Raw genomic sequence first — 52,437 nt, 5'->3', positions numbered from 1 at the left:
CCGCCGGGGCGTCAGGTCCCCATCGCCCACGGCTCGCGATCGCCGCGGAGGCGGGCGGCGAGCGCCATCGCCTGCTCGTCGGTCAGGGTCGCGACGTAGTCGACCACACCGCGCCCCCGGCCGAGCCGCTGCAGCGCGGCCGGGTCGGAGGTCGGCCGGCCGCGCTCGTCCGACGGGAGCCAGTCGGGGTGGTCGGCGCGCAGGCGGAAGTAGCCGTCGGTCGCGAGCTCGATCAGGTCGAGCAGCTTCTGCGGGGCTCGCGAGCCGTCGCGCGGATCCTCGAGCCAGGCGTCGAGGTGGGTCACCAGCGTCTCGAGCACCTGCGACTGGCCGCGCTGGTAGGTGGCGAAGTCCGGCCGGTCGATCACGAAGCGGGTGTGCACGAACTTCAGCACGGCCACGTCGTGCCAGGCGTCGGGGAGGAGGGAGAGGTGGCCCGAGCGCACGTTCGGCTCGGCGAGCACCACCACGGAGCGCTGCAGGCGGCCGATCCAGGAGGAGACGAACGCCTCGATCGCGCGCTCGGTGCGCGTCGATCCGTCGAACGGGAGCGCGAGGAGCCCCTCGACCAGCTCGGTCGACACCCGCTCCACGGAGGCGCGGAAGTGCTCGTCGCTCGCGATCCACGGGTCGCGGGCCACGAGCCTCCGGCGGAGCATCTCGAGCGAGTGCCCGGGGGCGCGCGCCCACAGCTCCTCGGCGTCGAGGGCGGCGAGCGCGTTCTGCTCGCGGAGGAACGCGCGGAACTCCACGGCGACGGCCGCCTGCTGCAGCACTCCCGCGCGGTAGAAGTCGTCGAGGTCGTGCAGCGAGTAGGCGATGTCGTCGGCGACGTCCATCACCGAGCACTCGAGGGTCTGCTGCCAGGGGGCGATCGCGGCGAAGCCGGAGCGGGCGTCGAGCAGGTCGTCGAGGTCGAGGGTGTACGCCGAGAACTTCGGCGGCGCGGTCTCCCACCGGCTGGCGGTCGAGCCGCGGGGCAGCTCGGTCGGGTCGGCGGAGTCGATGCCGGGGCGGTGGACCGTCCGCCCCCACGGGTACTTGAGCACGGCGGCTCGGGAGGCGGCGGTGAGGTTCAGCCCCACCTCCACCGTCTCGCAGACGTCGAGCTCGGAGAGGATCCGGAACGACTGCGCGTTGCCCTCGAAGCCCTCCGCGAGCCCCAGCCGCTCGCGCGCGAGGCGGTCGAGCGCCTGCTCGCCGAGGTGGCCGAACGGAGGGTGGCCGAGGTCGTGCGCGCTGGCCGCGGCCTGCACGACCACCGGGTCGCAGCCGCCGAGCCGCTCGACCAGCTCGCGCTGGGCGGGATCGGTGGTGGTCAGCTGCATCGCGATCGCGCGGGCGACCGCGGTGACCTTGATCGAGTGCGTGAGCCGGTTGTGCACGACCTGGCCGACGCCCGAGGGCGAGATGACCTGGGTCACCGCGGAGAGGCGGGCGAAGTAGGGCGAGAAGCGGATCCGCTCCAGGTCGACGCGGTACTCGGGGTACTCCTCGCCGGTGGCGAACCGGTCGACGGGCTCGGGGATGCGCCGGTCGCGGCGGTGGTCGTGCGGGGCCGAGGCCCGCGGGGCCGTCGTCTCGGGGAGTGCCGGCTCGCTCATGGCTTCACCCTAATCAGGGGCGCGGGGGCGGAGGGACCGCGCCGCTCCGGCGGTCGGCGTCGCTCCTCCGGTCGGCGTCGCTCCTGCGGCGAGACACCGCGTCCGCCGGCGAGGCACCGCGGGGACGGCGGCGCCTCGGGGAGCGCACGAACACCTCGGCGGTCCGGTGGGCGAGGCCGGCGCCTCGGCGGACGCCGGGACGCCCCGCGGCAGCCCGGCCGACGGGCGAACAGAAGACGGGGGGCGCGGACTCCCGTCAGGCGGACTGCTCGCGCGGAGCGACGGCGAGGTGCACGGCCGCGGCGACGACCGCGCCGAGGACGTAGGCCGCGATGTCGAGCCAGGAGAAGGTGGTGCCGACGACGAGGCGGAGCGGCGCCCACAGCTCGACCAGGCGCGCTGCGACTCCGATCGCCTGCAGCTGCTCCATCGCGATCGACCAGGCCAACGCGATCCCGGCAGCCGTCACGCCCGGGATGCGCGGCAGGAGCACCGCGATCAGCAGCGCCACCAGCACGACGTAGGCCACTCCGCCGGCGAGGTCGGCGAGCAGCCCCGTGAGCACGAACCGCAGTGCCAGGCCCAGGCCGAGCACGGCGACGGCCGCGAGGGCGAAGCGGAACCGCGCCTTCACCGGGCACGCTCCTCGAGGGCGCGCTGGAGGCGCTCGAGAGCGAGGAGGAACGTGCGGTCGTCGGCCACGCGCCAGCCGAGGGCGGCCGGGGCGGCGACGACCAGGGGCACGAGGACGGTGCGCGGGCGCCGCCTCGCCGCACGCAGGACGGCGGAGGCGGGCGGCGGGGCGAGGACCGCCAGGACCAGCGCGCGGACCCGGTGGGCACCCGAGGGCGAGGTGCCGACGCCCACCGAGACGATCCGATCCCACTCGGCGATGCGCAGGGCGTCTGCGCGCTCGGCGGCGAGCTCGAGTCCGTCGCGGCCGACGGCCAGCACCGCGGCGGCGGCGGCCGGAGCGGCGGAGGCGGGTGCCGCGATCCGGCGCAGCGCCCGGGCGAGCTCGGGAGTGCGCAGGACGGCGAACCCCTCGGTGACCGCGGCGAGCGCCGCCAGCCGGCGCTGCCGCTCCGGGGCGGCCTGACGGACCCGGGCCCGGACGGCGGCCGGGGCGGGCAGGGGCGCGGCGAGCAGCGCCGTCGGCTCGAACCGCGTGCGCGGGGGCAGCGGGACCGCCGGCGGCGTGCGCGGCGGGGGCTCGCCCCAGTGCGGCGTCGATGCGGGATCCATGCGCCCCTCCCTCCTCGCGCGGCTCCGAGCCGCCCCTGAGATCATCCCTCCTCCGCCCTCCCGCCTTGCCGAGAGGGCTCGGCGGGCTTACCATGGAGTACCCCCCGGGGGTATGCCGCGACCGGCGTGCCGACCGGACGCCCACCGAGCCGATCGACCGGATCGGACCGGACGCACCACACAGGAGGACCCATGAGCACCAGGATCGACCTCGGCCTGACCGCAAGCGGATCGACGGGAGGGTGCGGCTGCGGCGGAGGCGGCGCCTGCGCGTGCGGCGGCCACGGCGGCGCCGGCCGCTCCGACGCCGGCCACGCGGCGCAGGGCTCCCTGTCCGCCGCGTCCGTGCAGAGCTTCGGCGTCGCGGGCATGACCTGCGAGCACTGCGTCCGCAGCGTCACCGAGGAGCTCGCCGCCTACCCCGAGGTCTCGGCGGTCGACGTGTCCCTCGCCCCCGACGGGGTCTCGACCGTCACGGTCGGCTCCTCCCGGCCGCTCGGCCGCGAGGAGATCGCCGCCGCCGTCGCCGACGCGGGCTATCGCCTCACTCCCCTGAGCTGACGTGGCCGAGACCACCGGCACCCCGCTCGAGCTCGCCATCGGAGGGATGACCTGCGCCTCCTGCGTCGCGCGGGTCGAGAAGCGCCTCGACGCGCTCCCCGGCGTCCACGCGACCGTCAACCTCGCCCTCGAGCGCGCGACGCTGACCCTCCCGCCCGGCACGACTCCGGCCGACGCGATCGCCGCCGTCGAGGCCGCGGGCTACAGCGCGACGGTCCCCTCCACCGGCGAGGCGGCTCCCGCGGAGGAGCAGGAGGAGCAGAGCGACGACGACCGCGAGCGGCGCGCCCTGCGCACCCGGCTCCACGTCTCCGCCCTGCTCGCCGTGCCGGTGGTCCTGCTCTCGATGATCCCGCCGCTGCAGTTCGCGAACTGGCAGTGGCTGTGCCTCGCCCTCGCCTCGCCGGTCGCGGTCTGGGGCGCGCTCCCCTTCCACCGCAATGCCTGGCGGGCGCTGCGGCACGGCTCCACCACCATGGACACCCTGATCAGCCTCGGTGTCAGCGCCTCCTTCGCCTGGTCGGTCTGGGCTCTGTTCCTCGGCGACGCCGGGCGGCCGGGCATGAGCATGCCGTTCGAGCTGCTGGGCAGCCGGTCCGGCCACGACGAGATCTACCTCGAGGTCGCCGCCGCCGTCCCTGTCCTCGTGCTGGCCGGCCGCTACCTGGAGGCGCGGTCGAAGCGCGACGCCGGTGCGGCGCTCCGGGCGCTCCTCCGCCTCGGCGCGAAGGACGCCGTGCGCATCGCCGCCGACGGGCAGGAGGAGCGCGTGCCCGCGTCCTCGCTCGACGTCGGCGACCTCCTCCGCGTGCGCCCCGGCGAGACCGTCGCCGCCGACGGCACCGTGCTCGAGGGCTCGAGCGCGATCGACGCGAGCATGCTCACCGGCGAGAGCGTGCCGGTCGAGGTCGGCCCCGGCTCGACCGTGGCCGGCGGAGTGCTCAACGCGCACGGCCTGCTCACCGTCCGCGTCGACCGCGTCGGCTCCGAGACCACGCTCGCGCGGATGGGCCGTCTCGTCTCGGACGCGCAGGCCGGCAAGGCGCGCGTCCAGCGGCTCGCCGACCGCGTCTCCTCCGTCTTCGTGCCGGTCGTGGTGGTGCTCGCCCTGGCCACCCTCGCCGGCTGGCTGATCGCCGGCGCCGACCTCGCCGCCGCCGTCTCTCCCGCCGTCGCCGTCCTCGTCGTCGCCTGCCCGTGCGCGCTGGGCCTGGCCACCCCGACCGCCGTCCTCGTCGGCACCGGCCGCGGCTCCCAGCTCGGGATCCTCCTCCGCGGGCCGGAGGTGCTCGAGGCCGGGCGCCGGATCGACACGGTCGTGCTCGACAAGACCGGCACGCTCACCACCGGCGCCTTCCAGGTCGTCGAGTCCAGCGACGACGAGAGCCTGCGGATGCTCGCCGCCGTCGAGCGCGGGTCGGAGCATCCGCTCGCCGCGGCGATCGTGGCCGGGGCCGCGCACCTCGACGTCCCCGAGGCGACCGGATTCCGCTCCAGCACCGGGTTCGGCGTGCGCGCCCGGGTCGAGGGCCGCCTGGTCGTCGCCGGCCGGCTGCGCTGGCTGGAGGAGCAGTGGGGCTTCGCGCCGGGCGGTCTCGCCGAGCGCGCCGAGCGAGCGACCGCCGAGGGCGGCACCGTCGTCGGCGTCGGCTGGGAGGGGGCGCTGCGCGGCTTCGCGGTCCTCCGCGACGAGCCGAGGCCGGAGGCGTCCCGCACCGTCCGCGCCCTGCGCGAGCGGGGCCTGCGGGTGATGGTGCTGACCGGCGACAACCCGCGGGCGGCGCAGGCCGTCGCCTCGGCCGTCGGCATCGACGAGGTCGTCGCCGAGGTGCTGCCGGAGGAGAAGCTCGCGGTGATCGAGCGCCTCCGTGCGGAGGGCCGCCACGTCGCCTTCGTCGGCGACGGTGTGAACGACGCCGCCGCGCTGGCCGCCGCGGACGTGGGGATCGCGATGGGCGCCGGATCGGACGCGGCGATCGAGGCGAGCGACATCACCCTCGTCGGCGACGACCTCGGCCGGGTGCCCGACGCCCTGCGCCTCGGGCGCCGCACCCTCGCGGTCATCCGGGGCAACCTCTTCTGGGCCTTCGCCTACAACGTGGCCGCGATCCCGCTCGCGATGGCCGGACTCCTGGGGCCGCTCGTGGCCGGCGCCGCGATGGCGTTCTCGAGCGTCTTCGTCGTGCTGAACAGCCTGCGGCTGCGGTCGTTCCGCTGAGTCCCGGCGGGCCGTCCGGAGTTCCCTCGCGGAGCTCTTGACGGCCCGCCCGCGGATGGCGAGGGTGAGCGCATGAGCCTCTTCATCACCTGCCCGGTCGACGACGTCGAGCGCGCCACCGCCTTCTACACCGCGCTCGGCTGGACCCTGAACACCGAGATGTCCCGCGAGGACGTCTCCTGCTTCGCGATCGGTCCCGACACGTCCGTCATGCTGGCGAGCCGCGCCATGTACGAGAGCGTCGGCGCCACCGAGGAGCTGATCGGCGCCCCCGGCACCCCCTCGAAGGTGACCGTCTCGTTCGACCTCGACAGCCGCGAGGCCGTCGACGAGCTCGTCGAGCGGGCCGCCGCCGCGGGAGGCCGGATCGGCGACACCGACGACTACCCCTTCATGTACCAGCGCCAGTTCGACGACCTCGACGGCTACCACTACTCCCCGTTCTGGATGAAGCCGGGCGGCGACGCGGCGGAGTGACGGGGCGGCGCGGACTCACTCCGCGTGCCGCAGGCGGTGCCGCCGGACCGCGGCCCGGTTCGCGCAGCGGACGGAGCAGTACCGCTGCCGGCCGTTCCGCGTCACGTCGACGATGACGTTCCTGCAGTGGTCGCCCGGCGCCCGACCGGCCTCGCACCGCAGGAGGCGGCTCATCCCCCGGGTCGTCAGGTGCAGCGCCGTGCCGACCGCGATGACGGCGTGGAGGACGTGCGCCAGGGACTGGTCCTGGTCGCGGTAGTGCAGGTGCCAGCCCTCGTCGTCGTGGTCGGTCAGGCGCGGATACGCGGCGATCGCGGCCATCTGGCGGTTCAGCGACGTCGCCCGGTCGCTCGGAGTCGGCGCGTCGACCACCTCGAGCCACTCGTCGATCACGTCGCGCGTCCGGGCGTGGTCGTCCGGGCCGGACTCGAAGGCCATCGTCATGCCGTATTCGCGCGTTCGAGCCTCGATGCCCTCGCGGTCGGACGGCCAGTCGTTCGCGAGGGAGGCGGCGAGCAGGACCGCGTACTCGCCGTAAGGGTTGAGCTGCATAAGACCATGACAGCACAGTGGCTCCCATGCGCACCTCCACACCCTCCCCGCACCCCTCCGAGCCGCTCGCCCCAGCCGTCGATCCGCACGAGCACGGCTGGACGACCGAGTCGGCCCACCGGACCAGCGAGGGCGTCGTCGTGTACGTCCGCTGCGCCGGCTGCGGCACGCGGCGCGTGGACGTGCGGACCGGGCACCAGGATCCCCCTGCCGCTCTCAGCCGCGTCCTGCCCGCCTCCGACGACCGCTCCCGCCGTGGAGCAGAGGGAGGATGAGCGCATGATCGCCGACCTGACCCTCCCCCGCGACGCCGGCCCCGGGGAGAGGAGCCTCCTCCTCCGCCGCGCGGTGCTCCACGACCTCCCCGCGCTCGTCCGGCTCCTCTCCGACGACCCGATCAGCGCCGGGCGCGGAGACGTCGCCGCCGAGGAGGACGGGGCCGCCTACGAGGCCGCCTTCCGGAGCATCGCGCAGGACCCGGGCAACGATCTCGTGGTCGCGGTGGACGGCGCCGGAGTCGTGGTCGGCACGCTGCAGCTGACCGTGATCCCCGGGATGGCGCGCCGCGGCAGCTCCCGCCTGCTCGTCGAAGCGGTCCGGGTGGCGAGCGCCGAGCGGTCGGCCGGGATCGGCACGGCCCTGATGCGCTGGGTGCTGGACGTCGCTGCGATCGAGCTCCGCACGCCGCTCGTCCAGCTGACCTCGGACGCCGCCCGCACCGACGCCCACCGCTTCTACCTGCGCCTGGGCTTCGTCGACTCGCACGTGGGCTTCAAGCGCCGCGTCGACCTGCCGGGCTCGTAGCGGCGGTGCGGGCAGCCCGTCCGGACGCCTGATCGGCGTGTCCCCGCAAGCACGACCGGCGCAGGAGGGGACGCCCCGAGCGGAGGCCCGGACGGCACTGCTCGCCTCTCCCCGGCCGACGTGATTGGCTGGCCCGATGAGAACCGAGACCCGCCAGGGCGTCCCCCTCCTGCTCGTCGACGACGACGGAGGCGCGCTCTCGACCCCGGACGACGCGATCGCGCTGATCGGCGAGACCTACGGCGGCGACGTCGAGACGATCGTGGTGCCCGTCGGCCGGCTCGACCCCGAGTTCCTCCGCCTGCGCTCCGGCATCGCCGGCGAGTTCGTGCAGAAGTTCGTCTCGTACGGCAAGCGGCTGGTGGTCCTCGGTGACGTCAGCGGGCCGGTGGCGGAGTCGAGCGCGCTGCAGGCCTTCGTCATCGAGTCGAACCGCGGCGACCACGTCTGGTTCGCCGCCGACCTCGAGGCGCTCGACGCCCGCCTCCGCAGCTCCGGGACCGCGACCGAGCCCGGTGCCGACGGCGGAGTGGAGCCGACGCCCGGCCCCGCCCGCTGATGCCCCTGCTCCAGCCCGGCCCCGACGGCTCTCCACCCGAGGTCGACGGTCCGGTCCGCCTCCTCCTGCTCGCCGACACGCACCTCCCGAAGCGGGCGAAGGCCCTCCCGGACGAGGTGTGGCGCGCGGTCGACGAGGCAGACCTGGTCGTGCACGCGGGCGACTGGGTCGACGAGGCGACGCTGGACGCGCTGGAGGAGCGGGCGGCGCTCCTGCTGGCCGTGTGGGGCAACAACGATCCGGAGCCGCTGCGCGCCCGCCTGCCCGAGGTCGCGCGCGCCCGCGTCGCCGGCCTCGACGTCCGCGTGGTGCACGAGACCGGAGCGGCGACCGGCCGCGAGACCCGCGCCGACGCCGCCCATCCGGGTGCCGACGTGCTCGTCTTCGGGCACAGCCACATCCCCTGGGACACCGTCTCCCCGGCGGGTCTCCGCCTGCTCAATCCGGGCTCCCCGACGGATCGGAGGCGCCAGCCGGCCTGCACCTTCCTGACCGCCGTCGCCGACGACGGAGCGCTCCGCGACGTGCACTTGACCGCCCTGCCGCTCCGGGCACGAACCATTCCCGGCGGCGGCGCAAGGGGGTCACAGAGCATTTAGGTCGGCCTAAGCTCACCTGGATGAGCAGCTCACACGACCACCCCGACTCCGCGCACCTGCGCCCGGAGGGTCTCGACGACGCCACCGTGGCGGCGCTCGGGAAGCTCTCGGAGGCGCTCGAGACGGTCGAGCACGCCCGCGGTCTGCTCTACGGCTTCCACCGGCTCACCGGCGCGGCCGACCTCGCTCTGGGCGAGGCCGTCGACGCGCTGCGCGAGGCCGGCCACGCCGCGACCGCCGAGCGGATCGAGGCCGAGCTCGTCGGCCGCAACGTCATCGAGGGGCGCTGGACCTTCCAGATCGTCGAGGACTACGACGACACCTACTACGCCGCGTTCCGGGAGCAGGAGCGCGCCGCGCGCGACGAGCTCGCCGGCGGACGCCGCCACCTCTTCGAGTCCGAGATGAAGGAGGACCGCCGCTCCGGCGGCCGCCGCCACCACGAGTCGCGCCCGGAGGCGGGCTCGTGAACGCCGTCATCCGGATGCACGCCTCGTCGCTGCGGGTCAAGGCGGTCACGCCCGGCCGCGGTGGACGCGGCACGCCTCCCGAGCCCGAGGCGACGATGCGGCGCACCACGCTCAGCATCGACGGCCGTCGCTTCCTCCTCGCCGTCTCCCTCGACACCGAGGAGCTCGAGAAGCGCCTGGTCGAGGCCGTGCGCAACCGCGGCGACATGGTGAGCTTCACGGTCGCCGGCGAGCGCGAGGTCTGCGTGCTGGTCTCCCCGGGCGTCGCGGTCATCCTCGAGCACGAGGACGTCCCGGTCGAGGATCCGGATGCCGAGGACGCGCCGATCCTGTACGACGACGTCGAGTACCTGACCTGATCCGTCGGCGGCCGGTCCCGGCCGCCGGTCCGGGCGCGGCCTCTCGACTCGGGTCGTCCGCCCGCTCAGACCGCTCCGGTGCTCGCCCACAGGTGGAACGCCGCGTGCGCCCGGTGCGGCCGCCACGCCTGCGACGCCGCCTCCGCCTCCGCCGTGCTCACCCGGCCGAGCGCCTTCCGCAGCACCAGGTCGCCGGCGGGGAAGGCGTCCGGATCGCCGAGGAACCGGAGCGCGAGGTAGTCGGCCGTCCACGGCCCGATGCCCGGGATCGCGAGGAGCGCGCGCCGCTGCTCCGGCAGGTCGCCCGCGCGGTCGAGCACGGGTCCGGCGGCGAAGGCCTCGGCGACGGCACGGACCGTCCGCGCCCGGGCGTTGGTGATCCCGATCGCCGAGCGCAGCGCCTCGAACTCCGGCGCGAGCAGGGCGGCGGGTTCGGGGAACGCCAGCAGACCGCGCTCCCCCGGGGCGCCGAAGGCCGCGGCGGTCCGTCCGCCGAAGGTCCGGGCCGCGGCGACGGACACCTGCTGGCCGAGGACCGCCATCACCGCCGCCTCGAACGCCTCCGGGTACTGCGTCGCGCGCAGCCCCGGTCGGGCCGCGACGGAGCGGGCGAGCAGCGGGTCCCGCGAGAGCTCGGCGCCGATCGCCACGACGTCGGAGTCGAGGTCGAACCAGGCACGGACGACCGCGGCCGCCGGCGTCAGCACGTCCGGCTCCGCCTCCACCCGCAGCCCGGTCTCCGTCACCTCGAGCACGATCGGCCGCGGCGCCCCGTCGAGGGTGAGCAGGCGCTCCAGGCGCCGGCCGTCGGCCGAGACCCGCTCCACTCCGGGGAGGGCGTGGTTGCGGAGGAGGCTCGCGGCGCCGGCGGAGTCGAAGGGCCCGAGGGCCGGCAGGTCGAGGGAGGACGTCTCGTTCAGGGGAGCAGGACCGTCTTGCCGCGCGCGCGGCCCGACTCGACGAGGGCGAGCGCGGCCGCCGCCTCGGTCAGCGGGAAGGAGGGCCCGAGCACGACCTCGAGCTCCCCGCGACCGGCGCGGTCGAGCAGGCCTGGCCGGGCGGCGTCGCGGAGCGCGGTGCCGGGATCGGCTCCCGGTCCGCCGCCGAGCATCAGGATCCCGCCGAGGCGGGCGGCGTGCTCGAAGCCGGCGACGGTGGCGATGCGCGAGCGGTCGGCGACCAGTGCCACCGAGGCGTCCAGCGCCTCGTCGATGCCCGCCGTGTCCAGCGCGACGTCGACGCCGCCGGGGGCCAGGACGCGCACGCGCTCCTCCAGCCCGGCGCCGTAGCGGACCGGCTCCGCGCCGAAGCGGCGGACGACCTCCTCGCCGCGCTCGCTCGTGGTGCCCAGCACCCGAGCTCCGCGGGCGACCGCGAGCTGCACAGCGAGCGAACCGACGGCTCCGCTCGCCCCGTGCACCAGGACGGTGTCCCCGGAGGAGACGCGGGTGGCCTCGACGAGGTGCTCGGCGGTCGTCCCGGCCAGCAGCAGGCCCGCGGCCGCCGCCCAGCCGAGCCCGGCGGGCTTGGGCAGGACCGCGCTCGCGGGCGCGACCAGCTCGGCGGAGTAGCCGCCGGAGACCCGGAACGCCACGACCTCGTCGCCCACCAGGATCGGGCCGAGCGGCCCCTCGGCCCTCTCGCCGACCGCGGTCACGACTCCGGAGACCTCGCTGCCCGGCCGGACCGGCACCCGTCCGCGCCCGAACATCCCGCGCAGGAGCTTCGCGTCGGCCGGGTTCACGCCCGCTGCGCGCACCGCGATCCGCACCCTGCCGGGCGTCGGCTCCCCCGGATCGACCTCGACGGCGCGCAGCGCCTCCGGCCCGTCGAATCCCTCGGCCTGCATCGCGACGACCATGCGTCCGCCTCCCGTCCCCGGGCGCCTGCGCACCCGAGCGCGACGCTAGCAGCAGCGTCCGACCCCCGGACCCCCTGCGGCAAGCGCGGCAGCCGACCGAGAACGCCCGTTCTGGTACCGCCTACCATGGAGGGATGTCCCCGATCCTCGACGAGCGCCCTCCCCGCGAGGCGATCCTCGCGGCCGCCGACCGGCTCTACTACGAGCGCGGCATCCAGTCCGTGGGGATGGACGAGCTCCGCACGGCCGCGGGCGTCTCGCTGAAGCGCCTCTACTCGGAGTTCCCGAGCAAGGAGTCGGTGGTGGTCGCCGTCCTGCACGGCCGCCACGAGCAGTGGACCCTCGGCGTGACCACCCGGGTCGCCGCGGCGGACGGACCTCGCGGCAAGCTGCTCGCGATCTACGACTTCCTCTTCGACTGGTTCTCCGAGGACTCGTTCCGCGGCTGCGGCTTCATCAACGCCTTCGGGGAGCTCGGCTCGTCGAACCCGATGGTCGCCGAGATGGCGCGCGACCACAAGGAGACGTTCCAGCGCTTCCTCGCGACCCTCGCCGAGGAGGCGGGTGGCGGCGCCGAGCTCGCCGCGCAGCTCGCGATCCTCGCCGAGGGCGCCCAGACCACCGCGGCCATCGCCGGAACCCCGGAGGCCGCCCTGCACGCGCGTCGCGCCGCCGAGATCCTCATCGACGCGGAGACGCGCCCCGTCTGAGGCACGCCGCGCGCGGGATCAGGCCTCGCCGCCCCCGGGCGGGCCGACCACCAGCAGCGCCGCGAAGACGACGGCGACCAGAGCCAGGACCAGCGCCCCGGCGAGCACGGGCCGCGCGAGCGCCCAGCGGAGGAGCCGGCTCGTCACGCGCCGGTCGCGCGGGTCGTCCGTGGCGTGCGTCCGCCACGGGCCCTCCAGCAGGCCGCGGCGCTCGAAGCCGCGCTCCAGCGGGACCGTCGCATAGGGCACGACCGCGCTGACGACCGCGAGCGCCGTCGCGCCCGCCGACCACCGCTGGTTCACCGCGAGCACCAGGGCCGCGGCTCCGTAGGCGAGGAACGCGAACCCGTGGATCGGCCCGGCGACGCTCACCGGCCAGTCGCCGGCTCCGGCCGCGTACTTCAGCAGCATCCCCACGATCAGGAGAGTCCAGGTCACCGCCTCGACGATCGACAGCAGGCGGAAGAGGCGGCGCGGGCTCATGGGATCGGCTCCGTTCGGTCCGCGGCGACGCGGCTCGGGGTCGGTCGAGGGTCGCCCGGAGCCTACGGGAGCACGCTCGCGAGGAACCTGAGCGGACGAGGACCGCTCGGGGCGCTCAGCCCAGCCAGCCGGTGAGCGAGAGGGCCGTCACCGCGCCGACCAGGCCCGCGGCGACGAGGGCGACCGTGCCCGTGACTCCGCTGCGGGAGGGGGCTGCGGCGGGGCCGCCGGCCAGGCGCGCCCAGAGCCGGCGTGCCACCTCCTCGGCGGAGGGGCGGTCGGCCGGATCGAGAGCGGTCATCGCGGTCAGCAGCTCGCGCCACTCCGCCGGGACCGTCTCCGGGACGACGGGCGCGTGGTGGAGGCGCTGGATCGAGATCTCGAGCGTCGTGCCGGTGTAGGCCCTGCGGCCCGAGACGGCCTCGAGGAGGACCAGACCGAGCGAGTAGACGTCGGACTCCGGTCCGACCGGGCCGGAGCCGAGGCTCTCGGGGCTGAGGTACGCGGCGGTGCCCACCAGCACGTCGGAGCGGGTGAGCCGGGCGTCGTCGACCGAGCGGGCGATCCCGAAGTCGCTGAGCTTGGCCTCGTGCGCGGAGAAGCCGGATGCGGTGGCGCGCGAGCGGACGAGGACGTTCTCGGGCTTCACGTCGCGGTGGAGGACGCCCTGCGCGTGCAGGTGCGCGAGAGCATCGGCCACCTGCGCGCCGACCTCCGCGATGAGCCGCTCATCGCCGGAGCCGAACCAGTCGGCCGCCGGGTCGCTGCGGTCGAAGTACTCGAGGACGAGGAACGCGAGGTCGCCCTCCTCGCCGGGGATCTCGCCCTGGTCGAGGACGTCCACCACGGAGGCGTGACGCGAGTCGATCAGGAAGCGGATCTCGCGCTCGCGACGCGCCCGCTCGTTGGGGGTGTCCGGGACGTCGCGGTGGACCTTGACCGCGACCTGGCGGGCGAGGCGGAGGTCGCGGGCGCGGTAGACGACGGCGCTGCCGCCCTCCCCCACCCGCTCGAGCACGAGGTAGCGACCGGCCAGGGTGGAGCCGACCAGCGGATCCACGACGTCAGCCAGGAGCGGCTGCAGGCGGTCGAGTTCGTCCAGCACGGGCAGCTCCCTTCGCGAATGAGTCACTAGCTCGTCTAACTAGTAGTCCCTTCGTAGTGGTCGCCGCCCTTCCAGGCAAGCATCTCGGGGGAGGTTGGCTTGTCTAGATGTTCTTGCTACGAGACTGTCTAGACTGTTCGTCATGGATGAGGTCACGCTGAAGCGACCCGGGGCCTTCTGGTTCTCGGGTGAGGCGACCGAGCCCGGAGCGGTGGAGGTCCTCGCCGCGATGCGCGCCTTCCGCACGGCGGAGGCCGCGATGCGCCGCCGGACCCGCGGATCCATGGGCATGGGCGAGAACGACCTGCTGGCCGTGCAGTTCCTCATGCGCCGCCAGCAGAAGGGCGTGCACGTCAGCCCGAAGGACCTGGCCTCCTACCTCGGCATCTCCTCCGCCTCCACGACCGTGCTGATCGACCGGCTGGTCAAGAGCGGGCACGTGGTCCGGGAGCCGCACCCGAGCGACCGCCGGGCCATCCGCATCGTCGCCACCCCCACCTCCCACCGCGAGGTGCGCGAGACGCTCGACGAGATGCACCGCCGCATGCTCGAGGCGGCCGAGACGCTCAACCCCTCCGAGGCCGGGACCGTCATCCGCTTCCTGCAGACGATGCGCGACATCGTCGAGCGCCCGGCCGACTCCGAGACGGTCGACGCCGCCCAGGAGCTCGCGGGCGAGCCGATCGGCGAGTACGCCGACGGCGTGCTGGAGCAGCGCCGCGCCTGACGCGCGTCCCCGCGGCCGTGGCCGCGCGTCCCCGAGAGTTCACTCCGAGGGACTTCTGCCGCGCCCGGGTCCGTCGGAGAATCGAGGCGACCGGCGGCGATGGACAGAAAACGCACTCCGCGACGTAAGTAGCTAGCTCAACTAGTAGGAAGTCTTTCTAGCGATATAGAGTGACGGACGTCAGCTATTCGCACGTCAGATCGGAGCACACCATGGGCAACATCCTGTACGGCACTCCCCCCGCCGCCATCGAGGTAGAGGACCGCGCCCTCGCCCACCTCCAGATCGTCATCATCAACAAGTTCCGCCGCGACGAGCGCTTCCTGCTCACCCTCGACGCGAGTCCCCAGGCCGGCACCGGCCGCCGCGGCGTGTGGATGCACCCGACCATCCCGATCCAGTTCGAGTTCAAGGGCAGCCGCCAGCCCACGATCAACCCGGAGTGGGTCGAGGCCCTCATGGAGCGCGCCAACAGCGGCGCCGGCCTCCGCATCGTGCCCGAGCCGACGAGCAACGCCGCCGTCCCGCTGCGCCGCGCCGAGCCCGCCGCCTGACCCTCCGCGCCGGAGCCGCTCCCGATCAGGCGCCGCCGCCGCACACCGACACGACCCGCCTTCCCGCCCGGGAGGCGGGTTCCGTCGTCTCCGGGCCTGAGAACCCCGGGAGCGCGCTCGCAAGTGGTTGACATTCCGCGCCACGGTCAGGGTCGCAGTCCTACACTTCTCCTGCGGCACGGGGTCGTTCCGGCGGGCTCGTCCCTGCTGTCGCACGCATGACCGGCCGCCGGCCGCTCGGGCCCCCCTCTCGAGCGACCGGCGGACGGCTGCGCGGCGTACCCGAAGCGCCGTCCGCGAGGTCCGCCGGAACCAGGAGCGGCCAGATGACCCACGGAACGAACAGCCCCACCACCACCGTCGACGAGGTGCGCCCGGGCGACCTCTTCTGCGCCGTCGTCGCCCACGAGACCGAGCAGTGGCGCGTCGTCGCCGTTCTCGGCATCCGCGTCCTCGCCGAGCGGGTCTCCGGAGGAGACCGCCGCAGCTTCACCCTCCGCTTCGTGCGCCACCAGCTCACGCCGGACGTGCTCATCGCGAGGGGCGTCGCAGCGAACCGCTAGGGGATCAGGTGCTCCGCGCGGTAGCGGTCGAAGAGCGCCGTGAACGAGTCGACCGTCCGGTGGAACGCTGTGAAGCCGGCGAGGCGGGACTTGCCGATGTCGGTGACGACCTCGAGGTTCCGGCCGAGGTCGGCGTCGGTGTGCCACCAGGAGGCGACGCGGGAGAGGTCGGGCTCGATCAGCCCGTGCTCGTCGACGAGGCGCCGCCAGACGGGCTCGGCATCGGCCATCTGCTGCTCGAGCGGCTGCGGCTCCTCCCCCGGGCCGACCGGCTCGACGCCGAAGTGCTCCGCGATCCGGGTCCACATCCAGCGCCAGCGGAAGACGTCGCCGTTGACCACGTTGAAGGCCTGGTCGCGGCCCGCCTCCGACGTCGACGCCCAGAGCATCTGCTCGGCGAGGATCGTCGCGTCGGTCATGTCGGTGAGTCCGTTCCACTGCGTGAGCGAGCCGGGGAACACGAACGGGGTGCCCTCGGCACGGTGGATCGACGCCGCGACCGCGAGGGTCAGCCCCATGTTCATCGCGTTGCCGACGGCGTGCCCGATGACCGTGTGCGAACGGTGCACCGACCAGGTGAACCCGGCGCGCCCGGCCGCGGCGAAGAGCTCGTCCTCCTGCGCGTAGTAGAAGTTCGGGGCGTCGAGGCGCTCCTCCTCCTCGTGGAACGGGGTGTCGGGCATCGCGCCCTGCCCGTACGCCTCGAACGGGCCCAGGTAGTGCTTGAGGCCGGTCACCAGCGCGACGTGCTCGACGGGAGCGTGCGCGAGCGCGGCGAGGAGGTCGCGGACCATGCCGCCGTTGACCGCGATGTTCTCCTCCTCCGTCGCCTGGCGGGACCAGGCGGTGAAGAAGACGTGCGTGGGGCGCTGGTCGGCGAGCACGCGGGCCAGGTCCTCGGCGGAGCGCAGGTCGGCGGCGAGCGGAGTGACGCCGGGGCGCGCGTCGATCGGGCGGCGCGAGAGGGCGGTCACCGGCCAGCCCTGCTCGGTGAGCAGGTCGACGAGGGCGGAGCCGCCGATGCCGGTCGCACCGACGACGAGGGCGCTGCGGGGGTCGGACGGGGGGACGGGAGTGGTAGAGGACATCCCCTGGGCCAACAGCCCCGGGGGCGAGGCATTCCCCGATCCGGGCGTCACGGAGGGACACCGGAGGTCACGGAGGGACACCGGGCGTCACGGAGGGACACCGGGCGTCACGGGCGGACCGCGGACCGGGCTCCTCCCCTACCGTCGAGCACGAGCCGCCCGGGGTGGGCGCAGCGGAACAGGAGCCGACGATGACCGTGACCGACGTGCGGGCCGTGCCCGAGGTGGACTACGAGGAGCTGGCGGGGCGGTTCCGGCCGCTGTTCGCCGAGATCGCGGCGGGAGCGGCGGCGCGGGAGAGCGCACGCGAGCTGCCGGTCGCGCAGATCCGAGCGCTGGCGGACGCCGGGTTCGGCGCGGTGCGCGTGCCGCTGGAGTCCGGCGGGGCCGGCGCGAGCCTCCCCCAGCTGTTCCGCCTGCTGACGGAGCTGGCCGCCGCCGACTCCAACCTGCCCCAGGCGCTCCGCGGCCACTTCGCCCTGGTCGAGGACCGGTTGCTCGCGACCGACGGGACCCGCGAGCGTTGGCTCCGGCGCTTCGCCGACGGCGAGCTCGGCGGCAACGCCTGGACCGAGGTCGGCACGGTCGCGATCGGCGACGTGCAGACGAAGGTCGCTCCGGTCGAGGGCGACCCGACGCGGTTCACGGTGACCGGCACGAAGTACTACTCCACCGGCAGCGTCTTCGCCGACTGGATCGACACCTTCGCCCAGCGCACCGACACCGGGCAGAAGGTGATCGCGATCGTCGACGCTCGCCAGGCGGGCGTCGAGCACGCCGACGACTGGGACGGCTTCGGCCAGCGCACCACAGGCTCGGGGACGAGCACCTTCACGGAGGCGGTGGTCGCGGCCGAGGACGTGATCGACTTCGAGACCCGGTTCCGCTACCAGACCGCGTTCTACCAGGCGGTGCTGCTGGCCGTGCTGGCGGGCTCGATCGCGGGGGCCGAGCGCGAGATCGCAGCCGAGGTGCGGGCGCGGACCCGGATCTTCTCGCACGGGAACGCCGAGTCGTTCGCGGCGGATCCGCAGATCCTGCAGGTGGTGGGACAGGTCTCGGCCGCCGCCTATGCGGGAGCGGCGATCGTGGAGCGCGCGGCGGTCGCGCTGCAGCGGGCGCACGACGCGGCCCTCGACGGCGACCCGCTCGAGGACGAGCGGCAGAACGACCTCGCCGAGCTCGAGACGGCGCAGGCCCAGATCGTCCTGACGCAGCTGGCCACCCGGGCGACCTCCGACCTCTTCGACGCGCTGGGCGCCTCCGGGGTGAGCACCCGCAAGAACCTCGACCGGCACTGGCGCAATGCGCGCACGGCCGCGAGCCACAATCCGTGGGTGTTCAAGGCGCGGATCGTCGGCGACCACGCGGTCAACGGCACCGTGCCGCCGCGGGTCTGGGCGATCGGCGCGGGGCCGAAGCGGTAGTCGCCTCGGCGCCGGCCGGGGGCGGTGGACAGCCGGCGAGGGCGGAGGAGAGGATCGAGGGGGCGGCGACGCGGCCGCCGCGGACGAGGGGTCTCGCGATGATCCGGACGACGACCGCGAGGGGCGCCGGTGCGCTGCTCGCCTGCGGGGCGGGCCTGCTCGCGCTGAGCGGCTGCACGGGAAGCGCCGACGGGGGGACGGCCCCGACGACCGCTTCACCGCTGATCTCGAGCGCTCCGACGCCGAGCAGTGCAGTGCCGACCGCGAGCGCCGGCAGCGCGACTCCGCTGCCCACCGCGACCCCGGCCACCGCCCTGCTCCCCTGCGAGGACCTGCTCACCGCCGAGGAGGAGGCGTCGCTCGCCGAGGACGGTCTCGCCCTCTCGCCCGAGACGACGGTCTACGACGTCGACTACCCCGTCGTGCAGGAGATCGCCGAGGACGGGGTGCTCTGCCGGTGGAGCGGCCAGGGCGACGTGTCGGTCGTGGTCGGGCAGCTGGCGGTCCCGGACGCGGAGTGGCCGGATCGGAGCGCCGCGCTCCTCGCGGACGGGTTCACCGCCGACGACACCGCGGCTCCGGGCTTCCTCGACGGGCCCGACGGACCGGACGAGAGCTACCCCGGCCGCGGCGTCCTCCACCGCGACGGCGTCCTCTACTACGTGAGCTACTCCGGGATCGTCGGCTCGATCGTGCCGCTCTCCGACTGAGGCGGCGGATCGACGACCCAGGGCGGGCGCCCGTGGTCGGCGCTGCTCCCCGTCGTCAGCTGCTCGCCGTGGTGGTCGAACGACAGCGGGACTCCCGCCTCGGCGCACTCACGGCCGATCAGGTCCATGGCGTTCCAGAAGTACTCGCTCGCTCGTCGATCCCCGGAGATCGCGGAGAGCAGATTGCTCGTGGCGAGACGAGCAGCGTCGGACGCGATCGAGTTCGAGGAGCTCTCGTCGAAGCCCTCGAGGGCTTCGCGAAACGGTGGACGCAGAACGGGATCGAGTTCCGGCGCGTAGTCGTTCCACGTGCGCTCGAGCGGGACGCAGGAAGCGGCCTCCTGATCGCCTCCCGGCTCGGTGCAGCCCACGAGGAGCAGCACGGATACGAGTACCGCCGATGAGGCGGTCGTGCGGTCCACCATCGTTCATCGCTCGATGTGCATCGTCCCCGTCGTGACCCAGGCCGCGCAGGCCTTCTTGCGATGTTCCGGGGCACTGGTCTCGACGATGTGATCGCAGGTCGAGACGCCGGTGTACCACGTCACGCACCCCCCTTGAAACTCGTACTCGCAGTTCTTGTTCGGCTGAATCGGAGCGGCCGAGGCCACCTGCGCCCCGAGAACCGACGTCAGCGCCAGCGCGACGACGGCGAGACCGGACCCGAACCACAGAGAACTCTTCATGACGTCTCCTCATTCGCTGGCAGATCCGCCGGGTCCTGGGACCGTATCCATCGCGGAGAGGGTGTCGGACGGTCGGCGCGAACTCGACACATCGAGGCGCGGGCCGGGCCCTCGAGAAGGGGTAGCGTCGACAGGTGCGATTCCCGTGGCGTTCCCGAGACAGCGAGCGACTGCCGCGGGACGTGCTCGTGCTGGGGGTCGTCGCCTTCTTCGTGATGCTGGGGTTCGGCGTCGTCGTGCCGGTGCTGCCGACCTACGTGCGCAGCTTCGGCGTCGACTACACGGCGGTCGGCGCGGTCGTCTCGGCGTTCGCGCTGATGCGGCTGGTCGCGAATCCGTTCGTGGGGCCGCTGGTCGACCGGTTCGGCGAGCGGGTCGTGCTCGCTGTCGGCATCGGCATCGTCGCGCTCTCCTCGGCGCTGGTCGGCTTCGCCTCCGACTACCCGCACCTCCTCCTGCTGCGCGGGGCCGGCGGCATCGGCTCCGCGATGTTCTCCGTCGCGGCGATGACGCTCCTCCTGCGCACCGCGAGCCCGGAGCGGCGCGGCCGCTCGATCGGCTTCTACCAGGGCGGCTTCCTGCTCGGCGGCATGGCGGGCCCCGCGGTGGGCGGCGTGCTCACGGCGATCTCACTCACGGCCCCCTTCTTCTTCTACGCCGGCACGCTCGCGATCGCGGGGCTCGTCGGGCTGATCCTGCTGCAGCGGCCGGAGCGCGACGCGGCACCGTCCGCCGCGGCGAGGACGAAGCCCCTGCGCGAGGTCGCCCGTGACCGCCGGTACCAGAGCGCGGTGCTGGCGAACTTCGCCCTCGGCTGGTCGGCGATGGGAGTCCGCGCGACGCTCGTCCCCGTGCTCGTCGTCGAGGGGCTCGGCGGGCAGCCCGCCTGGACCGGCATCGCGTTCGCGATCGCCGCGGTGGTGCAGACGATCGCGCTCGCGCCCGCCGGCCGCTTCGTCGACACGGTCGGCCGGCGCCCGGCGCTGATCGGCGGATTCTCCGTCGCGGCGGTGGCGATGCTGGCGATGCCGTTCGTCTCGGAGCTGTGGCTGCTCGTCGTGCTGCTCTGCGTCTACGGAGCGGCGGCCGCCTTCATGGGCACGGCCCCGGGTGCGCTGGTCGGTGACGCCGCGGGCGAGCGCGGCGGCAAGCCGGTCTCGGTGTTCCAGGCCGCGTCCGACCTGGGCGGCGTGATCGGGCCGCTGCTCGCAGGCGCTCTCGCCGACGCCGCATCGCCGACCGCGGCCTTCGCCTCCGCCTTCGTGCTGCTGGCGGCGAGCGCGCTGCTCGGCCTGCGGATCCCGCGCTCGCGGATCGGCTAGCTGTTCCGCCCGCGGGCGTCGACGGGCCAGACGGCGCCGCCGCCGTCGCGGAGGAGGACGCGGTACTCGTCGGCCAGGTTCACCGCGACGCAGACGTGGTTCGGCGCGATCCGCACCCGCGTCCCCACGGGCAGGTCGACACCGGTGATCGTCGCATGGTGCTCCGAGAGCACCGGGATGCGCGCCTCCGGGTGCTCCGGGAGGCGGCCGAAGCCGCTCGAGGCCGCGCCACGATCGGAGGAGAGCACCTTGCTGCCCGCGTCGGCGATCAGGTGGTCGCCGCGGCGGGACACGATCGTGGCGAGGACGGTGACGGCGATGTCCTCGGGCGTCATCGTGCCGATCTCCCACTGCTGGGCGTCGCCGAGGGCCGAGACCCCCGGGCGCAGCTCCGTGAGCACCGAGGAGTCGGCGAACGCGGCCGAGGGGGTCGAGCCTCCGCTGACCACGCGGGCCTCGACTCCGGACGCCGCGAGCGACGCGACCGACTCGGCGAGCGCGCGCGCCTCGTCGCGGGCGGCCGCCGCTCCGTTGCCGGCCGCGTAGCTGTGGCCGGGGAAGGTGAAGACGCCGGCGACGTCGAGCCCGGCGGAGACGGCGGCCGCGGCGATCGCGCCGGCTTCGGCGGGGAGCACGCCGCTGCGGTGGTGGCCGGAGTCGATCTCGACGACGACCTCGAGCCCCTCGCGCTCGGGCAGGGCCGCGGCCAGGCGCTCGGCCGACTCCGCCGAGTCGACGCCGACCCGCACGCGGGCGCTCGCGAGGACGTGGCGGAGCCGCCCGGCGCGCTCGGCGTCGAGCCAGAGCGGGTAGGCGATGAAGAGGTCGCCGATCCCTCCCGCGGCGAAGACCTCGGCCTCCGAGACGGTCGCGACGGTGAGGCCGACGGCCCCCGCGGCGAGCTGGCGGCGGGCGATCTCGAGCGACTTGTGCGTCTTCGCGTGGGGGCGGAGCGCCAGGCCCCGCTCGCGGGCAGCCGCGGCGACGGCGGCGATGTCGCGGTCGAGCACCGCCTCGTCGAGCACCAGCGCCGGAGTGGCGAGAGCGTCGAGCACGGCGGAGCGGGCGGAGGAGTCGGCGGCGGTATCGACGGTCACGCGCCGAGCCTAGGCCGCACCACCGGCCCGCGTCCCGCCGTGAGGGCGGCCTCGGGCCGGTCCGCCGCCGGTCGTCGAGCCCAGCGGAAGGCCCCGCGGATGGATCCCGTCGAGCAGGACACCTCGTCGACCTCGGAGGCGGCCGCGCCGCTCCGCTCCATCGCCGTCCTCCGGATCGCCCACCTCTCCGCCGGGACGCTCTCGACGACGCTCCTGGGCTTCGGCGTGGTCGGGCTGAGCACTCTCGTCCACTGACCGTTCATCCTCCGCGGGATGCGGGAGGACCCCGGCGCTGCCAGGCTGAGCGGATGACTCCGCAGTCCTCCCGCCTCCGGCCCTTCGGCCCGTCCGGCGCCACCGTCACCCGGCTGACCCTCGGCACCTCCTGGCGCCCCGAGCGCGTCGCCGACCTCGATCGGGTGCCGGCCCTCGAGCGCGTCCTCGACTCCGACGCCGCCACCCGCGCCGTCTCCGTCGTCGACACGTCCAACGAGTACGCCGGCGGCCACAGCGAGCGCCTGATCGGCGAGGCCCTGCAGGCCCGCGGCGGGGTCCCCGAGGGGATCACCGTGGTCACCAAGCTCGACCGCGACCCGAGCACCGGCAGCTACTCGGCCGAGCGGATGCGCCGCAGCCTCGACGAGAGCCGCGAGCGCCTAGGGATGGACGTCCTCCCCCTGCTCTACCTGCACGACCCGGAGCGCATCTCGTACGACGAGGCCTTCGCCGAGGACGGCCCGGTCCGCGCGCTCGTCGCGATGAAGGAGGCGGGCGTCGCCCTCTCGATCGGGATCTCGGGCGGACCCGCGCCGATGCTGCGCCACTACGTCGACACCGGCCTCTTCGACGCCGTGATCACCCACAACCGCTTCACGCTGGTCGACCGCTCCTCCGAGGAGCTGATCGACGCGTCCGTCGACCGCGGCGTGATCGTCGTCAACGCGGCGGTCTACGGCGGAGGCGCCCTCGCGCGCTGGCCGGAGCCGGTCGCCTCCTACGCCTACCGGCCGGCGCCGCGCGAGATCGTCGATGCCGTCGCGGCGATGGGAGCGGCCTGCGACCGGGCGGGCGTGCCGCTCGCCGCCGCCGCGCTGCAGTTCTCGACGCGCGACCCCCGCGTGACGACGACGGTCGTCGGCGCCACCTCCGCCGAGCACTACGACTCCTTCGTGGCCGACGACGCGCTCGAGATCCCCGACGCGCTGTTCGAGGAGCTGGAGTCGCTCGCTCCGCCGAGCACCGTCTGGCAGGACGCGCCCGGGACGACCTGGCCGCGCTGATCCGGGCATAGCCGGGCTCTCCTCCCGGTTGGAGCACGTGACCCCCTCCGCGAGATGCCGCCGGCGTGCGCCCTCACCGGCGTATCGCGTACCGAAGCGGCGTTCCGCGGAGAAGCACGACAGGAGAGACATGACCGACACCGCCTTGTTCCAGCCGCTGACGCTCCGCTCGAGGACCGCGCGCAACCGCCTCTGGGCGGCACCGATGTGCCAGTACTCGGTGGAGGCGCAGGACGGCGTGCCCACCTCGTGGCACCTCGTGCACCTCGGCGGGCTCGCGCGCGGCGGATCGGGCGTCGTCATCGCGGAGGCCACCGCCGTCGTCCCCGAGGGGCGGATCAGCCCCTGGGACACGGGGCTGTGGAACGACGAGCAGCGCGACGCCTGGGCTCTGATCGTCGATTTCGTGCACGGACAGGGCGCGCTCGCAGGCGTGCAGCTCGCCCACGCGGGCCGGAAGGCGTCGACCTACCGCGAGTGGAGCGGACGCGGATCCGTGCCGCTGGAGGACGGCGGCTGGCCGATCGTCGCTCCCTCGGCCGTCGCGTTCGAGGGCTACGCGGAGCCGCGCGAGCTGGCCGCGGAGGAGCTGCCCGGCCTCGTCGAGGCGTTCCGCGCCTCCGCCCGCCGCGCCGCGGACGCCGGCTTCGACGTGATCGAGCTGCACGCCGCGCACGGGTACCTGCTCCATCAGTTCCTGTCGCCGCTCTCGAACACCCGCGAGGACTCCTACGGCGGCTCGCTCGAGAACCGGGCGCGCCTGCTGCTCGAGGTCGTCCGCGCGGTCCGCGCCGAGATCGGGGAGCTCGTGCTGCTCGTCCGCTTCTCCGCGACCGACTGGGCCGAGGGTGGCTGGACACTGGAGGAGACGATCACCGTCTCGGAGTGGGCGCGCGCCGAGGGCGTGGACCTCTTCGACGTGTCGACCGGCGGACTCGTGCACGCCAGCATCCCGGTGGCGCCGCTCTACCAGGTGCCGTTCGCGCGCGACCTGCGGAAGGCGACCGGTGCACTGGTCGGCGCCGTGGGACTCATCACCACGGCGGAGCAGGCGGAGGGCGTGGTCGCGAACGGCGACGCCGACGTCGTGCTGCTCGCCCGCGAGCTGCTGCGCGACCCGAACGCTCCGGTGCGGATGGCGCACGAGCTCGGCGCGGACCTGCCGGTGCCCCCGCAGTACACCCGGGCCTGGCGCTGAGCCTTCAACCGCGAGATGCCACCTGTGCGCACGCCTCGCGGCGTGTCGTGTGCACAAGTGGCATCTCGCGGAGGAGAGCGGTCGGGCTCCCCGGAGGAGAGCGTCAGCTCTCGGAGGGCTCCTCGGGAGCGTCCTCCTCGGGGTTGAAGTGCGAGTCTCCGGAGACCCCCACCGCCAGCCCGTCCTCGGAGTGCGGGATGGTCTCGTCGTCGCCGAGACCGTTCGCCTTCTTCTCGCCTTCGGACGAGGTGGCTGCGTCGGTCACGGCTCAGGCCTCGACGTCGCCGCGCCAGGCACCGTCGGGGGTGCCCTGCTTCTCGATGTACTCCTTGAAGTTGTTCAGGTCCTTCTTCACGGCGTGGCTGCCGGCGCCGACGAGCGAGCCGAGCGTCTCGAGGAAGCCCTTCGGCTCCCAGTCGAGCTGCACGGTGACGCGGGTCTCGGTGTCGGAGAGCTTGTGGAAGGTGACGACGCCCGCGTGGTCGGTCTCGCCGCCGGTGCTGTTCCACGCGACGCGCTCGTCGGGGTGCTGCTCGGTGATGTTCGCCTCGAACTCGCGCTCGACGGGGCCGACCTTCACCTTCCAGACGGTGAGGGTGTCGGTGACCTGCTGGATCGACTCGACCTCGTCGAGGAAGCGCGGGAACTCCTCGAACTGGGTCCACTGGTTGTAGGCGACGGACACGGGGACGTTGACGTCGACGGTCTCGATGATCTGCGGCACGGTGGTGCTCCTTGCTGTCTCACTCGGTGTGCGGCGTTCCGCTGCTGCGGTCGTCACGCTCGACGTTAGGCGGGAGCCGCCTGGGAGCGCACCGGGTTGCGGACTGACCCGAACGTGGTAAGCGAGGGCGCTGCTCCGGCGGGCGTGCCGAGACGGCTCCGTCGGGCGCCGGGACGCCGCCGTGCGCGCTGGGACGGCCGCGGGAGGGCGGCGTCCGGACGGCACGGCGGCGTCTCGGAGCAGCAGGACGGAGCTGGCCGCGGTCAGCGGTCCTGCGGGTCGCCGCCGAGCTGGCCGATGGCGGGGAGGGGGCCGCCGTCGTCGGCGCCGGTGCGGCGCCAGCGGGCGATGGCGTTGCCCAGGTGGTAGATCACGAGGGCGGCGCCGGCGCCGAGGACGATGCCGCCGAGCTCGAAGCCGCCGGAGGAGAACGAGAAGCCGGCGATGGCGATCACGAGGGAGACCGCGGCGGTGTACTGGTTGACCGGGCGCGAGAAGTCGACGCGGTTGTCGATCCAGATCTTGATGCCGATCACGCCGATCAGGCCGTAGAGCGCGGTGGTCGCGCCGCCCAGCACTCCGGCCGGGATCGAGTTGAAGACGGCGCCGACCTTGGGCGAGAGGCTGAGCAGGATCGCGGTGACGCCGGCGACCCAGTAGGCGGCCGTCGAGTACACGCGCGTGGCCGCCATCACTCCGATGTTCTCGCCGTAGGTCGTGGTGCCGGAGCCGCCGAAGGCGCCGGAGAGGGTGGTCGCCACACCGTCCGCGATCAGGGCCCGGCCGGTGCTGGCGTTGGCGGAGGCGTCGGTCATCGTCGCGACGCCGCGGACGTGGCCGACGTTCTCGGCGATGAGGACGAGCACGACCGGCAGGAACATCGCGATGCCCGACCACGTGGATCCGGAGCCGAAGTCGGGGAAGGTGAACGGCGGCAGCCCGAACCAGTCGGCCGCACCGACCGCGGAGTAGTCGATCTCGTTCCGCAGCAGGGCGACGACGTAGCCGATGACCACGCCGAGGAAGATCGAGACGCGGCCGAGGAAGCCGCGGAGGAACACGCTCGACAGGATGATCGCGGCGAGCGTGATCGTCCCGGTGATCGGCGCCTGCTTGAAGCTGAGGTACGCGGTCGGAGCCAGGTTGAACCCGATCAGGGCGACGATCGCGCCGGCGACGACCGGGGGCATCAGCCTGTCGATCCAGCCCAGGCCGACGACCTGCACGAGGACGCCGACGGCAGCCAGGAGGAGGCCCACGGCGACGACTCCGGCGAGCGCCGACCCCGTCCCTCCGACGGCGGTCGCGGCTGTGACGGGCGCGATGAAGGCGAAGCTCGAGCCGAGGTAGCTGGGGAGCCGGTTGCGCGTGATCAGGAGGAACAGCAGCGTCCCGACTCCGGAGAAGAGCAGGGTCGTGGCGACCGGGAACCCGGTGAGCACGGGCACGAGGAACGTCGCTCCGAACATGGCGACGACGTGCTGGATTCCGATGGCGATCGTGGCCGGCCAGGCGAGCCGCTCGCCGGGGGCGACGACGGCGCCGGGCTCGACGGTGCGGCCGTCTCCGTGCAGGGTCCAGATGGGCATGGGGCTCCTCGGCGGGGAAGGGAGGCGGGGGTCGACGTTCACAGTAGCGAGGGGTCTGGCCGTGCCGCGGTACCCGACCTACGATCGGGCCATGGACGGAGCGCGGCGTCTCGGCGAGGAGGAGTTCTCCGCGCACCTCGCCGAGCGGGTCGCGCGGATCCGGGGGTCGTTCGGCGACCTCCCGCTCTGGGCGGTCTCGGGCTGGAGCGGTCCGCGGCTGCTGGCGGAGTGGACGCTGACGGGCGGCCCGCGGGGGCTCTCGTTCCTCGCCGACGAGGCGGTCCCGGGCGGGCCGGGGCCCTCCGTCGAGATCCGCACGACCCTCGGCGATCCGCGGCACGACGTCGCGCTCCTCTGCTGCCGGGAGGAGGCGCCCGTCTCGTTCGTGCAGCCGGAGGCGCTGCCCGCTCCCACGCGGATCGCGGAGATCCCGGTCGACGGGGCTCCGGAGCCCTTCGAGGTCTGGGAGGGAGCCGGGGCCGTGCGCGCGGCCGCCTGGGTGCGCGGGCACGTCCTCACGCTGGAGTGCCGCGGAGTCGATCTGGACGCTCTCGCGCTGGACGAGGTGGACGACATCGAGCCGTTCGTGGCCGGCTGGCTGGAGTTCGTCGGCGCCTCGCGGCGTTGAGCGCCGACCCGCGCTCCCGCGCTGCTGGGAGAGCGCGGAGTCCCGCTCGGCGCGCCGGTGAAAGATGTGCGCCGATCCCGGACAGGAGGGAGCATGAGGCACATGCCAGCTCCCCTCGCGGGTCCCGACCGGTTCGCCGCGGTCGCCGCCGCGGTCGCCGATCCCGTCCGCCGCTACCTCTGGCGGCGCACCGACTCCGCCACCGCCGACGACGTGCTCGCCGCGACGCTCTCGGTGCTCTGGCGCCGCAGCGCCGACGTCCCCGAGGACGACCCGGTGCCGTGGGCGATCGGCGTCGCCCGGCTCCAGCTGCAGAACGCCCGGCGGATGCAGCGCCGCCAGGTGATGCTCGCCCAGCGGATCGCGGTCGTCGATCCGCCGCAGGTGCAGATCGACGAGGGCGAGGCGTCGGGCGCGGAGGAGACCGTGCGCCTCGTGCTCGCCCGGATGCGCGAGCAGGACGCCGAGCTGCTGCGCCTCTGGGCGTGGGAGGAGCTCGACGTCCGTGGGATCGCCGCGGTCCTCGGAGTCACGGCGAACGCCGTCTCGATCCGCCTCCATCGCGCCCGGCGCCGCTTCGCCGAGCTCTACGACTCCACCGACCCGCACGCGCCCGAAGGGGGACTCCGATGACCGGAACCGACGACGAGGACGTCCGCCGCCTCCTCCGCACGGTCGACCCCGCACGGAGCCTCCCCGCGCTCGACCGCGACGAGCTCGCCGAGCAGATCGCCGCCGCGACGGGCGAGGGCACGCGGACGGTGCACTCCCGCCGCCGCTCCCCCTGGCTAATCGTGGGAGTCGGCGCGCTGAGCGCCGGGGCCGCCGCCTCCCTCCTGCTGCCCTTCGCGCTCGGCGTGGGCGGGGGCAGCACCTCGACGCTGATCCTGCCGAGCACGGGCGGGCCGATGGCCGCGTGCTCGCCGGTGACGGCCGCCGCGCTGGCCCCCGCTCAGCTCGCGTTCCGGGCCGAGGTCCGCTCGATCGACGGGAGCACCGTCACCCTGCACGTGCTCGAGCGCTACGCGGGCGAGGTCGGCGACGGCGTCACAGTCACCCAGGGCAGGGAGACGGCGGTGGACGGGGCCCCGATCGTGTTCGAGACCGGGGTCGACTACCTGGTCGCGGCCGACGGCGACACGATCCTGACCTGCGGCCTCAGCGGTGAGAGCTCCCCCGAGCTCGCGGCGCTGTACCAGGAGGCGTTCTCGCGGCAGTAGGCGGAGGCGGGTAGCGGCCCGCGCGGGCGGTGGCAAGGGCCTCCCCGATCGGGGGGAGCGGCGCGCAGGCTGAGGCATGGGCCTCTCGGCCCTCCCCCTCCGGTCGCCCGGCGGCGCCCGCGGGCCCTCGGCGACGCCGCCCCGCCCGCCCCGCAGGAGGCCCGCATGCCGGTGTTCCGGCTCCTCGAACCGCTCCACGCCGCCGGTGTCGCGCTCGCCGACCTCGCGAGCGATCGGCTCCGCCTCCACGGCGACGGCTCCGACGTCCGCATCACCGCGGTGACCGTCGCGCACACCGAAGCGCTCCCCGGCGCCCTCTTCGCCGCGCTCCCCGGGAGGAGGAGCCACGGGGCCCGGTTCGCGGCCGACGCGGCGGCGGCAGGAGCGGTCGCCGTGCTCACCGACGCGGGCGGGCTCGACGAGGCGCGCGCCTCCGGACTGCCCGTCCTCCTCAGCGACGATCCCCGCACCGCCCTCGGCCCGGTCGCCGCGCAGGTGTACGGCACGAGGAGCGGACCGGTGCTCCTCGGCGTGACCGGCACCAACGGCAAGACCAGCACCGTGCACCTCCTCGACGCGGTGCTCCGGCAGCTGGGCGTCGTCTCGGGGCTGAGCTCCACCGCCGAGCGCCGCAGCGCCGACCACGTCGTCGCCAGCCGCCTCACCACGCCCGAGGCCTCCGAGCTGCACGCGCTCCTGGCCCGGATGGCGGAGGACGGCGTCGAGGCGGCGGCGATCGAGGTCAGCGCTCAGGCGCTCGTGCGCTCGCGGATGGAGGGGATCGTGCTCGACGTCGCCGGGTTCACCAACCTCAGCCACGACCACCTCGACGACTTCGGCGACCTGGACGAGTACCTCCGCGCCAAGCAGCGCCTGTTCACGCCCGAGCGGAGCCGGCGCGGCGTCGTGGTCGTCGACACCGAGGCGGGGCGCCGGATCGCCCGCGAGGCCTCCGTCCCGGTCGTGACGCTCTCCGCCGGGGACGGAGCCGACTGGCGGATCGACGTGCTCGAGACCGCGGTCGACCGCACCCGCTTCCGGCTCACCGCCCGCGACGGCTGGTCGACGACCACCTCCGTCCCGCTCCTCGGCCGCCACATGGCCTCGAACGCGGCCCTCGCGCTGGTGATGCTGATCGAGGCGGGCCACGCGCGCGACCGGGTGGCCGCGGCGGTCGGCTCCGGGATCGACGTCACCGTGCCCGGGCGGACGCTCCTCGTGTCCGGCGCCGACGGGCCGCGGGTCTTCCTCGACTTCTCGCACACGCCCGACTCGGTCGCGCGCACCGTCGACGCCCTCCGCGAGGTGACGCCCGGCCGCGTGCTCGTCCTCCTCGGCGCCGACGGTGACCGCGACCCGAGCAAGCGCGCGCCGATGGGCCGGGCCGCTGCCGAGCGCGCCGACCTGGTGATCGTCACCGACCACCACCCGCGCTTCGAGGACCCCGCGCGGATCCGCCGCGCCCTGATCGACGGCGCCCGCCGCGTCGAGCGCTGCGAGGTGCTCGAGATCGCGGAGCCGGCCGACGCCGTCCGCGCCGCGCTGCACCGGGCCGGCCCGTCCGACTCCGTCCTCTGGGTCGGCCCCGGTGACACCGACTACCGCGTGGTCGGCGCCGACGACCTCCCCTACTCCCCCCGCGCCGACACGGCCCGCGCGCTGGCCGAGGCCGGCTGGAGCGTCGACCTGCTTGACTGACCGGGTGTTCTCGACCCTCCCGGTGCGCCGCGTGCAGGCCCGACCCGAGCACCCCGCCGACCTCGCGCGCTGGCCCGCGACGCTCGCGCCCGTGCGGCAGGTGCTGGCCGAGGGCTGGGATCTCGGCCAGGTGATGGTGATCACCGGCGAGAACGGCTCGGGCAAGTCGACGCTGCTCGAGGCGGTCGCCCTCGCCTACGGGCTGAACGCGGAGGGCGGATCCACGGGTGCCATGCACTCCTCCCGCACCTCGGAGTCGGACCTGGCCGAGCACCTCCAGCTGGTCCGCGGGGCCGGGGCGTCCAAGCGCGGCTTCTTCCTCCGCGCCGAGACGATGCACGGCTTCTTCAGCTACCTGGAGGAGGTGGGGATCGACGGCGGGTACCACGAGCGGAGCCACGGCGAGTCGTTCCTCGACATCGTGGCGAACCGCTCCCGGATCAGCGGACTCTGGCTCCTCGACGAGCCCGAGTCGGCCCTCTCGGTGTCGGGCTGCCTCGCCCTGATCGGGCAGCTGCGCGACCTGGTCGCCGGCGGCTCGCAGGTCGTCCTCTCCACGCACTCGCCGATCCTCGCCGCCCTCCCCGGAGCCGACCTCTACGAGCTCGACGAGACGGGCCTGCGCCGCTGCCGCTACGACGACCTCGACCTGGTGCGGACCTGGCGCGGCTTCCTCGACCAGCCGGCCCGCTTCCTGCGCCGGTTGGAGTAGGTCGGAGGGCGCTCGGCCGCGCCGGAACGGGCCGTTCGTGTTCACAAGGAAGGGAGGTGAGTCGGCAGGCCGCCCCGATCTCGCGGATTCCGAGCCGCCCGGGGGAAAGTCTCCGCCGGCACGAGCACGATCAGGCCGCGGAGGCCGCCGTCGGCCGGGCGACCCGGGGCGCCCAGCCCACCGCGATCGCGGCGCCGGCGAGCGCGAGCTGTCCGAGCGGCGGCAGGATCGCCGAGACCAGGGAGCCGTCGCCGCCGGACGTGACGAAGGTGTCGGCGACCGACATCCCGAAGCCGAACCCGGCGAAGAAGCGGAAGACGACGGCGCCGGCGACCAGGGCGAGCATGAGCACCTCGATCCGCCGCGGAGTGAGCGGCGACCTCCGGCCGACGAGGGCGCCGACCGTCACGACGATCGCGGCGGCCGTCCAGAACGCGGCCCAGCCGGTGACCCAGATCGCGTGGGAGCCGAACTCGAAGCCGTCGCGCTCGGACATGGTCGCGTAGATCTCCACCAGGGCCACGCCGGGGACCTTCGCCTGCGGATTCCAGACCAGCAGATCGACGGCGCCCACCACCGTGACGCCCGCCACGAGCGCGAGGCCCGCGAGGGCGACGGGGAGGCGCTGAGCGCGGGTCGCCGTCCGCGGTGCGAGGGCGATGGTCCGCGAGCCGCCGAGGACGATCGCCCCGCAGACGAGTCCGGCGAGGGAGACGGGCAGACCGACGAGGGCGAGGGGTCCGGGAAGGAGGAGGCCGGCCGCGGTGAGCACCGGGCCGACGACGGCCGCGACCAGGGAGATCCGCGCGAGCACCGTGCGGGCCGACGCCGCAGCGCCGAGGAGGTGGACCGCGCCGAGGACCGCGACCGCGACGGCGGCGACGAGCACCGCGGTCTGCACGGCGCCGACAACGGCGAGGGCGGTGTCGGAGGCGGCACCCGGCTCGGGGACGATTCCTCCGCCGGTCAGCGCGATGCCGCTGAGCATCAGCGCGGCCGCGGCGAAGAGCGCGAGTCCGCGGCGGGCGAGGCGGCGCGGAAGCGTGCCCCGCGCTTCGCCGGTGTGCGCGGGCAGGTCGCGGTCGACGCTCACCAGCAGGGCGAGCGCTCCGAGGACGACGCCGCGCCGGGGCAGTCCCAGCTCGGCGGCCCCGGCCAGGTCGGCCCGCCACTCCTCGAGGTAGCGCTCGCGGGCGAGCGGGGGCAGCAGCAGCGACAGGAGCCGCAGGAGCGCGCTCACGCGGTCGCCTCCGCCGCTCGCGGCGCCGACCGCGCGGTCGACCGCATCTGCTCGACGGCGGCCCGGGCTGCCGGGGCGCCCTCCGCGGTCAGCTCGTAGAGCCGGCGACGCGGGCCGCTCCGCTCGCTCGCGGCCTCCCACTCCGAGACCACCCAGCCCGCTCCCTCGAGCCGCTCCAGGATCGGGTAGACGCTGCCCGCCGGTCGCCCGGTGGCCTTGATCACGACCATGCCCCAGGTCGGGCCGTCGGCATCGAGGAGGGTCCGGAGGACGTCCGCGGTGGCGGGCGTGAGGCGAGGGAGTGGCTGCACGGGATTGAGGCTACCTATGTAGAGATAGCCGGGTCAACACAGGCGGGACGGCATCTCTAAGCAATACCGCTCTCTGGATTCTCAGCTGCCTGTCAGCCTCTGACATACTCCGCAGATGACCGAGTTCAACCCCGCCGTATTCCCCGGCTCCGCCCCCTCCGCTCCGAAGAAGACCGGCAACGGGCTGGGCCTCGCCTCCCTCATCATCGGAATCCTCGCGCTCATCGGCGCCCTTATCCCGATCGTCAACTACGCCTCGGGCTTCCTCGCCTTCATCGGACTCGTCCTCGGCATCATCGGCCTCTTCCTCAAGGGCCGCTCTCGCGGCACGGCCATCGCCGGCACCGTCCTCAACGTGATCGCGCTTGTCCTCTCGATCATTCTCGCCATCGTCTACACGGCCGGATTCGCGAGCGGCGTCTCGAACGCGATCGCCACCGCGCAGGCCGAGAGCTCCGAGGCCGCTGCCGTGCCGCGGACGCTCGTCTATGAGGTCACCGGCTCGGCTACCGCGGCCTCCATCACTTGGTCGACCTACGACGGAGGAACCTCCGGCTCCGAGCAGGCCACCGGTCAGGCGCTCCCCTTCACGAAGGAGCTGCAAGTCCAGACCGGAGGCGACTTCACCTTCCAGAGCTTCACGCTGACCGCCTCGAACGGCAGCGATGACGAAGGCGAGATCAGCTGCCGAATCACCCTCGACGGCGAGGTCATCGCCGAGCAGACCAGCACCGGGGCCTTCGCGTCGGCGCTCTGCTCGGCGACCCCGGAGTAGCCGCCGTGCGTAAAGCCCTTTTCCCTGCAGCTCTCAGTGCGGCAATGCTCCTCCTGACTGCCTGCACGGCTTCCGCGCCCGCAGCAGCTCCGGCCGAGTCGACGACCCCTGCACCTGCGGCGCCCGCGACACCTGCGTTCGTCGAGCTCGACACCGCACAAGCGGCGTCCCGTTATCTCGACCTCGTCTGCCCCAACAACATCGCGATCAAGAATCTGAGCGACGCCTTCTCATCCGGCGAGGACGAGCTTCTGAACGGTGGCGACCCGGACCCTTCCGGCGTGCACGCCGCTGCGTCTGCTCGGCTCGATCTGACAAGACGGACACTCACGCTCCTGGACGACTCGTACTACCACTGGCCGAGCGATGTCTCCGAGCAGATCGCGACGATCCGCGGCTCCTACATCGCCGAGATGTCCACTCTCAACACGATGGCCAACTCGGCCGATTTCAGTGACGCCTATTACTCGACGTTCCCTGAGGCCACGACTGAACAGCAGAGCGCCGGACAAGAGGTCCGCTACGCGCTGGGCATCGATCCGGACACGGTCGCCAGCTGTGTCGGGCACGAGAACGGGATCGACGCTCTGACGTCCGAGAAGGAGCAGCGGGATGCCGGAGCGTAGCGCCTGATCGAGAGGCAGCGATCGGTGGGCGCGTGTTCCCGGAGACGGTCGAAAAGGGGACCGAGGGCTCCGACGCCGACCAGGCGACGTGTTCGCAAGCGGGAGCCCTCGCGCTGACCGTCCGCCGCCGGCCCTCGCGCCGCTAGCCGGACCCAGCGCGCAGAACGTCGGCCGAGAGCAGCCGCCCTCCACCCTCGGGGGACGGCGGGCACTCTCAGCCGACGGTCTGCGCGCGAGCGCGGGGACTACTTGCGGAACATCCGCGCCGTGGTCTCGAAGAGGCCCTTCACGGGGCGCTGCTGCTCGCCCTGCTGGGCGCCGAGGACGATGATGACGGCGGTCAGCACGGGGATCGCCCACTGGGTGACCTTCTGCACGCGGAGGGCCGTGGTCAGCTCCTGTGAGTTGTGCTCCGACGCCTCGGTCACGCCGGGGGCGCCCTCGTCGGCGTGCTTGGCCTGCGTCGCTCCGGCGACCGCGGCGATCACCGAGGCGGCACCGGCGAGCCCGGTCACGACGGTCTTGACGACGGTGTTCGTGCGGCTCTCCTGCTGGTTGGCCAGGCGGGTCTTGTTGGCGAGGACGAGTCCGATGCCGCCGACGCCGTGGGCGGCGATCGCGGCGAGCTGCACAGGGGTCCAGCGGGCCCAGCCGTTCGAGGAGAGGCGGAGGCGCTCCGCCGGGTCGGACGAGGTGGACGCGGCGCCGTTCAGGCCGACGGCGCCCATGAGCGAGCCGCCGAACCAGGCGGCGGCTCCGAGGTCGTGGAGACTGCGGACGAGGGTGTTGCGGGAGGGCATGTGGGCCTCTTCTCTGCCGGCGGCGGACGTCGGCGGTGGTCGGCTGGTGCGGACTCCTCCGACGCTACGCGCGCCCTGGAACCGCGCACGGGGCTTGACCTCTCCCCCTCCGACACGCTCCGCTGGAGGTCACCGACCGACCCGGACCGACCGACCCGAGGAGCCCCGCGATGCCCACCGACGACGAGAAGCGGACGACCCGCGACGAGTTCCACGACGCCGTGAACATGACCGCGAAGGAGCTCGAGGAGTGGCTCGGCACCGACGAGTCGAAGGAGGTCGGCCAGAAGCCGGAGGGCGGCGGCGAGTCCGTCGGCCACGAGAGCGGGCGCCGCATCGTCGACCTGCTCGGCACGAAGCAGGCCGACCTGAGCGACGACGACTACGCCCACATGACGAAGGTCGGCGGCTACGTGCACCGGCACACGAAGCAGCGTCCCTCGGGCGATGTCACCGAGACGAAGTGGCGCTACTCCCTGATGAACTGGGGCAACGACCCGCTGAAGGGCTGACCCGGTCCGAGAGCTGCGCTCAGCACATCCCGAAGAGGTTGCAGAGGGCGCCGCGGTCCTGGATCGACTCCATGCCGCCCGGCTTCTGCACCTTCGGCAGCTCGTAGGAGGCGGCGACCGTCTGCACGCCGGCGGACGAGGCGGCCTGCACGGGAGCGGCGGCAGGAGCAGCGGCGGGAGCGAGGACGGCTCCGAGGGCGAGTGCGGCGGCGGCGAGGATCGGGGCCATGGTCGTTCTCCTGTGATCGAGGGGTGCGATCGGCTCGACCGCTCCACCAGCATGGCGACGCCCCGTCGCACCGCTCCTGTACGAAAGACCAGTCCGCCCTTGTACGGAAGGCCGACGGGGCTCGGAGAAGGCTTCGGTACCCTGGTCCCGTGGTGGGGACGACGCGGTGGACGAACGACGTGCGGACGCTGCCCGGCGGCTGGATCACCCGGTCCCTCCTCCTCGGCTCCTTCACGCTCCTCGTCGTCATCGACCTGATGGGCGGCAGCGTCGACCTCACGTCGGTCCGCGGCTGGATCGAGCTGGCGCTCCCCTACCTGCCGCTCCTGGCGCTGCTCGCCGGCGCGATCCCCGCGGCGGTCTCGCTCTACCTCGTCTACGCCGTCGTCCTGATGCTCGGCGCCCCGCCGCTGCTGCTCGCGGCGCTGATCTTCCCGACCATCGTGGTGGTCGGCTTCGTCACCTTCCTCCTCCCCTGGCGCGCGGGGCTCGTCTTCGTGCTCGGCACCCTCGTCCTCCTGCCCGCGGTGCTGCTCGTCGACCGCGCCATGGGCACGGCCGTCTACGTCCTGGGCGCGTTCGTCCTCTTCGGCGGCACCGCCGGGCTGGGCCTGAACGCCTTCCGGGGCCGCAGCGAGCGGAGCGAGCGCCGGGCCGACCGCATCCAGGAGGAGCAGGCGCGGATCCGCAACGAGGAGCGGACCCGGCTCGCGCACGAGCTGCACGACATCGTCGCGCACGAGGTCACCATCATCGCCATGCAGGCCCGCCGCGCGACCTCGGTCGAGGACCCGGCCAAGACCGAGCGCATCCTCGAGAGCATCGGCGACGCGGCGCAGCAGGCGCTGCAGGATCTGCGGAGCCTCGTGACGCTCCTCCAGGACGAGGACGAGGCAGGCGCTCCCGCCCGCGGCGACTCCGACCTGCTCGGGACCCCGGAGGTCTCGGGCGCCACGACCACCGCTGTCGGCTTCGTCCACGACGTGCGGAACGTCGCCGACGCGATCGAGCGCGCGGGCTTCCGGGTCCGCCTCGACGTGGCGGGCTCCGTGGCGCAGGTGCCCGCGAGCCTCCGCCAGGTGCTGCGGCGCACGGTCCGGGAGCTGGGCACGAACGTGCTCAAGCACGGCGACACCGCCGGTGAGGTGCAGCTCCGGCTCGAGGTGTCGGGGGGCGAGGTGCAGCTGAGCTCCTCCAACGCGATCGCCTCCGCGGCTCCGATCGTCTCCTCGCACCTCGGGATCGAGGCGATGTCGGCCCGCTGCGCCGTCTTCGGCGGGCGGCTGGACGCGGGAGCCCGCGGCGGCCGCTGGACCACGACCATGACCATCCCCCTCGAGGGCCGGGCGTCCGGTGCGCTCGTCGCGGGGGCGACCGACGAAGGACGAGAGCGATGACCCGCGTGCTGCTGGTGGACGACGAATCGATGACCCGCGAGATCCTCCGCGACTACCTCTCGCAGGACCCGGCGATCGAGGTGGTGGGCGAGGCCTCCGACGGGAGGATCGCGGTGCAGCAGGCGGCGACGCTCCAGCCCGACCTGATCCTGATGGACATGCAGATGCCGGTCATGAACGGCGTCGCCGCGACCGAGCGGATCCACGCCGAGCACCCGGGCATCGCGATCCTCGGGCTCAGCACGTTCACCACGGACCGCTACGTCGTCGACCTGCTCCGCGCGGGCGCCTCCGGCTACCTGGTCAAGGACACGAAGCCGCGGGAGATCATCGCGGCGGTGCACGCGGTGCTCGCGGGCGAGTCCGTGCTCTCCGCCGAGGTCACGCGCCACGTGGTGAAGGGGCTCGAGGAGTCGGTGCCGGCGGAGACGGTGCCGGACCCCGATCTGCTCGAGGCGCTCACCGAGAAGGAGCTCGAGGTGATCCGCCTGCTCGCCCGCGGGATGAGCAACCGCGAGATGGCGCAGGAGCTGTTCGTCACCGAGTCGACCGTGAAGGCGCGGTTCGTGAAGGTGATGGAGAAGCTGGGCGTGCGCGACCGGGTGCAGATCCTGGTCTCGGCGATCGAGCACGGGCTCGTCGACCTGGGGACGCGTCCCGGCCGGAGCTGATCGAGCCCGCCGGATTCAGCCCCAGCCGACCACGTCGGCGACGGGCCGCACGAGCCCCGCGACCGCCCGCTCGAGCGCACTCTCGTCGACCGCGGCGAGCGCCGGCTCCGGATCGAGCACCAGGGCGCCGCCCCAGCCCATCACCTCGTACTCCACCAGGGTGCGCGCGAGCGTCTCGGGCGACCGCCAGGCGCGGAGGAGGTTCGCCCGCGCGAACGCGTGCGCGGCGCGTGCTCCCTCCCCGTGCGCGGCGCGGCCGTCGAGGACGGTGCGCAGCACGGTCTCGAGGGTCGGAATGCCCTGGCCGGCCGGGGAGACGACCTGCCAGGTGAGGGAGGGGCGGCTCGAGCGCAGGCCCCGCGCGACCTGGGCGACCGCATCGCCGCCGGCGGAGCGCAGTGCGGCGGGGACGAGCGGTTCGGCCCCCGCGGTGAGGCGGCACAGCGCCAGGAATGTCGCGGCGTGGCCGACCTCGCCGGACGGGTCCGCGCCGGTGACGATCGTGCTCTCGTAGCCCTGCTCGCGGGACTGGTGCAGAGCGCTCGGCAGCGGAGCCGCGGCGGGCACGGAGACGGGCCGGGACGTCTCGCAGACGGCGCGTTCGGGCCCGACCACGGCGAGCACCGGATCCCCGGCTCCCTGGGCGCGCTCGAGCGTCAGGGCGGTCCAGGCCGCGGCGCCCTCCGGAGGGAGCACCGCGGTGAGGCTCTGCGCCCCGGCCGTCGCCGTCCACGCGAGCGAGACCGCTCCGGGGGGAACGGCCGAGCGGAGGCGGGCAGCGCGGTCGGGCCCGTCGTCTCCGGCCGGGTCGCGCCAGCCGAGGGCGACGACGGCGAAGCGGGAGCGCTCGTCGACGACGGCGAGCGGGGGTGCGGCGGTCATGGGCTCCTCCTTCCTGGAGGGGTGGAGGCGGCGGGAACGCCCAGTGCGGCGAAGGGCTGCTCGGCCAGGCGGGCCGCGGCGTCCGCGAGCAGCGGGCGCGGCGGCCGCGCGGCGAGGGAGTCGACGAGCTCGCCCGCGAAGCCGGGCGCACCGCGCAGCAGGGCATCCCGGGCGACGGTGCGGGCCAGACGCTCGTCGTCGTGCACCAGCCGCTCCGCACGCAGCACCGCGCGATGCCGGGCGTGCTCGAGGGCGGAGTCGTCGCTCACCGCGAGGGCGCGGAGGCGGTGCCACGGATCGACGGGCACGGCGGTGTCGTCGACCAGCACGAAGAGGTCGTCGGCGACGGTGTCGCCCGGGCCGAAGAGTCCGGCGCTCGCGTCGAGTCCGGCCTGCGCAGCGAGCGCCTCGGCGGCGATCAGGTCGCCGAGCAGCTCGTCGGAGACGCGGGTCGACGGCGCGGCGGCGGTCGCGGCGAGCCGGCGGGCGGCGGGCTCGGCGCGGTACTCGGGGCGGGCCGTCCCAGGTGGGACGGCGACCGGTCCTGCCGCGCGATCGGGCGCCTCCGCGAGGGCCGCGACCAGGCGGTCCAGGAGCCGGGCGGGGTCGTCGGCCGTGACGCCGACCAGCACGGAGCCGGCCGGGCTGTAGTGGCGCCGGTGCAGCGCGCGCAGGACGGGCTCGGTCGCGCGGCCCTCGAGGTCGAGGTCGCCGCTGCCGTCGTGCGCGTTGGGGGCGTCGGCCCAGTAGCGGGCGGTCAGGTGCGGCCACGGCAGCACGCCGCCCGGAGCGGGGGCGAGGCGCGCGGCCCGCTCAGAGGCGACCGCGCGGATCTGCTCCGCGATCTGCTCCGGCAGGAAGGCGGGGCGGAAGACCTGCTCGACGAGCCGCTCCGCGATCACGGCGGCCGACCCGGGAGAGCCCGTCTCGAAGAACTCGGAGTAGTCGAGGTGGGTGTGACCGCCGAGGACGCCGCCGCTCTCGGCGACGCGGGTCTGCCGGACGAGACCGGCGACCCCCTCGCTGTCCTGGTAGACGAGGTGCTCGATCAGGTGCAGCATCCCCTCCTCGCCGTCGCGCTCGTGGCGCATACCGGCGGGCACGGCGAGGGCGACCGAGTCGTTGCGGACCTCCGGCCGGTGCACGACGAGCGCGCGGGCGCCGGAGGGCAGGGCGGCGGACAGGGTCGGGACGTCGCGGGCGCTCATTCCGCCCGCTCCCCCAGCTGTGCGGCGGACAGGCGCAGCAGCAGCCGCGCCTGATCGCTGCTGGCGCCCCCGGAGCGGTGCCAGTCGACGGCGTGCTGGGCCAGCCGGAACGCGGTGCCGACGCGCAGCAGCTCGGCGTCGTGGTCCTCCTCGAGCGAGAGTCCGCGGCGGAGAGCGTCGAGGGCCGGGCGGAGCGCGGGGTGGAAGGCGTGCAGCTCTGCGAGCTCCCCGAGCACCCAGGCGGCGTCCCAGACCGGGTCGGCGAGCCCGACGTCCTCGCCCGTGAGCAGAGCGACGCGGGTCCCGCCGACGACGAGGTGGGCGAGGCCGGGGTGGCCGTGGACCACGACCGCGGCCGGCGAGGCGACGACCGCCTCCGCCCAGTCGGCGAGCTCGAGGAGACCGCCGGCGCCGAGCTCCTCGGCGGCGGGCGCCCAGCCACCGGCGAGCCAGCCGCGGGCGCGCTGCAGCGGACGCGGAGGGAGCGGCTCCCCGGCGGGCCGGGCGCCGTGGAGCGCGTCCAGCGCGCCCTTCCACTCGCGGCCGACGGAGACGAGCGCCTCCTCCGACAGCTCGTGGAGGAGCGCGGGCAGCAGGGCGCGGGCGGTGGTGCGGTAGCGGCGGATCGACGGGTCGGCGCCTCCCGGCACGATCCGGGGATCGGGCGCTGCGAGGCGGACGGGCACCGGCGAGAACGGCAGCGGCGCCTGCTCTCCGAGGCGGCGGGTCCAGACGGTGGTCCCGTCGGGTTCTTCCGAGAGCTCGGTGACGAGCAGCCCGGTGACGAGGGCCCGCGGAGGGGCGGTGGTGCTCACGCCGACCTCGCCTCCTCCGCGGCCGCCGGTGCCGTGCGCAGCGACTCCAGGTGGCGCAGCACCGCGGGGAACGCGGGCGGCACCCAGGCGAGCGCCGTGTCGCTGGACTCGCTCGGCCCGGGCACGGGGTCGATGACGGTGAAGTTGGCCGGCTCGCGCAGCAGCGCGAGGGTGGACTCGACGACCGGGTTGCCGAGCGCCCGCGGCGGCAGCGACGGAGCGATGCACACCGGCGCCTCCGTCGTGAGGGCCGCGAGCAGCGACGGGGAGTCGGTGATGCCGTGCGCGAGGCGCGAGGCGTAGTCGAGGGTGGCCGGGTAGATCAGGATGAGGTCGGCCCATTCGGCGAGGTCGACGTGGGCGACGACGATCTCGTCGTCCCAGCGGTCGTCCTGGATCCGGCCGCGCAGTCGCGACTCCAGGTTGTGCCGGGTGGTGAAGCGGTAGGCCGAGTCGCGGACGAGCACGCGGAACTCGGTCGCCGGAGCGGCGGCGCGCGCCCACTGGATCCAGTAGGGCATGACCTGGGTCATGGCGGAGCCGGTCAGGACGAGGGCCACCCGGGAGTAGCCGAAGCGGCCGAGCGAGAGGTCGGAGAGTGCGGCGCTCTGCGCACCGGGCGGGGTGGTCATGGCGGTCTCCTCAGAGGGCGGCGGGCGGGAGGGCGGATCGGGTCGCGGCCGGCGGTGAGGACGGCGGCGGACGGGCGGACCGTGCCCGCGGAAAGGGCGGGCGGGAACCGGCGGGCGGGAACGGGCGGACGGCGCGAGCGGACGGCACGCGCCCGGGAGGGGCCGGGGCGACGCGGTCGAGGACCGGTCGCCCCGTGCCCGTCAGCACCCTGCGGTGAGGGTGACGCCGATGATGACGCCGGCGCAGAACGGGGTGGTGGCGGGCGCCTCGGAGGCGGCGTCGGTGCCGATCTCGTCGGCGGCGGTGAAGGTGTCGTGGGCGGTGGCGAGCTCGGCGAGGTCGGCGGACTGGACGGTCTGGGCGGTGATGGTCGACATGGTGTTCTCCTTGGATGAGTGGTGGCGGCGGATCCGCCGGGTCGTGCGGGGAGTGGTGCGGGTGGTCCGGCCGGAGGGCCGGGGAGCGGGTGCTGCGGGAGCACCCGGGCGGGAGGAGGGCCGGGTCAGCAGCCCGCGCCGAGGGTGGCGCCGACGATGATGCCGACGCACAGGGGCGTGGTGGCGGGCGCCTCGGTCGCGGCGTCCGAGCCGAGCTCGTCGACGGTGGCGAAGGTGTCGTGCGCTCCCGCGAGGGCGGTGAGGTCGGCGGACTGGGCGTCGGTGGAGATGGTGGTCATGATGTGTCCCTTTCGTGGAGTACCTCGGGCTGAGGTGGTTGTCCCCTCGGGATCGAGGGGAGGTTCGTGGGGCCCTAGCGGGCGGTGAGTCCCGGGCGGTCCGGGTCGATGCGCGCGGCGCGGGCGGCGTCGGCCCAGGCGTCGGCGGCGGGGATCGTCTCGGCCGAGGAGCGCAGGAGCGCTTCGGCGAGGACGCGGGAGCGGTGCTGGCCGAAGCTCAGTCCGCGGTAGGAGGAGCGCTCGTCGGCCGGGTCCTCGGCGTAGGCGAGGCCGTCGGCGAGCCTCTCGGCGAAGGCCGAGACGGCGGTGCGGGGCGAGGGCCGGGCATCGAGCAGCGGAGTGATACTCCGGGCGACGTCGTCGGCGGAGTCGGCGGGCAGGTAGACGACGAGGGCGTCGGAGCGGGGGAAGGCCCGCGGGTCCGAGAGCGCCTTGGCCTGGTGGCGGGCTCCGGAGGCGGCGAGCGCCTCCAGGAGCGGGCCCCACAGGGCGAGCGCGTCCTCCGCCGAGTCGGCGACGAGCGAGAGGCGCACGACCCGGTCGGCGGGATCGAGTCCCATCGGGCCGAGGGCGAGGAGGTAGCCGGGAGTGGTGCGGGTGCGCCAGCTCGGCAGCCGGACGCCGGCGACGGCCCCGTCGGCGGAGCGGACGAGATCGACCTCGGGCACGAGGACCCGGACGCGGCCCAGCTCGACGACCCGGCGCTCCTCCCCCTGCACGGTGGCGGAGCCGAGCACCCCGGAGGGAGCGGGCTGCAGGACCGTGCGGTGCGGGATCGCGTCGATCAGCCGGGGGGCGAGGTCCTGGCCGTCGCCTCCGGCGGTCTCGCCGAGCAGCGGGTTCCGGAGGTGCAGGTGGGTGTAGAGGGTGGCGGCGAGTCGGGCCCGCAGCTCGATCGGCCCGGTGGCCTCGATCACGGTCCCGTCGACCTCGGCCCGCAGCCGGGCGGCGTCGACGCTGATCACGGCCTCGTCGAGGACGGAGCGGGTGGTGAGGGCGGTCATCGCGGGCTCCTGTCGAATCCGAGGGCGGTGGAGTAGGCGGAGGGGGCGAGCAGGACGCGGCGGCCGATGCCGGCGGCGGCCCGCTCGATCCCGGGGAGGCGGGAGACCATCGAGGCCCGGGCGAGGGTGCGGTCGACGAGGTGCCAGCCCAGGTGGGCGGTGGCGCGGACGGCGAGGGCGTCGTCCGCGCCGGCGGTCTCGGCGGCGTAGGCGAGCCACATCCGCCGGATCCTCGGGACCAGTGCCGCCATCCGCTCCGCGATGCGGGCGTCCGCGGCCGCGGTGTCGAAGGCGAGGGGAGGAGCGGAGGCGCCCTCCCGGGTGGTCACGGTGTCGAGCACCGCGCGGTGGATCCACTCCCCCGCCAGCGTGCCGAGGTCGCGGGCCGGATCCCCGATCCCGAACTCCTCCCAGTCGAGCAGCTGGAGGCGCCCGTCGCGGAGGTGGAACTGGTCGAGGCGGAGGTCGCCGTGGATCGGGGCCGTGCGGTTGCCGCTCTCCCACTCGCGGAGATCCTCCGTGGCCGAGACGAGCTGCTCGTCGTGCTGCAGGTCGCCCCAGAAGGCGAGCTCGGCGAGGGTGAGGGCGACGTAGCGGGTGTGCGGGATGCCGACGCGCAGCATCTCGACGGGAGGGCTGGGGTGCGAGGTCGCGGTGAGGCCCGCCACCGGGCCGGCGTGCAGCCGGGCCAGGAGCCGGCCGGCCTGTTCGGGGAAGTCCGCGGGGACGCGCTCCTCCACGAGCAGAAGGGCCAGGCTGGTGCCGGGGCAGTGCTCGAACACCAGCAGGGAGTCGTCCTCGTCGGCCGCCAGCAGGCGGGGTCCGGCCGGGGCGTGCTCGGGGCTCCGGGCGGCGAAGCCGGCGAAGTCCCTGGAGCGGCGGAAGGCCGCGGGGCCCGCCGTCCGGGGCGAGACGTGCTTGACGAAGACGCGGGCGCCGTCGTCGAGGGTCATCGTCCACGACGCGTTCCGGCCGGCGAAGGCGGGGCGGTCGATCGCGGCGACGCGGTGGCGTCCGCCGCCGAGCAGCCGCTCGGTCGAGGCCGCCGCCCGGAGGGCCGCCGGATCCGCGGGGCGGTGCCCGGGGGTCGCGGGGCGGAGCCCGGGAGTCGCGAGGAGAGTCACGATCGTGTCCTTCGGTCGGTCGAGCGGATCAGAAGAGGTAGGTGACGACGAGGTAGGCGCCGCCCGCTCCCCCGACGAGGAGGGCGGTGTTGACGAGCAGCTTCTTGAGGGGCGAGGGGCGGGTCGAGGCGGTGCGCGAGGTGGTCATGGTGGTGTCCTTCCGAGGGGTGGTGGTGGTGGATATCGGGAGCCGGGCCTAGGAGGCGTCGGCGGCCTTGAGGGAGGCGCGGAGCGAGACGCGGGAGCCGGTGCGGAGCGCGTTGTTGCGGTAGACGCGGACGACCAGGCGGAACAGCAGCGGCACCGTGATCGCGGCGACGACGGCGGCGATCACCATCTCGGGGGTGCCGACCGAGTCGAGGCCGAAGCGCATCGGCATCAGGTAGGAGGAGAAGAGGGGGACGAAGGAGAGCGCGTGCACCCAGGCCTCGTCGAGGTTCGCCGGCACCACGTAGAGCGCGATGATCAGCAGCGCCATCTGCACGACGGAGAGCGGCATGGCGGCGGTGCCCAGGTCCTCCTGCCTCGACACGGTCGAGGCGAGCAGGGTGCTGAGGAGCGCGAAGAGCACGTAGCCCTGCAGGAACCAGACGAGGAACCAGACCAGGCTCGGGCCGAGCTCGATCTCGAGGACCGACCACCCGCCGACCACGCTGAACCCGCCGACGACGGCGCCGCCGATCACGAGCAGCTGGGCCAGGGTCACCAGGCCGACGCCGATCATCTTCCCGGCGAGCAGCGGGGCGACGCCGATCTTCGTCAGCAGGATCTCGACGATCCGGGACGACTTCTCCTCGACCACCCCCGAGGCCAGACTCGACGAGGAGTAGACCATCGCGGCGAGCAGGGCGCTGATCATCGCGGTCGCGAACAGGATCCGGGTGTCGAGGACCACGGTCCCCGCCTCCCTCGTCGCGTCGACCAGGAACCAGCCGCCGATCCCGGCGCCGAGGCCGGCGATCGCGGCCAGCGCGAGGGTCGCGGTGAGGATCGTGCGGTTCCCGGTGCGGGTCAGGATCTCGCGGCGGACGATCGTCGCGGCTCCCCGGGCCGGCGTCGGAGGAGCGGAGCTCTCGGCGGTCCGGGCGTGGGCGGCGCGGGGGTGCGTGGTGGTCATCGTCCTGCTCCTTGGATCTCGAGGCGGCGCTCGGCCGCAGGGGTGGAGGCGGCGGTGAGCCGCTCGGACAGCAGCTCGGTCAGCGAGCGCTGCGCGGTGCGGATGCTCCGGAGGCCGCCGTGGCGGGTGAGGGTCGCGAGCACCTGCTCGGGGACGTCCCCGCCGCTGCCCTCGATCGAGACGAGCAGCGACTCCGGCTCACCGGGGACCGGCTCGGCCGACAGTCCCGGTGTGACGCCGAGCTCGGCGACGAGCAGGTCGTCCAGAGGGCGGGAGAACTGCAGCTGCCAGCGGCTGCGGCCGTCGTCCTGCAGCTCGGCCACCGCTCCGCTCGCGGTCACGCGGCCGGAGTCGAGCACGCACACGGTGTCGCAGAGGCGCTCGACCAGGTCGAGCTGGTGGGAGGAGAAGAGCACGCCGACGCCGCGGGCGGACTGCTGCCGGATCAGGCCGGCCATCGTCTCCACGGCGACCGGGTCGAGCCCCGAGAAGGGCTCGTCCAGCACCAGGAGCGACGGATCGCCCACCAGGGACACGGCCAGCTGCACGCGCTGCTGGTTGCCGAGCGAGAGGTCCTGCACCAGGGTGTCGGCCCGCTCGGCCAGGCCCAGCGCGTCGATCACCTCCTCGGCGGTCTCACGGGCTCCCCGGGCGTCGTGCCCCTCGAGCAGAGCGAAGTGGATCACCTGCTCGCGGACCCGCATCTGCGGGTAGAGGCCGCGCTCCTCCGGCATGTAGCCGATCGAGCGGCGGTCCTCGGCGGTGATCGGCGCGCCGTCCCAGGTGATGGTCCCCGTGTCGGGGGTGAGCAGGCCCAGGATCAGCCGCATCGTCGTGGTCTTGCCGGCGCCGTTGCCGCCGATGAAGCCGACGATCTCGCCGCGGCCCACGGACAGGTCCACGTCGTGCAGGACCCGGTGGCCGCCGAATGCACGGCTCACGCCGCTGAGCTGAAGCCCTCGCATGTCATCTCCTCGAAGTCGTTTCTCTTGACTCCTCAGACGCTACGGACGCTCTCGCGACGGGCTCCTGTACTTCGGTACAGCGCCGAGGTGGCCGAAAGTGCAGGTCCCGGATCACCGGACGTGCAGGTCCCGAGGCGGCCGCGCGTGCAGGTCCGGGGGCGGCCCGGGTGCGGGCCGCCTGCGTCCGGGGTGCGGGCCGCCTGCGTCCCGAGCACGACGGACGCCCCCGTGCTCGTCCGGTCGGCGACCGGAGCGCACAGGGGCGTCCGTGGAGGAGGAGGGGCGGGGTCAGGCCGTCGCGCAGCTCCCGTCGACCTCGCCGATGACGCCGTCCGTCACCGACACGACCGCGCAGTTCGGGTAGCCCCGCTGCGGCCGGTGCGCGGGGTCGAGCGCACGGAGGATGCTCCCGAGCACCGCTCCGTGCGTCACGACCAGCACGTCCCCGTGCTCCGCCGCCGGCGCGAACCGCGCGATCGCGGCCTCCACGCGGGCGCGCACGGTGGCACCGCTGTCGGCCCGGCCGGAGGGGTCGTGGCGGTGGATCGCGTCGAGCACCGAGTCGAGACCGGCGTCGGTCATCCGCGGCCAGTCGGCGGAGGAGGGCACGTAGGAGTAGCCGTGATCGGCGAACACCGGCTCCCAGAGCGAGGCGTTCGGCTGCCCCTCGAAGGCGCCGAAGTGCCACTCGCGGAGCTCGACCATCGGCTCGGCCTCGAGCGACGGGTGCCCGGCGAGCGCCGCCGCCGCCGTGGTGCGGGTGCGGGTGAGGTCGCTCGTGAACGCCGCGACGAGCGGCACGCCGCGCATCCGCTCGCCGAGGGCCGCCGCCTGGCGCTCGCCGCGCTCGGTCAGCGGCGAGTCGCACCAGCCCTGCAGCTGGCCGGCGACGTTGAAGAGGGTCTCGGCGTGGCGGACGAGGTGGATCGTGCCGGTCACGGGCGCGCGCTCGCGGGCGTCGTCGGGCGGGCGGAGGTGGTGCGGTGCATGCGGTTCTCCGGGGTCAGCGCGCTACTCCGGAGCGGCGCGCGCGATGTGGAGGGCCAGGAAGGCGACCTCCTCGTTGGGCAGGGCGGCCTGGTACTCGGCCGCCACGAAGGAGCGCACGCGCTCGGCGGAGGCGATCGCGCGCGGGTAGCGGGCGCTGAGGCTGGTGAAGAGGAAGTCGTCCTCGCTCTCGAGCAGGCCGCCCGAGAAGAAGCGCTCGGCGAAGTACTGCAGGTGCGCCACGAAGCGGGCGGAGCGGAGGTCGTCGCGGTCGAGCGCGGCTCCGCTGGAGTGCTGGATGATCGCGGTCACCGAGCGGATGAGCTGCACGATCCGGAGCGAGTCGATCCCGACCTTGCCGAGCTCCGCGTTGGCGAGGTGGAAGGCGACGTTCGCGGCCTCGTCGGCGTGCAGCTCCACGTCCAGGCGCTCGCGCATCCGCTCGACCGCCCGCTCCCCCACCGCGTACTGCACGGGGTAGACCGTCCGCATCTCCCAGGCCAGCCGGTTGGTGACCGAGAGCCCGCGCCGCTGCCGCTCCACCGCGAAGTGCAGGTGGTCGGTGAGCGCGAGGTACACGTGCGGGTCGAGCTTCAGCCCCTGCTCCTCCGCGTCGGCGACGACCGCGCGGGTGAGCTCGACGAACTCCGGCGGGATCTGGGCCAGGAGCTCGACGAGGTTGCGCTGATCCGAGTCGTCCAGCGCCACGAACACCTGGTCAACGCTCGAGGGCTCGATCGCCTCGCCGGCCTTCGCTCCGAAGCCGATCCCCCTGCCCAGGAGCACGCGCTCGACGCCGCGCTCGTCGACGACGAGGACGACGCTCGAGTTGAGCACCTTCTTGATGGTCTGCATGCGTGTCTCCGTCGACTGCCGCGTCAGGGCTGGGGTGGGGGTGGCGGGGCCTCTGCCCGGAGAGCCGGACGGCGTCTCCGGGCAGAGGAGGATCATCCCAGATCCGCGCCGTTGGAGGCGATGACCTTCTGGTACCAGAAGAACGAGTCCTTCCGGTAGCGCTCGGTGCTGCCGTGGCCGAGGTCGTCCATGTCGACGAAGACGAACCCGTAGCGCTTCGAGATCTGCGAGCTGGAGGCGCTGATCAGGTCGATCGGTGCCCAGCTCACGTAGCCGAGCAGCTCCACGCCCTCGTCCACCGCCTGGATCATCTGCTCGAAGTGCGCGCGGAAGTAGTCGATCCGGTACGGGTCGTGGACCCGGCCGTCCTCGGTCAGCTCGTCGCGCATCCCGAGCCCGTTCTCGACGATGAACAGCGGCTTGCCGTAGCGGTCGTAGAGGTCGATCAGCGAGATCCGCAGCCCGACGGGGTCGATCTGCCAGCCCCACTCGCTCGACTCGAGGAACGGGTTCTTGACGCCGAGGACCGTGTTGCCGGGGGTGCGCTCGGCGTCGGGGCGCACGGACTCCGTCATCGACATGTAGTAGCTGAACGAGATGAAGTCGACCGGGTGCTCGCGCAGCAGCTCGACGTCGCCCGCCTCGAACGGGATCTCGACCCCGCGGCTCTCGAGCGCCCGCAGCGCCAGGCGCGGGTAGGCGCCGCCCGCCTGGACGTCGGTGCAGAGGTAGAGCATCCGCTCCTTCGCCTGCGTCGCCGCGACGTCGTCGGGGTGGCAGGTGTTGGGGTAGGTGGTCAGCATCGTGAGCATGCAGCCCATCCGCGACTCGGGCCACAGCTCCTTCAGCGTCCTCGTGACCGAGGCGGAGGCGACGAACTGGTGGTGCAGAGCCGTGTAGCAGGCCTGCTCCACGCTGCCCTCGATGATCCCGCCCGAGGTGAACGGGTGGCGGATGATGCCGTCGATCTCGTTGAACGTCAGCCACATGTCGACGAGGTGGCCGAATCGCTCGAAGCAGGTGCGGGCGAAGCGCTCGAACAGCTCGATCGTGCGGCGGTCGACCCAGCCGTTGTGCTTCAACGCGAGCGCGAGCGGCGGGTCGTAGTGCGAGAGCGTGACCAGCGGCTCGATCCCGAGGCGCCGCATCTCGGTGAAGAGGGCGAGGTAGTAGGCGACGCCCTCCTCGAGCGGCTCCGCCTCCTCCCCCGTCGGGTAGAGGCGGGTCCAGGCGATCGAGACGCGAAGGGTGGTGAAGCCCATCTCGGCGAACAGCGCGAGGTCGCCGGGGTAGCGGTGGTAGAAGTCGATGCCGCGGCGCTTGGGGTAGTACTCGGTGTCGTCGTCGGACATCGCCGCCGTGATGCTCTCCACCGTGTTGCGGTGGTGGATCGCGTACTCCTTCGGGTCCGCCTTCGGCTTGTAGGAGGCGACGTCGCTGACCGCCGGGCCGCGCCCGCCCTCGCGCCACGCGCCCTCGACCTGGTTGGCGGCGAGGGCGCCGCCCCATCGGAATCCGTCAGGAAGCGCCATCGGCGAGCTCCTTCTCTCTCTGCGTCACGGTCATGATCCGGTCGCCGGCGATGATCCGCTCGGCGGCCTCGACGAGCACGGTGTACTCGGCGGAGTTGGTCACGAGCACCGGGGTCGTGGTGTCGTAGCCGGCCGCGGTGATCGCGGCCAGGTCGGCGGTGAGGAGCAGCTGCCCGGCCTCGACCCGGTCGCCGACCGCGACGTGCGCCTCGAACGGCGCGCCGTCCAGCTGCACCGTGTCGATGCCGACGTGGATGAGCACCTCGACGCCGTCCGCGCGGCGCAGCCCCACGGCGTGGCGGGAGGAGAGCAGCGCGATGACCTCGCCCGCGAACGGCGCCCGGACGGCTCCGTCGGTGGGGCGGATCGCCAGCCCCTCGCCGAGCACGCCGGCCGAGAACACGGGGTCCGGCACCTCCGAGAGGGGGATGACGGAGCCGGTGAGCGGCGCCTGCAGCGCGAGCGGGCTCCCGGCGGCGGCCGCCACGTCGCCGAGCGCCTGGACGCTGGCGGAGGCGTCGTCGCGCCAGATGACGAAGGAGACGACGAACGAGACGGCGACCGAGATCAGCAGGCCGATCACGGCGTTGAGCAGGTTCCAGGGGTTCAGCCCGTCGATGAACATCGAGATGCTCGCGACGCCGGGGCTGACCAGCGCGAACGCGGCGACCTGGGTGGCGCCGATGTAGGCGCCTCCGACCACGCTGCCCGTGATGACGGAGACCAGGGCGCGCTTGTTCTGCAGCGTGACGCCGTAGAGCGCCGGCTCGGTGATCCCGAAGAGGGCCGAGAGGCCGCCCGAGAAGGCGGTGGCGCGGAGGGTCGCGCTCTTGGTGCGCAGGGCGATCGCGAGGCTGGAGCCGGCCTCCGCCGCGTTGTGGGCGAGCGAGGAGGCGAGGTAGAAGGTGTCCTTGCCCGCGCTGGCCATCGTCGCGATGGTCGGCGGGATGAACGCCTTGTGCATGCCGACCGAGATGATCAGCGGAAGCACGCCGGCCAGCAGCGCGACGGCCACCCAGCCGAGCGCCCCGTAGAGGCCGATCATCGCGCCGGTGAGCATCGAGCCGAGCCAGTAGCCGAGAGGGCCGAGCAGGAAGATCGTGGCCGGAGCGACGATCACCAGGCACATCAGCGGCACGTAGAACGTGCGGATCGGGCCCCACGAGTGCTTCGTGAAGAAGCGCTCGACGACCGAGAGCAGCAGCACGGCCAGGATCGCCGGGAACACCTGCGCGTTGTAGGCGATGACCGGCACCGGGATGCCGAAGAGCGCGACGCCGCCCTCCTGGTTGAGCAGCGTCGTGAACGCCGGGAAGACCAGGACGCCGACGAGCCCGAGCGCGAGCGGCCGGTTCACGTCGAGCTTCTTCGCGCTCGTGTAGGCGACGAGCAGCGGCAGGAAGCCGAACACCGCGTCCGGGATGGCGGACAGCAGCTTGAAGTCGTCGGAGGCCGGGTCGAGCCAGCCCAGCGCCGAGGCGAGGACGAGGAACGACTTGAAGATGCCGGCGCCCGCGATGGCCGGGATGATCGGCGTGAACACGCTGACCACGAAGTCCATGATCGTCGCGCCGAGGCGCTTGAGGGAGCGCGGCTGCTTCGCCTGCGCCGTCGACGTGGTGGTGCCGCCGCGCAGCTTCTCGACCGCCGCGTACATCTCGCTGACGCCGCTGCCGACGATGACCTGCGTCTGCGGGCCGGTGACGACGCCGATCACGCCGGGCACCGCCTTCAACGCCTCGACGTCGGCCTTCGCGTCGTCCGCCAGCGCGAACCGCAGACGGGTCGAGCAGTGCTGCAGCTTCGCCACGTTGGCGGCGCCGCCGACGTGCTCGAGGATCGCCTTCGCGCTCTCCTGGGTACTCATCGGTACTCCTCCGGGTGTGTGGGGACGCGCGCTTCCCTGCGCTGTGCTGCCCGGCCGTCCGTCGCCGTCCCCGCCCCCCTCCGGCACCGTCATCGGTGCTCCGGCGGAGCGTCAGGAGGCGTCCGGGCACAAAAAAAGGACCCGACGACGCTCAATACGCGTTTCGTCGGATCCTGCCTGCACGACCAGTCACATGTCCGAGAGCGAACGTAACACGGGGGCGAGTGGGGCGTCAAAGTGCGCTGCAACACGGTCTCGCCGGGCGTCGCCACCGATCGAGTACTCGGTCGAAGAGGAGAAGGTACTGGAGTATTCGATGACATCCTGATCACGTCGAGCTCAGCACTATCAGGAAGAAGTCTCCGCCATGGCACGGATCAGGTCTCTGCACCCCGGCACGCAACGCGTCACTGTCCACCAGACCGAGGTCGACTGCACCTATCAGGCAATCACGGCGGAGGACGGCACTCCGTACATCCACCTCTCGACATTCGGATCGGACAACCGCGCTTCCGGGCCCAAGAGCAGCCAGACCTTCCAGCTCGACGAGCGGACCGCCCGGGAGCTGATCGAGGTCCTGATCTCGACGTTCAAGTTGAACTAGGGCCGCTCCTTCCAGCAGTCGGCGTTGCGCTGCGATTCCAGCATGCGGCGATATCGGCTGCGATGGCGTCCGGGTCCTCGTGCTCCCAGTACCGGAGCACCTGCCAGCCCTCCCCGCGGAACCGGGCGTCGGTGTCCCGGTCGCGCTCGACATTCGTGGCGAGCTTGGGCGACCAGTACTGCGAATTCTGCTTCGGATGCGTTGCGTGGAGGGGACAGCTATGCCAGAAGCAACCGTCGATGAAGACTGCGATGCGGCGGCGGGTGAAAACGATGTCCGCCCGCCTGCGGAGGCCGCGCACAGGCCCGTAGTCGACCCGATAGCGCAGCCCCAGAGCATGCAGCCGGCGGCGGACAGCCAGCTCAGGCGCGGTGTCCTTTCGCTTATTGCCGCGCATCATGCGGCGAGCGCTATCGGAGGACGCCCAGGACTCCGGCGCCTTCCCCCTGCTCACCCGCGCACTACCTGCCTGCTGGCGTCCTGATCACGTTCGCCACCGAGCGCGGGAGATTGGTCTGCATCGTCTCGTAGTCGATTCCGAGGAAGGACTTGAAGAGGGACGAGAAGACGACCTCGGCTCCCTCCACGGGGACCGCCATGCCGATCTGACGACGGACGCTATCGCGGCCTCCGACGAATTCGTACTCGTCCGGGAACGTCTGCAGCCTGGCCCGCTCGCGGTTGGTCAGCGCGCGCGGCTCATCCCAGTGGTAGACGTGCGTCCCCCCTCCACCGGAGCCCGTCACGGTGTACGAGGGCTTGTCTCGCTCCAGCCGC

General features: G+C 73.7%; 65 protein-coding genes (1 of these 65 only partly in view). 30 read left to right on the top strand and 35 right to left on the bottom strand.

Translation table 11 applies throughout. The features are described from left to right. Positions 1-11: 11 nt before the first annotated feature. The 3 genes from C5C53_RS02285 to C5C53_RS17000 all read right to left on the bottom strand — a co-directional run bounded on the left by C5C53_RS02285 (position 12) and on the right by C5C53_RS17000 (position 2,849). Positions 12-1,604: a deoxyguanosinetriphosphate triphosphohydrolase family protein gene (locus C5C53_RS02285; RefSeq protein ID WP_104224182.1), complete on the bottom strand. Its 1,593-nt coding sequence runs from the start codon at positions 1,602-1,604 to the stop codon at positions 12-14. Positions 1,605-1,860: 256 nt separating this feature from the next. Then, the gene (locus C5C53_RS17005) at positions 1,861-2,238 is read right to left on the bottom strand and encodes a DUF2809 domain-containing protein (protein ID WP_104262387.1); all 378 of its coding nucleotides are present in this window, start codon (positions 2,236-2,238) and stop codon (positions 1,861-1,863) included. After that, a complete protein-coding gene (locus tag C5C53_RS17000) occupies positions 2,235-2,849 on the bottom strand; it encodes a hypothetical protein (protein WP_104261052.1) in 615 nt (204 codons plus the stop codon). The genes C5C53_RS17005 and C5C53_RS17000 overlap by 4 nt, the downstream gene beginning before the upstream one ends. Before the next feature lie 192 nt (positions 2,850-3,041). On the opposite strand from C5C53_RS17000, the gene C5C53_RS17360 reads away from it, so the two are divergent. From C5C53_RS17360 to C5C53_RS02265, 3 genes are all read left to right on the top strand, one after another. Then, the gene (locus tag C5C53_RS17360; protein ID WP_258075358.1) at positions 3,042-3,410 is read left to right on the top strand and encodes a heavy-metal-associated domain-containing protein; all 369 of its coding nucleotides are present in this window, start codon (positions 3,042-3,044) and stop codon (positions 3,408-3,410) included. A 1-nt stretch (position 3,411) separates the two neighbouring features. Continuing rightward, a complete protein-coding gene (locus C5C53_RS02270; protein WP_258075357.1) occupies positions 3,412-5,628 on the top strand; it encodes a cation-translocating P-type ATPase in 2,217 nt (738 codons plus the stop codon). A gap of 72 nt (positions 5,629-5,700) precedes the next feature. Continuing rightward, complete coding sequence (locus C5C53_RS02265; RefSeq protein ID WP_104257136.1) at positions 5,701-6,105, top strand: VOC family protein; 405 nt, start codon at positions 5,701-5,703, stop codon at positions 6,103-6,105. Between the two features lie 15 nt (positions 6,106-6,120). Here the strand turns inward: C5C53_RS02265 and C5C53_RS02260 are convergent, their stop codons facing one another. Next, the gene (locus C5C53_RS02260; RefSeq protein WP_104266710.1) at positions 6,121-6,657 is read right to left on the bottom strand and encodes a CGNR zinc finger domain-containing protein; all 537 of its coding nucleotides are present in this window, start codon (positions 6,655-6,657) and stop codon (positions 6,121-6,123) included. A 26-nt stretch (positions 6,658-6,683) separates the two neighbouring features. Between C5C53_RS02260 and C5C53_RS02255 the strand changes: the two genes are divergently transcribed. From C5C53_RS02255 to C5C53_RS02230, 6 genes are all read left to right on the top strand, one after another. Continuing rightward, a complete protein-coding gene (locus C5C53_RS02255; protein WP_104224177.1) occupies positions 6,684-6,932 on the top strand; it encodes a hypothetical protein in 249 nt (82 codons plus the stop codon). Positions 6,933-6,936: 4 nt separating this feature from the next. Further along, positions 6,937-7,461 (top strand): GNAT family N-acetyltransferase, encoded by a 525-nt coding sequence (locus C5C53_RS02250; RefSeq protein ID WP_104266709.1) that lies wholly within the window; start codon positions 6,937-6,939, stop codon positions 7,459-7,461. Between the two features lie 136 nt (positions 7,462-7,597). Further along, the gene (locus C5C53_RS02245; RefSeq protein WP_104266708.1) at positions 7,598-8,020 is read left to right on the top strand and encodes a DUF4180 domain-containing protein; all 423 of its coding nucleotides are present in this window, start codon (positions 7,598-7,600) and stop codon (positions 8,018-8,020) included. Next, positions 8,020-8,619 carry a metallophosphoesterase gene (locus tag C5C53_RS02240; RefSeq protein WP_104224174.1) on the top strand — a complete coding sequence of 200 codons (600 nt, stop codon included), beginning with the start codon at positions 8,020-8,022 and terminating at the stop codon, positions 8,617-8,619. The genes C5C53_RS02245 and C5C53_RS02240 overlap by 1 nt, the downstream gene beginning before the upstream one ends. A gap of 20 nt (positions 8,620-8,639) precedes the next feature. Then, complete coding sequence (locus tag C5C53_RS02235) at positions 8,640-9,089, top strand: hypothetical protein (RefSeq protein ID WP_104224173.1); 450 nt, start codon at positions 8,640-8,642, stop codon at positions 9,087-9,089. Continuing rightward, on the top strand, positions 9,086-9,448 hold the full coding sequence (locus tag C5C53_RS02230) for a hypothetical protein (protein WP_104224172.1): 363 nt from the start codon (positions 9,086-9,088) through the stop codon (positions 9,446-9,448). The genes C5C53_RS02235 and C5C53_RS02230 overlap by 4 nt, the downstream gene beginning before the upstream one ends. 65 nt (positions 9,449-9,513) lie before the next feature. Here C5C53_RS02230 and C5C53_RS02225 read toward each other — a convergent pair whose 3' ends face one another. Next, positions 9,514-10,344 carry a DNA-3-methyladenine glycosylase gene (locus tag C5C53_RS02225; RefSeq protein ID WP_244229640.1) on the bottom strand — a complete coding sequence of 277 codons (831 nt, stop codon included), beginning with the start codon at positions 10,342-10,344 and terminating at the stop codon, positions 9,514-9,516. Between the two features lie 20 nt (positions 10,345-10,364). Then, the gene (locus C5C53_RS02220) at positions 10,365-11,309 is read right to left on the bottom strand and encodes an NADP-dependent oxidoreductase (protein WP_258075356.1); all 945 of its coding nucleotides are present in this window, start codon (positions 11,307-11,309) and stop codon (positions 10,365-10,367) included. A 134-nt stretch (positions 11,310-11,443) separates the two neighbouring features. On the opposite strand from C5C53_RS02220, the gene C5C53_RS02215 reads away from it, so the two are divergent. Beyond that, entirely contained in the window at positions 11,444-12,019 is a 576-nt protein-coding gene (locus C5C53_RS02215) for a TetR/AcrR family transcriptional regulator (protein ID WP_104224170.1), read from the top strand. Positions 12,020-12,037: 18 nt separating this feature from the next. Here C5C53_RS02215 and C5C53_RS02210 read toward each other — a convergent pair whose 3' ends face one another. Both C5C53_RS02210 and C5C53_RS02205 read right to left on the bottom strand, forming a co-directional pair. Next, positions 12,038-12,502, bottom strand: a complete 465-nt coding sequence (locus C5C53_RS02210; RefSeq protein ID WP_104225947.1) for a DUF3817 domain-containing protein — start codon at positions 12,500-12,502, stop codon at positions 12,038-12,040. Between the two features lie 115 nt (positions 12,503-12,617). Then, complete coding sequence (locus tag C5C53_RS02205; protein WP_181127699.1) at positions 12,618-13,607, bottom strand: serine/threonine-protein kinase; 990 nt, start codon at positions 13,605-13,607, stop codon at positions 12,618-12,620. Positions 13,608-13,749: 142 nt separating this feature from the next. On the opposite strand from C5C53_RS02205, the gene C5C53_RS02200 reads away from it, so the two are divergent. From C5C53_RS02200 to C5C53_RS02190, 3 genes are all read left to right on the top strand, one after another. Further along, a complete protein-coding gene (locus tag C5C53_RS02200; RefSeq protein WP_104224167.1) occupies positions 13,750-14,334 on the top strand; it encodes a MarR family winged helix-turn-helix transcriptional regulator in 585 nt (194 codons plus the stop codon). Positions 14,335-14,546: 212 nt separating this feature from the next. Beyond that, complete coding sequence (locus C5C53_RS02195) at positions 14,547-14,888, top strand: ATP-dependent DNA ligase (RefSeq protein ID WP_104224199.1); 342 nt, start codon at positions 14,547-14,549, stop codon at positions 14,886-14,888. Between the two features lie 326 nt (positions 14,889-15,214). After that, the gene (locus C5C53_RS02190; RefSeq protein ID WP_104266705.1) at positions 15,215-15,451 is read left to right on the top strand and encodes a hypothetical protein; all 237 of its coding nucleotides are present in this window, start codon (positions 15,215-15,217) and stop codon (positions 15,449-15,451) included. Here the strand turns inward: C5C53_RS02190 and C5C53_RS02185 are convergent. After that, positions 15,448-16,539, bottom strand: coding sequence for an SDR family oxidoreductase (locus tag C5C53_RS02185; RefSeq protein WP_104266704.1), 1,092 nt, complete (start codon positions 16,537-16,539; stop codon positions 15,448-15,450). The two genes, C5C53_RS02190 and C5C53_RS02185, sit on opposite strands and share 4 nt — an antisense overlap. A 191-nt stretch (positions 16,540-16,730) precedes the next feature. Here C5C53_RS02185 and C5C53_RS02180 point away from each other — a divergent pair, with 191 nt between their 5' ends. Together C5C53_RS02180 and C5C53_RS02175 are read left to right on the top strand one after the other, a co-directional pair. Next, complete coding sequence (locus tag C5C53_RS02180; RefSeq protein ID WP_104266703.1) at positions 16,731-17,966, top strand: acyl-CoA dehydrogenase family protein; 1,236 nt, start codon at positions 16,731-16,733, stop codon at positions 17,964-17,966. A 98-nt stretch (positions 17,967-18,064) separates the two neighbouring features. Beyond that, positions 18,065-18,676: a hypothetical protein gene (locus tag C5C53_RS02175; RefSeq protein WP_104266702.1), complete on the top strand. Its 612-nt coding sequence runs from the start codon at positions 18,065-18,067 to the stop codon at positions 18,674-18,676. Here C5C53_RS02175 and C5C53_RS02170 read toward each other — a convergent pair. Both C5C53_RS02170 and C5C53_RS02165 read right to left on the bottom strand, forming a co-directional pair. Continuing rightward, positions 18,634-19,101 carry a hypothetical protein gene (locus C5C53_RS02170; protein ID WP_104266701.1) on the bottom strand — a complete coding sequence of 156 codons (468 nt, stop codon included), beginning with the start codon at positions 19,099-19,101 and terminating at the stop codon, positions 18,634-18,636. The genes C5C53_RS02175 and C5C53_RS02170 overlap by 43 nt on opposite strands. 3 nt (positions 19,102-19,104) lie before the next feature. Further along, positions 19,105-19,362: a hypothetical protein gene (locus C5C53_RS02165; RefSeq protein ID WP_104266700.1), complete on the bottom strand. Its 258-nt coding sequence runs from the start codon at positions 19,360-19,362 to the stop codon at positions 19,105-19,107. Between the two features lie 134 nt (positions 19,363-19,496). On the opposite strand from C5C53_RS02165, the gene C5C53_RS02160 reads away from it, so the two are divergent. Continuing rightward, the gene (locus tag C5C53_RS02160; RefSeq protein WP_258075355.1) at positions 19,497-20,684 is read left to right on the top strand and encodes an MFS transporter; all 1,188 of its coding nucleotides are present in this window, start codon (positions 19,497-19,499) and stop codon (positions 20,682-20,684) included. Here C5C53_RS02160 and C5C53_RS02155 read toward each other — a convergent pair. Next, complete coding sequence (locus tag C5C53_RS02155; RefSeq protein WP_258075354.1) at positions 20,681-21,781, bottom strand: alanine racemase; 1,101 nt, start codon at positions 21,779-21,781, stop codon at positions 20,681-20,683. The two genes, C5C53_RS02160 and C5C53_RS02155, sit on opposite strands and share 4 nt — an antisense overlap. Positions 21,782-21,880: 99 nt before the next feature. Between C5C53_RS02155 and C5C53_RS16995 the strand changes: the two genes are divergently transcribed. The 3 genes from C5C53_RS16995 (at position 21,881) to C5C53_RS02145 (ending at position 24,259) form a co-directional block, all read left to right on the top strand. Next, positions 21,881-22,036, top strand: coding sequence for a hypothetical protein (locus C5C53_RS16995; protein WP_181127698.1), 156 nt, complete (start codon positions 21,881-21,883; stop codon positions 22,034-22,036). 53 nt (positions 22,037-22,089) lie between these two features. Next, complete coding sequence (locus C5C53_RS02150) at positions 22,090-23,061, top strand: aldo/keto reductase (RefSeq protein WP_104266699.1); 972 nt, start codon at positions 22,090-22,092, stop codon at positions 23,059-23,061. A gap of 130 nt (positions 23,062-23,191) precedes the next feature. Then, positions 23,192-24,259, top strand: a complete 1,068-nt coding sequence (locus tag C5C53_RS02145; RefSeq protein WP_104266698.1) for an NADH:flavin oxidoreductase/NADH oxidase — start codon at positions 23,192-23,194, stop codon at positions 24,257-24,259. 103 nt (positions 24,260-24,362) lie between these two features. Here C5C53_RS02145 and C5C53_RS16990 read toward each other — a convergent pair whose 3' ends face one another. From C5C53_RS16990 to C5C53_RS02135, 3 genes are all read right to left on the bottom strand, one after another. Beyond that, entirely contained in the window at positions 24,363-24,524 is a 162-nt protein-coding gene (locus C5C53_RS16990) for a hypothetical protein (protein WP_167299017.1), read from the bottom strand. A 3-nt stretch (positions 24,525-24,527) separates the two neighbouring features. Beyond that, on the bottom strand, positions 24,528-24,983 hold the full coding sequence (locus tag C5C53_RS02140; RefSeq protein WP_104224157.1) for an SRPBCC family protein: 456 nt from the start codon (positions 24,981-24,983) through the stop codon (positions 24,528-24,530). A 263-nt stretch (positions 24,984-25,246) separates the two neighbouring features. Then, complete coding sequence (locus tag C5C53_RS02135) at positions 25,247-26,572, bottom strand: uracil-xanthine permease family protein (RefSeq protein ID WP_104266697.1); 1,326 nt, start codon at positions 26,570-26,572, stop codon at positions 25,247-25,249. A gap of 91 nt (positions 26,573-26,663) precedes the next feature. Between C5C53_RS02135 and C5C53_RS02130 the strand changes: the two genes are divergently transcribed. The 5 genes from C5C53_RS02130 to C5C53_RS02110 all read left to right on the top strand — a co-directional run bounded on the left by C5C53_RS02130 (position 26,664) and on the right by C5C53_RS02110 (position 30,830). Then, a complete protein-coding gene (locus C5C53_RS02130; RefSeq protein ID WP_104225957.1) occupies positions 26,664-27,200 on the top strand; it encodes a hypothetical protein in 537 nt (178 codons plus the stop codon). A gap of 102 nt (positions 27,201-27,302) precedes the next feature. Next, positions 27,303-27,833, top strand: coding sequence for an RNA polymerase sigma factor (locus C5C53_RS02125; RefSeq protein ID WP_160033683.1), 531 nt, complete (start codon positions 27,303-27,305; stop codon positions 27,831-27,833). After that, on the top strand, positions 27,830-28,420 hold the full coding sequence (locus C5C53_RS02120; RefSeq protein WP_104237812.1) for a hypothetical protein: 591 nt from the start codon (positions 27,830-27,832) through the stop codon (positions 28,418-28,420). Before C5C53_RS02125 ends, C5C53_RS02120 begins: the two co-directional genes overlap by 4 nt. A 165-nt stretch (positions 28,421-28,585) precedes the next feature. Further along, positions 28,586-30,118 (top strand): Mur ligase family protein, encoded by a 1,533-nt coding sequence (locus tag C5C53_RS02115; protein ID WP_104266696.1) that lies wholly within the window; start codon positions 28,586-28,588, stop codon positions 30,116-30,118. 4 nt (positions 30,119-30,122) lie between these two features. After that, entirely contained in the window at positions 30,123-30,830 is a 708-nt protein-coding gene (locus C5C53_RS02110) for an AAA family ATPase (protein WP_258075353.1), read from the top strand. A gap of 130 nt (positions 30,831-30,960) precedes the next feature. On the opposite strand, the gene C5C53_RS02105 is transcribed toward C5C53_RS02110, so the two are convergent. Together C5C53_RS02105 and C5C53_RS02100 are read right to left on the bottom strand one after the other, a co-directional pair. Continuing rightward, complete coding sequence (locus C5C53_RS02105; protein ID WP_104266695.1) at positions 30,961-32,070, bottom strand: hypothetical protein; 1,110 nt, start codon at positions 32,068-32,070, stop codon at positions 30,961-30,963. Further along, positions 32,067-32,381: a PadR family transcriptional regulator gene (locus C5C53_RS02100; RefSeq protein ID WP_104266694.1), complete on the bottom strand. Its 315-nt coding sequence runs from the start codon at positions 32,379-32,381 to the stop codon at positions 32,067-32,069. Before C5C53_RS02100 ends, C5C53_RS02105 begins: the two co-directional genes overlap by 4 nt. Positions 32,382-32,496: 115 nt before the next feature. Here C5C53_RS02100 and C5C53_RS02095 point away from each other — a divergent pair, with 115 nt between their 5' ends. Together C5C53_RS02095 and C5C53_RS02090 are read left to right on the top strand one after the other, a co-directional pair. Next, positions 32,497-33,156 (top strand): MmpS family transport accessory protein, encoded by a 660-nt coding sequence (locus tag C5C53_RS02095; protein WP_104261034.1) that lies wholly within the window; start codon positions 32,497-32,499, stop codon positions 33,154-33,156. 44 nt (positions 33,157-33,200) lie between these two features. Beyond that, on the top strand, positions 33,201-33,782 hold the full coding sequence (locus tag C5C53_RS02090) for a hypothetical protein (protein WP_104257117.1): 582 nt from the start codon (positions 33,201-33,203) through the stop codon (positions 33,780-33,782). Between the two features lie 245 nt (positions 33,783-34,027). Here C5C53_RS02090 and C5C53_RS02085 read toward each other — a convergent pair whose 3' ends face one another. Next, positions 34,028-34,582, bottom strand: a complete 555-nt coding sequence (locus C5C53_RS02085) for a hypothetical protein (protein ID WP_104225963.1) — start codon at positions 34,580-34,582, stop codon at positions 34,028-34,030. A gap of 170 nt (positions 34,583-34,752) precedes the next feature. Between C5C53_RS02085 and C5C53_RS02080 the strand changes: the two genes are divergently transcribed. Continuing rightward, positions 34,753-35,094 carry a DUF3140 domain-containing protein gene (locus C5C53_RS02080; RefSeq protein ID WP_104266693.1) on the top strand — a complete coding sequence of 114 codons (342 nt, stop codon included), beginning with the start codon at positions 34,753-34,755 and terminating at the stop codon, positions 35,092-35,094. Between the two features lie 19 nt (positions 35,095-35,113). Here C5C53_RS02080 and C5C53_RS02075 read toward each other — a convergent pair whose 3' ends face one another. Beyond that, complete coding sequence (locus C5C53_RS02075) at positions 35,114-35,323, bottom strand: hypothetical protein (RefSeq protein ID WP_104225965.1); 210 nt, start codon at positions 35,321-35,323, stop codon at positions 35,114-35,116. Between the two features lie 149 nt (positions 35,324-35,472). On the opposite strand from C5C53_RS02075, the gene C5C53_RS02070 reads away from it, so the two are divergent. Then, a complete protein-coding gene (locus C5C53_RS02070) occupies positions 35,473-36,720 on the top strand; it encodes a sensor histidine kinase (protein ID WP_258059356.1) in 1,248 nt (415 codons plus the stop codon). Beyond that, entirely contained in the window at positions 36,717-37,391 is a 675-nt protein-coding gene (locus tag C5C53_RS02065) for a response regulator transcription factor (protein ID WP_104225096.1), read from the top strand. Before C5C53_RS02070 ends, C5C53_RS02065 begins: the two co-directional genes overlap by 4 nt. Before the next feature lie 15 nt (positions 37,392-37,406). On the opposite strand, the gene C5C53_RS02060 is transcribed toward C5C53_RS02065, so the two are convergent. The 14 genes from C5C53_RS02060 to C5C53_RS02005 form a co-directional block, all read right to left on the bottom strand. After that, positions 37,407-38,273, bottom strand: coding sequence for a hypothetical protein (locus C5C53_RS02060; protein WP_104225097.1), 867 nt, complete (start codon positions 38,271-38,273; stop codon positions 37,407-37,409). Next, on the bottom strand, positions 38,270-39,481 hold the full coding sequence (locus C5C53_RS02055; protein ID WP_104246981.1) for a pitrilysin family protein: 1,212 nt from the start codon (positions 39,479-39,481) through the stop codon (positions 38,270-38,272). The genes C5C53_RS02060 and C5C53_RS02055 overlap by 4 nt, the downstream gene beginning before the upstream one ends. Then, on the bottom strand, positions 39,478-40,296 hold the full coding sequence (locus tag C5C53_RS02050) for a hypothetical protein (protein WP_104266692.1): 819 nt from the start codon (positions 40,294-40,296) through the stop codon (positions 39,478-39,480). Before C5C53_RS02050 ends, C5C53_RS02055 begins: the two co-directional genes overlap by 4 nt. Continuing rightward, positions 40,293-40,928: a flavoprotein gene (locus C5C53_RS02045; RefSeq protein WP_104225100.1), complete on the bottom strand. Its 636-nt coding sequence runs from the start codon at positions 40,926-40,928 to the stop codon at positions 40,293-40,295. The genes C5C53_RS02050 and C5C53_RS02045 overlap by 4 nt, the downstream gene beginning before the upstream one ends. Before the next feature lie 201 nt (positions 40,929-41,129). Next, a complete protein-coding gene (locus tag C5C53_RS16985) occupies positions 41,130-41,306 on the bottom strand; it encodes a hypothetical protein (protein ID WP_181027123.1) in 177 nt (58 codons plus the stop codon). 125 nt (positions 41,307-41,431) lie between these two features. Further along, entirely contained in the window at positions 41,432-41,605 is a 174-nt protein-coding gene (locus C5C53_RS16980; protein WP_181027122.1) for a hypothetical protein, read from the bottom strand. A 74-nt stretch (positions 41,606-41,679) separates the two neighbouring features. Further along, entirely contained in the window at positions 41,680-42,609 is a 930-nt protein-coding gene (locus C5C53_RS02040; protein WP_104266691.1) for a T3SS effector HopA1 family protein, read from the bottom strand. Continuing rightward, positions 42,606-43,733, bottom strand: a complete 1,128-nt coding sequence (gene lxmK / locus C5C53_RS02035; RefSeq protein ID WP_258075352.1) for a class V lanthionine synthetase subunit LxmK — start codon at positions 43,731-43,733, stop codon at positions 42,606-42,608. The genes C5C53_RS02040 and lxmK overlap by 4 nt, the downstream gene beginning before the upstream one ends. Positions 43,734-43,929: 196 nt before the next feature. After that, positions 43,930-44,850: an ABC transporter permease gene (locus C5C53_RS02030; RefSeq protein WP_104225127.1), complete on the bottom strand. Its 921-nt coding sequence runs from the start codon at positions 44,848-44,850 to the stop codon at positions 43,930-43,932. Continuing rightward, on the bottom strand, positions 44,847-45,791 hold the full coding sequence (locus C5C53_RS02025; RefSeq protein WP_258075351.1) for an ABC transporter ATP-binding protein: 945 nt from the start codon (positions 45,789-45,791) through the stop codon (positions 44,847-44,849). Before C5C53_RS02025 ends, C5C53_RS02030 begins: the two co-directional genes overlap by 4 nt. 312 nt (positions 45,792-46,103) lie before the next feature. After that, on the bottom strand, positions 46,104-46,754 hold the full coding sequence (locus tag C5C53_RS02020; RefSeq protein ID WP_104266689.1) for a histidine phosphatase family protein: 651 nt from the start codon (positions 46,752-46,754) through the stop codon (positions 46,104-46,106). Positions 46,755-46,826: 72 nt separating this feature from the next. Then, positions 46,827-47,657 carry a PRD domain-containing protein gene (locus tag C5C53_RS02015; protein ID WP_104266688.1) on the bottom strand — a complete coding sequence of 277 codons (831 nt, stop codon included), beginning with the start codon at positions 47,655-47,657 and terminating at the stop codon, positions 46,827-46,829. A 92-nt stretch (positions 47,658-47,749) separates the two neighbouring features. Then, a complete protein-coding gene (locus tag C5C53_RS02010; RefSeq protein WP_104266687.1) occupies positions 47,750-49,189 on the bottom strand; it encodes a glycoside hydrolase family 1 protein in 1,440 nt (479 codons plus the stop codon). Further along, positions 49,176-51,056, bottom strand: coding sequence for a beta-glucoside-specific PTS transporter subunit IIABC (locus C5C53_RS02005; protein WP_104266686.1), 1,881 nt, complete (start codon positions 51,054-51,056; stop codon positions 49,176-49,178). Before C5C53_RS02005 ends, C5C53_RS02010 begins: the two co-directional genes overlap by 14 nt. Positions 51,057-51,423: 367 nt before the next feature. Here C5C53_RS02005 and C5C53_RS02000 point away from each other — a divergent pair, with 367 nt between their 5' ends. Continuing rightward, positions 51,424-51,660 (top strand): hypothetical protein, encoded by a 237-nt coding sequence (locus C5C53_RS02000; RefSeq protein ID WP_104266685.1) that lies wholly within the window; start codon positions 51,424-51,426, stop codon positions 51,658-51,660. Here C5C53_RS02000 and C5C53_RS01995 read toward each other — a convergent pair. Both C5C53_RS01995 and C5C53_RS01990 read right to left on the bottom strand, forming a co-directional pair. Continuing rightward, positions 51,647-52,114, bottom strand: coding sequence for a very short patch repair endonuclease (locus C5C53_RS01995; RefSeq protein WP_258075350.1), 468 nt, complete (start codon positions 52,112-52,114; stop codon positions 51,647-51,649). The two genes, C5C53_RS02000 and C5C53_RS01995, sit on opposite strands and share 14 nt — an antisense overlap. Before the next feature lie 7 nt (positions 52,115-52,121). Continuing rightward, positions 52,122-52,437, bottom strand: partial view of a DNA cytosine methyltransferase gene (locus tag C5C53_RS01990; RefSeq protein ID WP_258072202.1) — the 3' end only. Its footprint extends 770 nt past the window's final position; the window shows 316 of its 1,086 coding nt (coding positions 771-1,086); the start codon falls outside the window, past its right edge; the stop codon is at positions 52,122-52,124.

Source organism: Rathayibacter sp. AY1E3 (genome assembly GCF_002932235.1).
Classification (GTDB): domain Bacteria; phylum Actinomycetota; class Actinomycetes; order Actinomycetales; family Microbacteriaceae; genus Rathayibacter.
Note: the sequence above shows the minus strand (reverse complement) of the source record. Positions and strands in the feature narration are given on the sequence as shown.

Bases quoted from the DNA above. Each gene is read 5' to 3' on its own strand.
- C5C53_RS02080 (WP_104266693.1), top strand. From the start codon at position 34,753: ATGCCCACCGACGACGAGAAGCGGACGACCCGCGACGAGTTCCACGAC.
- C5C53_RS16980 (WP_181027122.1), bottom strand. From the start codon at position 41,605: ATGACCACCATCTCCACCGACGCCCAGTCCGCCGACCTCACCGCCCTC.
- C5C53_RS02265 (WP_104257136.1), top strand. From the start codon at position 5,701: ATGAGCCTCTTCATCACCTGCCCGGTCGACGACGTCGAGCGCGCCACC.
- C5C53_RS02220 (WP_258075356.1), bottom strand. From the start codon at position 11,309: ATGGTCGTCGCGATGCAGGCCGAGGGATTCGACGGGCCGGAGGCGCTG.
- C5C53_RS02065 (WP_104225096.1), top strand. From the start codon at position 36,717: ATGACCCGCGTGCTGCTGGTGGACGACGAATCGATGACCCGCGAGATC.
- C5C53_RS02245 (WP_104266708.1), top strand. From the start codon at position 7,598: ATGAGAACCGAGACCCGCCAGGGCGTCCCCCTCCTGCTCGTCGACGAC.
- C5C53_RS02120 (WP_104237812.1), top strand. From the start codon at position 27,830: ATGACCGGAACCGACGACGAGGACGTCCGCCGCCTCCTCCGCACGGTC.
- C5C53_RS02145 (WP_104266698.1), top strand. From the start codon at position 23,192: ATGACCGACACCGCCTTGTTCCAGCCGCTGACGCTCCGCTCGAGGACC.
- C5C53_RS02135 (WP_104266697.1), bottom strand. From the start codon at position 26,572: ATGCCCATCTGGACCCTGCACGGAGACGGCCGCACCGTCGAGCCCGGC.
- C5C53_RS02045 (WP_104225100.1), bottom strand. From the start codon at position 40,928: ATGACCACCCCGCCCGGTGCGCAGAGCGCCGCACTCTCCGACCTCTCG.
- C5C53_RS02195 (WP_104224199.1), top strand. From the start codon at position 14,547: ATGGGCAACATCCTGTACGGCACTCCCCCCGCCGCCATCGAGGTAGAG.
- C5C53_RS02095 (WP_104261034.1), top strand. From the start codon at position 32,497: ATGACCGAGTTCAACCCCGCCGTATTCCCCGGCTCCGCCCCCTCCGCT.
- C5C53_RS02250 (WP_104266709.1), top strand. From the start codon at position 6,937: ATGATCGCCGACCTGACCCTCCCCCGCGACGCCGGCCCCGGGGAGAGG.
- C5C53_RS02030 (WP_104225127.1), bottom strand. From the start codon at position 44,850: ATGACCACCACGCACCCCCGCGCCGCCCACGCCCGGACCGCCGAGAGC.
- C5C53_RS02010 (WP_104266687.1), bottom strand. From the start codon at position 49,189: ATGGCGCTTCCTGACGGATTCCGATGGGGCGGCGCCCTCGCCGCCAAC.
- C5C53_RS02285 (WP_104224182.1), bottom strand. From the start codon at position 1,604: ATGAGCGAGCCGGCACTCCCCGAGACGACGGCCCCGCGGGCCTCGGCC.
- C5C53_RS16985 (WP_181027123.1), bottom strand. From the start codon at position 41,306: ATGTCGACCATCACCGCCCAGACCGTCCAGTCCGCCGACCTCGCCGAG.
- C5C53_RS02180 (WP_104266703.1), top strand. From the start codon at position 16,731: ATGACCGTGACCGACGTGCGGGCCGTGCCCGAGGTGGACTACGAGGAG.
- C5C53_RS02125 (WP_160033683.1), top strand. From the start codon at position 27,303: ATGCCAGCTCCCCTCGCGGGTCCCGACCGGTTCGCCGCGGTCGCCGCC.
- C5C53_RS02240 (WP_104224174.1), top strand. From the start codon at position 8,020: ATGCCCCTGCTCCAGCCCGGCCCCGACGGCTCTCCACCCGAGGTCGAC.
- C5C53_RS02165 (WP_104266700.1), bottom strand. From the start codon at position 19,362: ATGAAGAGTTCTCTGTGGTTCGGGTCCGGTCTCGCCGTCGTCGCGCTG.
- C5C53_RS02190 (WP_104266705.1), top strand. From the start codon at position 15,215: ATGACCCACGGAACGAACAGCCCCACCACCACCGTCGACGAGGTGCGC.
- C5C53_RS02185 (WP_104266704.1), bottom strand. From the start codon at position 16,539: ATGTCCTCTACCACTCCCGTCCCCCCGTCCGACCCCCGCAGCGCCCTC.
- C5C53_RS02170 (WP_104266701.1), bottom strand. From the start codon at position 19,101: ATGGTGGACCGCACGACCGCCTCATCGGCGGTACTCGTATCCGTGCTG.
- C5C53_RS17360 (WP_258075358.1), top strand. From the start codon at position 3,042: ATGAGCACCAGGATCGACCTCGGCCTGACCGCAAGCGGATCGACGGGA.
- C5C53_RS02130 (WP_104225957.1), top strand. From the start codon at position 26,664: ATGGACGGAGCGCGGCGTCTCGGCGAGGAGGAGTTCTCCGCGCACCTC.
- C5C53_RS02235 (WP_104224173.1), top strand. From the start codon at position 8,640: ATGAGCAGCTCACACGACCACCCCGACTCCGCGCACCTGCGCCCGGAG.
- C5C53_RS02150 (WP_104266699.1), top strand. From the start codon at position 22,090: ATGACTCCGCAGTCCTCCCGCCTCCGGCCCTTCGGCCCGTCCGGCGCC.
- C5C53_RS02055 (WP_104246981.1), bottom strand. From the start codon at position 39,481: ATGAGCGCCCGCGACGTCCCGACCCTGTCCGCCGCCCTGCCCTCCGGC.
- C5C53_RS02015 (WP_104266688.1), bottom strand. From the start codon at position 47,657: ATGCAGACCATCAAGAAGGTGCTCAACTCGAGCGTCGTCCTCGTCGTC.
- C5C53_RS02005 (WP_104266686.1), bottom strand. From the start codon at position 51,056: ATGAGTACCCAGGAGAGCGCGAAGGCGATCCTCGAGCACGTCGGCGGC.
- C5C53_RS02175 (WP_104266702.1), top strand. From the start codon at position 18,065: ATGATCCGGACGACGACCGCGAGGGGCGCCGGTGCGCTGCTCGCCTGC.
- C5C53_RS02060 (WP_104225097.1), bottom strand. From the start codon at position 38,273: ATGACCGCCGCACCCCCGCTCGCCGTCGTCGACGAGCGCTCCCGCTTC.
- C5C53_RS02215 (WP_104224170.1), top strand. From the start codon at position 11,444: ATGTCCCCGATCCTCGACGAGCGCCCTCCCCGCGAGGCGATCCTCGCG.
- C5C53_RS02200 (WP_104224167.1), top strand. From the start codon at position 13,750: ATGGATGAGGTCACGCTGAAGCGACCCGGGGCCTTCTGGTTCTCGGGT.
- C5C53_RS02255 (WP_104224177.1), top strand. From the start codon at position 6,684: ATGCGCACCTCCACACCCTCCCCGCACCCCTCCGAGCCGCTCGCCCCA.
- C5C53_RS02210 (WP_104225947.1), bottom strand. From the start codon at position 12,502: ATGAGCCCGCGCCGCCTCTTCCGCCTGCTGTCGATCGTCGAGGCGGTG.
- C5C53_RS16995 (WP_181127698.1), top strand. From the start codon at position 21,881: ATGGATCCCGTCGAGCAGGACACCTCGTCGACCTCGGAGGCGGCCGCG.
- C5C53_RS02085 (WP_104225963.1), bottom strand. From the start codon at position 34,582: ATGCCCTCCCGCAACACCCTCGTCCGCAGTCTCCACGACCTCGGAGCC.
- C5C53_RS02115 (WP_104266696.1), top strand. From the start codon at position 28,586: ATGCCGGTGTTCCGGCTCCTCGAACCGCTCCACGCCGCCGGTGTCGCG.
- C5C53_RS02040 (WP_104266691.1), bottom strand. From the start codon at position 42,609: ATGACCGCCCTCACCACCCGCTCCGTCCTCGACGAGGCCGTGATCAGC.
- C5C53_RS02260 (WP_104266710.1), bottom strand. From the start codon at position 6,657: ATGCAGCTCAACCCTTACGGCGAGTACGCGGTCCTGCTCGCCGCCTCC.
- C5C53_RS17000 (WP_104261052.1), bottom strand. From the start codon at position 2,849: ATGGATCCCGCATCGACGCCGCACTGGGGCGAGCCCCCGCCGCGCACG.
- C5C53_RS02075 (WP_104225965.1), bottom strand. From the start codon at position 35,323: ATGGCCCCGATCCTCGCCGCCGCCGCACTCGCCCTCGGAGCCGTCCTC.
- C5C53_RS02090 (WP_104257117.1), top strand. From the start codon at position 33,201: ATGCTCCTCCTGACTGCCTGCACGGCTTCCGCGCCCGCAGCAGCTCCG.
- C5C53_RS02000 (WP_104266685.1), top strand. From the start codon at position 51,424: ATGGCACGGATCAGGTCTCTGCACCCCGGCACGCAACGCGTCACTGTC.